At 66.9% G+C, this 55774-nt stretch carries 54 protein-coding genes and 1 pseudogene (1 of these 55 cut by a window edge); 33 read left to right on the forward strand and 22 right to left on the reverse strand.

From position 1 onward, the window contains the following. Nucleotides 1-577 (forward strand): family 16 glycosylhydrolase (locus tag U5771_RS17230; RefSeq protein WP_322025090.1); only part of this gene is annotated, 577 nt, incomplete at its 5' end. 393 nt (nt 578-970) lie between these two features. Here U5771_RS17230 and U5771_RS17235 read toward each other — a convergent pair. Next, nucleotides 971-2047, reverse strand: coding sequence for an alpha/beta fold hydrolase (locus U5771_RS17235; RefSeq protein WP_322025192.1), 1077 nt, complete (start codon nt 2045-2047; stop codon nt 971-973). 344 nt (nt 2048-2391) lie between these two features. On the opposite strand from U5771_RS17235, the gene U5771_RS17240 reads away from it, so the two are divergent. After that, a complete protein-coding gene (locus U5771_RS17240) occupies nt 2392-2847 on the forward strand; it encodes a GNAT family N-acetyltransferase (RefSeq protein WP_322025193.1) in 456 nt (151 codons plus the stop codon). Between the two features lie 191 nt (nt 2848-3038). On the opposite strand, the gene U5771_RS17245 is transcribed toward U5771_RS17240, so the two are convergent. The 4 genes from U5771_RS17245 to U5771_RS17260 are packed head-to-tail and all read right to left on the reverse strand — an operon-like array spanning nt 3039 to nt 7122. Then, nucleotides 3039-3422 (reverse strand): GtrA family protein, encoded by a 384-nt coding sequence (locus U5771_RS17245; protein ID WP_322025091.1) that lies wholly within the window; start codon nt 3420-3422, stop codon nt 3039-3041. A 17-nt stretch (nt 3423-3439) separates the two neighbouring features. Further along, the gene (locus tag U5771_RS17250) at nt 3440-4483 is read right to left on the reverse strand and encodes a glycosyltransferase family 2 protein (RefSeq protein WP_322025092.1); all 1044 of its coding nucleotides are present in this window, start codon (nt 4481-4483) and stop codon (nt 3440-3442) included. A gap of 24 nt (nt 4484-4507) precedes the next feature. After that, nucleotides 4508-5887 (reverse strand): glycosyltransferase family 87 protein, encoded by a 1380-nt coding sequence (locus tag U5771_RS17255; protein WP_322025093.1) that lies wholly within the window; start codon nt 5885-5887, stop codon nt 4508-4510. Continuing rightward, nucleotides 5884-7122 carry a glycosyltransferase family 87 protein gene (locus tag U5771_RS17260; protein WP_322025194.1) on the reverse strand — a complete coding sequence of 413 codons (1239 nt, stop codon included), beginning with the start codon at nt 7120-7122 and terminating at the stop codon, nt 5884-5886. Before U5771_RS17260 ends, U5771_RS17255 begins: the two co-directional genes overlap by 4 nt. Before the next feature lie 711 nt (nt 7123-7833). Between U5771_RS17260 and U5771_RS17265 the strand changes: the two genes are divergently transcribed. The 15 genes from U5771_RS17265 to U5771_RS17335 all read left to right on the forward strand — a co-directional run bounded on the left by U5771_RS17265 (nt 7834) and on the right by U5771_RS17335 (nt 20984). Next, a complete protein-coding gene (locus U5771_RS17265) occupies nt 7834-8061 on the forward strand; it encodes a hypothetical protein (protein ID WP_322025094.1) in 228 nt (75 codons plus the stop codon). Between the two features lie 114 nt (nt 8062-8175). Next, entirely contained in the window at nt 8176-8358 is a 183-nt protein-coding gene (locus U5771_RS17270) for a Flp family type IVb pilin (protein ID WP_059451855.1), read from the forward strand. A 166-nt stretch (nt 8359-8524) separates the two neighbouring features. Next, nucleotides 8525-8737, forward strand: coding sequence for a Flp family type IVb pilin (locus tag U5771_RS17275; RefSeq protein ID WP_322025095.1), 213 nt, complete (start codon nt 8525-8527; stop codon nt 8735-8737). Between the two features lie 31 nt (nt 8738-8768). Then, nucleotides 8769-9308 (forward strand): prepilin peptidase, encoded by a 540-nt coding sequence (locus U5771_RS17280; protein WP_322025096.1) that lies wholly within the window; start codon nt 8769-8771, stop codon nt 9306-9308. 32 nt (nt 9309-9340) lie between these two features. Beyond that, nucleotides 9341-10741, forward strand: coding sequence for an ATP-binding protein (locus U5771_RS17285; protein ID WP_322025097.1), 1401 nt, complete (start codon nt 9341-9343; stop codon nt 10739-10741). 35 nt (nt 10742-10776) lie between these two features. Then, a complete protein-coding gene (gene cpaB / locus U5771_RS17290; RefSeq protein ID WP_322025098.1) occupies nt 10777-11619 on the forward strand; it encodes a Flp pilus assembly protein CpaB in 843 nt (280 codons plus the stop codon). A 113-nt stretch (nt 11620-11732) separates the two neighbouring features. Further along, nucleotides 11733-13736 carry a type II and III secretion system protein family protein gene (locus U5771_RS17295; RefSeq protein WP_322025099.1) on the forward strand — a complete coding sequence of 668 codons (2004 nt, stop codon included), beginning with the start codon at nt 11733-11735 and terminating at the stop codon, nt 13734-13736. A gap of 20 nt (nt 13737-13756) precedes the next feature. Further along, nucleotides 13757-14053: a hypothetical protein gene (locus U5771_RS17300; RefSeq protein ID WP_322025100.1), complete on the forward strand. Its 297-nt coding sequence runs from the start codon at nt 13757-13759 to the stop codon at nt 14051-14053. 25 nt (nt 14054-14078) lie between these two features. Then, nucleotides 14079-15350, forward strand: coding sequence for a pilus assembly protein TadG-related protein (locus U5771_RS17305; protein WP_322025101.1), 1272 nt, complete (start codon nt 14079-14081; stop codon nt 15348-15350). A 13-nt stretch (nt 15351-15363) separates the two neighbouring features. Beyond that, on the forward strand, nt 15364-15897 hold the full coding sequence (locus U5771_RS17310; protein WP_322025102.1) for a TadE/TadG family type IV pilus assembly protein: 534 nt from the start codon (nt 15364-15366) through the stop codon (nt 15895-15897). After that, nucleotides 15894-16337: a TadE/TadG family type IV pilus assembly protein gene (locus U5771_RS17315; RefSeq protein ID WP_322025103.1), complete on the forward strand. Its 444-nt coding sequence runs from the start codon at nt 15894-15896 to the stop codon at nt 16335-16337. Before U5771_RS17310 ends, U5771_RS17315 begins: the two co-directional genes overlap by 4 nt. Nucleotides 16338-16358: 21 nt before the next feature. Further along, nucleotides 16359-17567 (forward strand): AAA family ATPase, encoded by a 1209-nt coding sequence (locus tag U5771_RS17320; RefSeq protein ID WP_322025104.1) that lies wholly within the window; start codon nt 16359-16361, stop codon nt 17565-17567. A 19-nt stretch (nt 17568-17586) separates the two neighbouring features. Further along, nucleotides 17587-18954 carry a CpaF family protein gene (locus U5771_RS17325; RefSeq protein ID WP_322025105.1) on the forward strand — a complete coding sequence of 456 codons (1368 nt, stop codon included), beginning with the start codon at nt 17587-17589 and terminating at the stop codon, nt 18952-18954. A gap of 33 nt (nt 18955-18987) precedes the next feature. Next, nucleotides 18988-19965, forward strand: coding sequence for a type II secretion system F family protein (locus U5771_RS17330; protein WP_322025106.1), 978 nt, complete (start codon nt 18988-18990; stop codon nt 19963-19965). A gap of 38 nt (nt 19966-20003) precedes the next feature. Beyond that, nucleotides 20004-20984, forward strand: coding sequence for a type II secretion system F family protein (locus U5771_RS17335; RefSeq protein ID WP_322025107.1), 981 nt, complete (start codon nt 20004-20006; stop codon nt 20982-20984). A gap of 274 nt (nt 20985-21258) precedes the next feature. Here U5771_RS17335 and U5771_RS17340 read toward each other — a convergent pair whose 3' ends face one another. Together U5771_RS17340 and U5771_RS17345 are read right to left on the reverse strand one after the other, a co-directional pair. Then, nucleotides 21259-21660, reverse strand: a complete 402-nt coding sequence (locus U5771_RS17340) for an AraC family transcriptional regulator (protein WP_322025108.1) — start codon at nt 21658-21660, stop codon at nt 21259-21261. 394 nt (nt 21661-22054) lie between these two features. Beyond that, a complete protein-coding gene (locus U5771_RS17345; RefSeq protein ID WP_322025109.1) occupies nt 22055-22594 on the reverse strand; it encodes a hypothetical protein in 540 nt (179 codons plus the stop codon). A 257-nt stretch (nt 22595-22851) separates the two neighbouring features. On the opposite strand from U5771_RS17345, the gene U5771_RS17350 reads away from it, so the two are divergent. Next, the gene (locus U5771_RS17350) at nt 22852-23871 is read left to right on the forward strand and encodes a WYL domain-containing protein (protein WP_322025110.1); all 1020 of its coding nucleotides are present in this window, start codon (nt 22852-22854) and stop codon (nt 23869-23871) included. Nucleotides 23872-24112: 241 nt separating this feature from the next. Here U5771_RS17350 and U5771_RS17355 read toward each other — a convergent pair whose 3' ends face one another. The 5 genes from U5771_RS17355 to U5771_RS17375 all read right to left on the reverse strand — a co-directional run bounded on the left by U5771_RS17355 (nt 24113) and on the right by U5771_RS17375 (nt 29027). After that, nucleotides 24113-25072: a transporter gene (locus tag U5771_RS17355; RefSeq protein ID WP_322025111.1), complete on the reverse strand. Its 960-nt coding sequence runs from the start codon at nt 25070-25072 to the stop codon at nt 24113-24115. Nucleotides 25073-25105: 33 nt separating this feature from the next. Continuing rightward, nucleotides 25106-25633, reverse strand: a complete 528-nt coding sequence (locus U5771_RS17360; protein WP_322025112.1) for a flavin reductase family protein — start codon at nt 25631-25633, stop codon at nt 25106-25108. 5 nt (nt 25634-25638) lie between these two features. Next, complete coding sequence (locus U5771_RS17365; protein ID WP_322025113.1) at nt 25639-26877, reverse strand: styrene monooxygenase/indole monooxygenase family protein; 1239 nt, start codon at nt 26875-26877, stop codon at nt 25639-25641. Nucleotides 26878-26941: 64 nt separating this feature from the next. After that, nucleotides 26942-27730 carry an SDR family oxidoreductase gene (locus U5771_RS17370; RefSeq protein WP_322025114.1) on the reverse strand — a complete coding sequence of 263 codons (789 nt, stop codon included), beginning with the start codon at nt 27728-27730 and terminating at the stop codon, nt 26942-26944. Between the two features lie 67 nt (nt 27731-27797). Then, the gene (locus U5771_RS17375) at nt 27798-29027 is read right to left on the reverse strand and encodes a dienelactone hydrolase family protein (protein WP_322025115.1); all 1230 of its coding nucleotides are present in this window, start codon (nt 29025-29027) and stop codon (nt 27798-27800) included. A 354-nt stretch (nt 29028-29381) separates the two neighbouring features. On the opposite strand from U5771_RS17375, the gene U5771_RS17380 reads away from it, so the two are divergent. Both U5771_RS17380 and U5771_RS17385 read left to right on the forward strand, forming a co-directional pair. Next, the gene (locus U5771_RS17380) at nt 29382-30407 is read left to right on the forward strand and encodes an AraC family transcriptional regulator (protein ID WP_322025116.1); all 1026 of its coding nucleotides are present in this window, start codon (nt 29382-29384) and stop codon (nt 30405-30407) included. Between the two features lie 173 nt (nt 30408-30580). Then, a complete protein-coding gene (locus U5771_RS17385) occupies nt 30581-31774 on the forward strand; it encodes an NnrS family protein (RefSeq protein WP_322025117.1) in 1194 nt (397 codons plus the stop codon). A 225-nt stretch (nt 31775-31999) separates the two neighbouring features. On the opposite strand, the gene U5771_RS17390 is transcribed toward U5771_RS17385, so the two are convergent. The 3 genes from U5771_RS17390 to U5771_RS17400 all read right to left on the reverse strand — a co-directional run bounded on the left by U5771_RS17390 (nt 32000) and on the right by U5771_RS17400 (nt 34510). Further along, nucleotides 32000-33109, reverse strand: a complete 1110-nt coding sequence (locus tag U5771_RS17390) for an S-(hydroxymethyl)glutathione dehydrogenase/class III alcohol dehydrogenase (protein WP_322025118.1) — start codon at nt 33107-33109, stop codon at nt 32000-32002. A 56-nt stretch (nt 33110-33165) separates the two neighbouring features. Next, the gene (frmR, locus tag U5771_RS17395; RefSeq protein ID WP_006753040.1) at nt 33166-33441 is read right to left on the reverse strand and encodes a formaldehyde-responsive transcriptional repressor FrmR; all 276 of its coding nucleotides are present in this window, start codon (nt 33439-33441) and stop codon (nt 33166-33168) included. A gap of 106 nt (nt 33442-33547) precedes the next feature. After that, on the reverse strand, nt 33548-34510 hold the full coding sequence (locus tag U5771_RS17400) for a LysR substrate-binding domain-containing protein (protein WP_322025119.1): 963 nt from the start codon (nt 34508-34510) through the stop codon (nt 33548-33550). 147 nt (nt 34511-34657) lie between these two features. Here U5771_RS17400 and U5771_RS17405 point away from each other — a divergent pair, with 147 nt between their 5' ends. From U5771_RS17405 to U5771_RS17415, 3 genes are read left to right on the forward strand one after another with little or no spacing between them, the layout of a single operon-like run. Beyond that, nucleotides 34658-35827: a M20 aminoacylase family protein gene (locus tag U5771_RS17405; RefSeq protein WP_322025120.1), complete on the forward strand. Its 1170-nt coding sequence runs from the start codon at nt 34658-34660 to the stop codon at nt 35825-35827. A 52-nt stretch (nt 35828-35879) separates the two neighbouring features. Next, entirely contained in the window at nt 35880-36674 is a 795-nt protein-coding gene (locus U5771_RS17410; RefSeq protein ID WP_322025121.1) for an ABC transporter substrate-binding protein, read from the forward strand. 54 nt (nt 36675-36728) lie between these two features. Continuing rightward, nucleotides 36729-37913 (forward strand): porin, encoded by a 1185-nt coding sequence (locus U5771_RS17415; RefSeq protein ID WP_322025122.1) that lies wholly within the window; start codon nt 36729-36731, stop codon nt 37911-37913. Between the two features lie 84 nt (nt 37914-37997). Here the strand turns inward: U5771_RS17415 and U5771_RS17420 are convergent, their stop codons facing one another. After that, a complete protein-coding gene (locus U5771_RS17420; protein ID WP_322025123.1) occupies nt 37998-38558 on the reverse strand; it encodes a LysR substrate-binding domain-containing protein in 561 nt (186 codons plus the stop codon). Here U5771_RS17420 and U5771_RS17425 point away from each other — a divergent pair. Both U5771_RS17425 and U5771_RS17430 read left to right on the forward strand, forming a co-directional pair. Next, nucleotides 38557-39303 (forward strand): carbon-nitrogen hydrolase family protein, encoded by a 747-nt coding sequence (locus U5771_RS17425; protein WP_322025124.1) that lies wholly within the window; start codon nt 38557-38559, stop codon nt 39301-39303. The two genes, U5771_RS17420 and U5771_RS17425, sit on opposite strands and share 2 nt — an antisense overlap. A gap of 115 nt (nt 39304-39418) precedes the next feature. Continuing rightward, entirely contained in the window at nt 39419-39883 is a 465-nt protein-coding gene (locus U5771_RS17430; RefSeq protein ID WP_322025125.1) for a VOC family protein, read from the forward strand. A 404-nt stretch (nt 39884-40287) separates the two neighbouring features. Here the strand turns inward: U5771_RS17430 and U5771_RS17435 are convergent, their stop codons facing one another. Beyond that, entirely contained in the window at nt 40288-40596 is a 309-nt protein-coding gene (locus U5771_RS17435; RefSeq protein ID WP_322025126.1) for a hypothetical protein, read from the reverse strand. 615 nt (nt 40597-41211) lie between these two features. Further along, nucleotides 41212-43671, reverse strand: coding sequence for an AsmA family protein (locus tag U5771_RS17440; RefSeq protein WP_322025127.1), 2460 nt, complete (start codon nt 43669-43671; stop codon nt 41212-41214). Between the two features lie 298 nt (nt 43672-43969). Between U5771_RS17440 and U5771_RS35605 the strand changes: the two genes are divergently transcribed. The 3 genes from U5771_RS35605 (at nt 43970) to U5771_RS17455 (ending at nt 46751) form a co-directional block, all read left to right on the forward strand. Continuing rightward, nucleotides 43970-44170 carry a BON domain-containing protein gene (locus U5771_RS35605; RefSeq protein ID WP_415859410.1) on the forward strand — a complete coding sequence of 67 codons (201 nt, stop codon included), beginning with the start codon at nt 43970-43972 and terminating at the stop codon, nt 44168-44170. Between the two features lie 558 nt (nt 44171-44728). Beyond that, nucleotides 44729-45811: a glycosyltransferase family 9 protein gene (locus tag U5771_RS17450; protein ID WP_322025128.1), complete on the forward strand. Its 1083-nt coding sequence runs from the start codon at nt 44729-44731 to the stop codon at nt 45809-45811. Then, nucleotides 45801-46751: a glycosyltransferase gene (locus U5771_RS17455; protein WP_322025129.1), complete on the forward strand. Its 951-nt coding sequence runs from the start codon at nt 45801-45803 to the stop codon at nt 46749-46751. The genes U5771_RS17450 and U5771_RS17455 overlap by 11 nt, the downstream gene beginning before the upstream one ends. A 12-nt stretch (nt 46752-46763) precedes the next feature. On the opposite strand, the gene U5771_RS17460 is transcribed toward U5771_RS17455, so the two are convergent. Further along, nucleotides 46764-47744, reverse strand: a complete 981-nt coding sequence (locus U5771_RS17460; RefSeq protein WP_322025130.1) for a sigma-54 dependent transcriptional regulator — start codon at nt 47742-47744, stop codon at nt 46764-46766. A 284-nt stretch (nt 47745-48028) separates the two neighbouring features. Between U5771_RS17460 and U5771_RS17465 the strand changes: the two genes are divergently transcribed. From U5771_RS17465 to U5771_RS17475, 3 genes are all read left to right on the forward strand, one after another. Beyond that, the gene (locus U5771_RS17465; protein WP_322025131.1) at nt 48029-49423 is read left to right on the forward strand and encodes a sigma-54 dependent transcriptional regulator; all 1395 of its coding nucleotides are present in this window, start codon (nt 48029-48031) and stop codon (nt 49421-49423) included. A gap of 101 nt (nt 49424-49524) precedes the next feature. Continuing rightward, nucleotides 49525-51831: an ATP-binding protein gene (locus U5771_RS17470; RefSeq protein ID WP_322025132.1), complete on the forward strand. Its 2307-nt coding sequence runs from the start codon at nt 49525-49527 to the stop codon at nt 51829-51831. 374 nt (nt 51832-52205) lie between these two features. Then, on the forward strand, nt 52206-52811 hold the full coding sequence (locus tag U5771_RS17475) for a DUF4142 domain-containing protein (RefSeq protein WP_322025133.1): 606 nt from the start codon (nt 52206-52208) through the stop codon (nt 52809-52811). Between the two features lie 81 nt (nt 52812-52892). On the opposite strand, the gene U5771_RS17480 is transcribed toward U5771_RS17475, so the two are convergent. Further along, nucleotides 52893-53381 (reverse strand): PRC-barrel domain-containing protein, encoded by a 489-nt coding sequence (locus U5771_RS17480; RefSeq protein ID WP_322025134.1) that lies wholly within the window; start codon nt 53379-53381, stop codon nt 52893-52895. A 94-nt stretch (nt 53382-53475) separates the two neighbouring features. Continuing rightward, a complete protein-coding gene (locus U5771_RS17485; protein ID WP_322025135.1) occupies nt 53476-53907 on the reverse strand; it encodes a CBS domain-containing protein in 432 nt (143 codons plus the stop codon). 124 nt (nt 53908-54031) lie between these two features. Between U5771_RS17485 and U5771_RS17490 the strand changes: the two are divergent. Beyond that, nucleotides 54032-54239, forward strand: a pseudogene (locus U5771_RS17490) (hypothetical protein); the annotation flags it as partial. 238 nt (nt 54240-54477) lie between these two features. On the opposite strand, the gene U5771_RS17495 reads toward U5771_RS17490, so the two are convergent. Continuing rightward, a complete protein-coding gene (locus U5771_RS17495) occupies nt 54478-54831 on the reverse strand; it encodes a hypothetical protein (RefSeq protein ID WP_322025136.1) in 354 nt (117 codons plus the stop codon). A 453-nt stretch (nt 54832-55284) separates the two neighbouring features. Here U5771_RS17495 and U5771_RS17500 point away from each other — a divergent pair, with 453 nt between their 5' ends. Beyond that, nucleotides 55285-55774, forward strand: the 5' portion of a protein-coding gene (locus U5771_RS17500) for a glycosyltransferase family 9 protein (RefSeq protein ID WP_322025137.1). The gene runs 716 nt beyond the window's last position; only the first 490 of its 1206 coding nucleotides appear in the window; it begins with the start codon at nt 55285-55287; the stop codon falls past the right edge of the window.

A 55774-nucleotide genomic window follows, 5' to 3' on the forward strand; every position in this document is an offset into this window, starting at 1 on the left:
ACTGAGCGCAGGTGCCGTTTCCAGCCGCGGCCGGTTCCTGTATGGACGCTTTGAGGCAACTCTGCGAGCGACCAACGTTCCTGGCCTAGTCTCGGGCTTCTTCCTCCACAGAGATCTTCCGCGCCAGGAGATTGATGTGGAGATCACCGGTAACCGTCCAGACCAGATGCTGGCCAACGTCTTCTTCAACCCAGGCTGCGATGGCGCAAAGTTTGACTACGGTTACCGGGGGGCACCTTTTGCCATCGAGCTTGGGTTCGACGCCTCTGAGGCGTTCCACACCTACGCAATTGAGTGGGCCCCTGACGAAATCCGATGGTTCGTCGACGATCGCCTTGTGCATCGGAGAGTGCTCTGGGACCCTACGCCGATTCCCGATCTGCCCATGACGCTGCATGTCAACACCTGGCCGACACGGTCCGAAGAACTTGCAGGAAGACTTGTGCGCGAGTCTTTGCCGGCTGTTGCTGCGGTTCGGCGAATCGCGGTGGATGCGAATAGCACCGACGCGCAGGGCGATGCCGTCTCGGACAGCGAAGAGTTGGGGTGGCTGGTCGATACGGCGCAAGAAAGATAGCCGACATCCTAGCGAGATGGATCTGCTTATCGGGACGCCCATGCGAGAGAGGGAACCCTATTGCTCAAGCTGGGGCGGGGACGCTAACGCGTTGATCCGCCGCGCGCATTGATGATTTGCTCCATATGGAGGCATCACGCTCTGAGGTATGCGCCCCGGCGCTCCCTGGCTTCCAACGGGCCGTTTTCAGCCTGCAACGGACATCGCTTCATGTATTTGCGACGGCCGTTCTTGGCCGAACGCCGACGTTCCTCCCCGGCGCTACCCAGAAATCCACGAAGACCCTTTTTCTCCTCTTTCGCATCGACGCTGCGCATGGGCGTCGGTATCGGTGCGGTGCGCCGATGCGCCGATCCGTCTCGCGCAGAGGGGCGCGTCGAATGCGCATCCGCGCTACCGCTTGCGCCGCCGTCTTCGAAAGAAATTCCAGAACATAGCGGTCGCGTCCGGCCCCGTCGAGGAGTGGAACGCTTCGCGCGGATCGCCGCCGCTCCATGCGTGTGCGAGGCGGCGCACGATGCAGACCCGCACGATCAGCGTGCCACCGCGCAGATAGTCCGTGTAATCCGCATCGTCGTGCGCGTACGTATGTTGCTCGCCGACGCGCAGCGCACCCTGTTCGTCGACGAGCCGATTGATCCGCGCGAACGCGATGCCCAACTGCAGCGCATTTTGCTCGGCGACGACCGTATCGAGTCCGCCATGCACGACGAGCGCCGGCATGCCCGGATAGGCGTGCCCGTCGACACAGGCGTCGACGGCGCGTATCGGATCGTCGCGGAGACCGCGGCGCATCAGGCTCATCGCGGCCATCGTCGACAGCGGCGGCGCGATGGCCGGACCGGAGTGCAGGCCGACGGCCGCGAAGCGATCGGGAAATTCGAGCGCCAGACGCGCGGCCAGCCCGGCGCCGGCCGATATGCCGGCCAGATAGACCCGGTCGCGATCGAACCCGCGCGCCCGCACGATCGCATCGACGAGCGACGCGATCGCCGGGGCCTCCGACTGCGACGCATCGCCGTGCCAGTTCCAGCAGCGATGCGAATGGGCGGTCTTCGCCTGCTCGGGAAACAGCACGGCAAACCCGGCGCGCTCGGCGACCCGGCAAATCCGCGTGCCCGCGGCGAACGACTCGGCGGTCTGCTTGCAGCCGTGCAGCATGACGACGACGGGTAGGCCGTCGGTCGTCGCCGGTGCGGCGGGCAGGTACAGCGCGTAGGCAAGATGGTTGACGAGGCGGCCGGCGGCGGGGCGCGCGGAATGAAACGAGCGCAGCCACGTGCCGGGCGCCTGGCGCGGCGACGTGCGGGCGGCGGGCGCCGGCGCGCGGGCGTGACGCGTGGTCCGTGCGGTGGCGGGGCGCTTCGCCGATGGTGCCGGTTTGGCGGTATTCCGGTTGGGCCGCGCGCGCGCCGCAGCGGTCAACAGGTCGAAAGGCCGTAGCCAGAGGCTGGATTTTTTCCTGGGCATGGACGGATCTCGTGCCGGCGGCGCGCGCGACGACATGCGGTGCAGCCGGTCGTTGGATGGAAGTCGAATGCGGGCAGCGCACGATTCGTGCTGCGGGACGCATCCGCGTCGAAGTGCTCCGGCATGACCGACACGGAGGCGACGGAGCGACCGAACAACCGCGCCACGCGACATGTTTCCGGCAGCATCGCGATTCGGACCGGCCATGCAGCATGCTAGCAGGCGTCGCTCACCCCGGGTGCGATGGTTCCGTGACGGATCGATGAACGCTTTGACCCTATCGCGGGTCGTCCCGAGCCGCTATGCTCGACATCTTCCACGCGCATCGGACGACCGGCTTCGCAATGAACCTGACCTTCTCCCCGACGACGCACGCCGACGCGGATGCGCTCGTCGCGATGCGTATCGCCGCGATGCGCGAGAGCCTCGAACGCATCGGGCGCTTCGATCCGCAGCGTGCGCGCGAGCGGTTTCTCGCGGCGTTCGATCCGGCGTTGTGCCGGTTCATCGAGCACGACGGTGCGCGCGCGGGCTTCGTGCTGGTGCGGCCGAACGACGATCACTGGCTGCTCGATCACCTGTATATCGTGCCCGGGCATCAGGGGAAGGGCATCGGTGCCGCGGTGCTGCGCGAGATTTTCGCGGAGGCGGACGCGCAACGCATGCCGGTTCGCGTCGGTGCGTTACGCGGCAGCGCGTCCCATCGCTTCTATCGACGACACGGCTTCGTCCAGACCGACGAAGCGGAATGGGATATCTACTACGTGCGCGAACCGGGTTCGTCAGCGCGGGTCGGTTGAGTGCCGCGTCGTCGGTCGCATCCTGCCGGTTCCGGCGGCGCGCGGGTGTCCGATCCGCGTCCGTCGTTACCGGCGATCGAGCAACGTCTCGCTCAGCACGCTGCAGCGGCCGCCCGCGATGGCGGACCTTATGTCGATTTCTCGTGTGCAATGGCTGGAACGGCGTGTCGCGATGCCTGCACGGCAAGGCTTCAGCGATACGTCCACACCCGGTGCAGCACGAACATCGTCGGCGGGATCAGCAGCGCGATCGCGACGATGGCCCAGCCGCGCGGCACGTCGAGCAGTTCGGCGGCGCGCGCGAGCCCCATCGTTTCGGCGAAGCCGGCGAGCGCGACGGTCAGATAGCGCAGCAGGGTGCGCGAATGCACTGCCGACGAGAAGCTCCACAGCGTATTCGCGAGATACGAGAACGCCGTCGCACAGACGAATGCGACGGCGTTCGCGATCACCTGCGTCGCATCGAACAGCGCGTACAGCGCGGATGCGACCAGCACGTGCAGCGCGGTCGAGCCGAGCCCGGACAGCCCGAAGCGCGCCAGCCGCACGCGCTCGGCATGGAGCAGTGCGAACATCGTCGGGGCTCCGCCTGTCAGCGGGCGCCGACCCGCACGCGGGCCGGCTGGACGCGGCGGCGGGCGGCCATGCGGCGCGCATCGCGCGCGACCGGCAGCTCGATCACCTTGGCGTGCGTCTGATAACGGCGGCGAATCAGATAGACGGGGCGTTGCTTCGACTCGTCATAGATGCGACCGATGTACTCGCCGACCACGCCGATGCCGACGAGCTCGATGCCGCCGATGAACAGCACGACCGACAGCAGCGACGCGTAGCCGTGCACCGGGTTGCCGAACAGCAGCGTGCGGCCCACGATGAACGCGCCGTACAGGAACGCGAGCGCGGCGATGCTGAGGCCGATATAGGTCCAGCTGCGCAGCGGCACGGTACTGAAGCTCGTGATCCCTTCGATCGCGAAGTTCCACAGCTTCCATCCGGAGAACTTCGAGTGCCCGGCACTGCGCGGATCGCGCTGGTACTCGACGATCACGGTCCGGTAGCCGACCCACGCGAACAGCCCCTTCATGAAGCGATGGCGCTCGGGCAGGCTGCGCAGCGCGTTCACGACCTTGCGGTCCATTAGCCGGAAATCGCCGACGTTCTCCGGCAGCTTCACGTCCGACAGCAGGTTGTGCACGCGGTAGTAGATCGCGGCGGTGGTGCGCTTCGCGAACGAATCGCACGCGCGGCTGCTGCGCTTCGCGGCGACGACTTCCGCGCCGTCGCGCCAGTGCTCGAGCATCACCGGAATCAGGCTCGGCGGATCCTGCAGGTCGGCGTCGAGCGGGATCACCGCGTCGCCGTCGGCTTCGTCGAGGCCGGCCGTGAGCGCTGCTTCCTTGCCGAAGTTGCGGGTGAGATCGATGACGCGCACGCGGCGATCGCCCATGCTGATCCGGATCAGGCGCTCGAGCGTGTCGTCGCGGCTGCCGTCGTTGACGCAGACGATCTCGAAGCGGATCGCCTCGAGGCCGGCCATCAGCGGAATCACGACGTCGAAGAAGCGTTCGACGGCTTCGCCTTCGTTGTAGAACGGTACGACCAGCGAGACGAGCGGCGTGTAGAGTGGATCGCGCATGATGGGTTCCCCTGAATTCGCGTGTCAGCGGCCGGCGCCGAAGGTCGGGCGGCCGCTGCGGCGCAGTCCGTGCGCCGGGCGGTGGTGTGACCGGACCGGATGCGGGAAGCCGGTCTCGGTCGAGTGGTCGCGTGCGTCGGGCATCGACGGCACGTCGTGCCTTTCTTGTGCAATCCGGCTGACGAGCAGCGCCAGCGAGGCCAGCGTGACGAGCGGCATGAACTGGAACGACAGATGCGGGACCAGCACGAGGCCGGCGAGCGGCATCACCCACATCAGCATCAGCCATTCGCGATCGAAGCGCCGCCAGCCGTGCGTCCACGCATAGCGTGCGTACCAGGCGATCACGAGCCCGTACCAGGTCAGGTCGTAGTCGTACAGGTAGGGGCTGACGATCAGGCAGGCGCAGGCGAGGGTCGCGGCGCGCAGCGCGTAGCAACACGCGCCGCGCCACGCATACACGACGACGATCGCGGCGGCCGCGGCCGACAGCAGCTGCAGCGCACGCGCGACGTAGGCGGACCAGCCGGCCAGCGTGGCGAGCGCGAACACGGTCGGCATGCGCGCGAGCCGGGCATGGCCGGCGCCGACGATCTGGACCGTGTCGTGGATCCCGTGCGCGAACGCGACCCATGAACCGACGCCGAACGCGAGCGTCGACAGTGCGACGCCGCCGGCGATCGTCGCGGTCCATGCCGCCAGCGCGCGCCATTGCCCGGCGCACAGCAGCGCGAGCGGGAACAGGATCGCCATTTGCGGCTTCATCGCCACCAACCCGAAGCAGATGCCGGCGATGACGGGGCGGCGATTCAGCATCAGCAGCCCGATGCCGGCGAGCGTCGCGGTCAGGAGGCTCGTCTGACCGACGATCACCGTGAGAAACGCGCCGGGGAACGCGAGTGCGCAGAGCAGTGCCGCATCGCGCTGCACGGTCGCGCGGATCGTCACCGCGAACAGCAGGTAGGTGACGCCTAGCCACAACACCAGCGCGACCAGGTACGGCATCCAGCCGAGCGGCAGCACGAACAGCAGCATGGTCGGCGGATAGAGCCACGGCAGCGAGCCGTCCGCGGCATTCATCGTCGGGATCGCGAGTTTCTCGATCGCGAAGAGCGATGAGAAATGCCACGCGTCGATCGCATGGCCGTGCGCGGCGAGCCGTGCAGCGCTCCAGAGCGGCGCGAGATCCTGTGCGAGCGGTTCGGGCACGGACGTGTGCGAACCGTGCACGCGTGCGAGGTAGACGCAGATGAACAGCAACTCGGTCAGCAGTACCGCGGCCGCATAGAGGCGCACCCGATCGCGATTGAGCCAATGCGGGAACCGGCGCGGGCCGGCGATCGGCAGCTCCGGATGGGCGTCGAGCGCCGAATCGGCGTGCAGAAGGGCGCGCGGCGGTTTCATTGCGCATTCCTCGACGCAAGGGGCGAGCGACGCACGACGACGAACAGGACGGCGAGCAGCACGACCGGACCGATCTGCGGCAGCTTCGAGATCCGGTTGAATACCTCGAAGATCGGCAGCAGCCACGCGAGCACGATCACGATCTGATCTCCCGGCAGCCAGCCTTCGTCGAGCCCGTGGGCGATCAGGCAGAAGATCGCGATGCCGAGCCAGGCCAGTTCGTAATGCCACAGATAGGGCGTCGTCAACAGCGTGGCGACCACCAGCGCCGCACCGCGCAGCCGCATGTCGGCCGTGCGACGCCAGACATGGACCGCGGCGGCGATCGCGAGCAGCCCCACGGCGGCCTGGGCGGCGAGCGAGACCGGAATCGATGCGCCCGCGAGCCGCAGCGCCGCGAAGGTCGTCGGCGAAACGAACCAGTAGGCAGGAAGGGTGAAATGCATGCCGCGCACGATCGACATCGCCTGAACCAGGCCGGTCAGGGACCCGATGCCGGTCAGCGCGATGCCGGCCGCCGTGAACAGCACGGTCGTGATCGCTGCCGACGCGAAGGTGCGCCACGAGCGCGTCGCGACCAGCACGAACGGAAACACCACCGCCATCTGCGGCTTGATGGCGAGCAGCCCGATCAGCACGCCGGCGACGATCGGGCGTCGGCCGAGGAAATGCAGCGCGAATGCGGCGATGCCGGCGGTCAGGATGCTGTTCTGTCCGTACAGGATGGACGCGAACACGCCGGAGTAGGCCAGCACGACGAGCGCGGCGGCGCGCGGAACGGGCAGGTGCGCACGCAGACCCGACAGTCGCAGGACCGCATGCGCATAGCATAAAAGACTGCCCGCAAAAAAGAGGAAATACGCGGGCAGGAAAGGCACGAGGGCAACCGGCGCGATGAACAGCAGCATCGTCGGCGGATAAAGCCAGGGCAGCGATTGGTGACCTATGTAGGCACCGAATTGCGCTACCTCGGCATGGGAGAAGAAGACCGGATCGTAGATCGCCGCGGCATGGCCTTGCAGCACGAGCCGAGACGCGGTCCAGAAGACGGAGAAGTCGACACCCGGTCGGGCGGTGGTCTGTGACGTGAAGGTATCCGTGACGAAGCCCCACGTGATCAGGAATCCCACACACAGCATCAGCATGATGCAGCTGTACGGAATGATCCGGTCGGCTGTCAGCCATTGAGCACAGCGTTTGGCGCGATAGCGCACTCCACGATTGGCTGTGTACATGATGCCCCGTTTGCGGTGAAGGCTGCCTGGTGTGCCGCAGCCTTTTTGTGTTGTCGTGTATCCGGATCGAATCGCATGCAATGGCGCTGTCCGGTGAATGCATTGTTGGAGAAAAAATCGAGCGACGCAAACTGCGGCCTGAATCGTGACGTGGCGATTCGGCGGCGAACTGGCTGAAAACCGGGTTTTCACGTCTGAGAAAACCGCACCGGCGCCAATGATGTTTCTCGTTTGAAACATTCCGGGTTTTTCGCCGCTTCGGCGGCGCGTGGAATTTGTGCCGGCCGACTGGCTTCGCGGATTCGGGAAAGTCCCGAGAAAATTTTTTTGAGCCCTTGCACAGCACAATCGCGCCCCGTCGCCCCACCGCAGCGGCCTGCATGCGTATATCAAATCTGAAACATTTCGCGCATCGCGCCGGGATCAGGCAGACGGGTGAATCGCCGAAACCCTTGCCGCGCCTGATTTTCTCCCCGGCTGGCCTGCTCTTTGCGTCAAGGTCCGCACGACAGTCGACGACGTGATGAACGACCGGTTGAAGCAGCAGACCGACAAGACCGGACTGAATCACCTGCGGAAAGCAACGGATCGAGGGCGCGTCGGGGAATACGCCGCCCAGGCCTTGAAAACCGCCGGAAACGTCGACCGAGCAAATACGCGACGGCATCGTCCGCGCAACAAGAATCACATGACAGCATTTGGGGAATAAAAATGAAAGACCAGAGCACGCCGCGGCTTGCATGCCGCGAAGAAGACCCGCAGCAGCATCGACGCGTTCGCGTCTTCCGTTCAATCCGTATTCATGCCCGGTACGGTCATTACGCCGTTCTGCTCGATCGCGCCATTCGCCAGATCGCAGCGCGCATGCATATCGCACGCATCAGCTCACCGACAATCGTTCGCCCGGCCGGGCTCGTGCCCTGCCGCGTGCGTCGCTGAGCGCCGCACCCGAATCCTTTTGTTGTGCCGTTGTGCCGCTGTGCCGGTAGTACCCGCTCCCCGCGTCGATTCCCGACAACGGGATTCCAATAGTAGTGCGAAAGGAGATTTGCCATGTCCACGTTCATCCAGAAGATCCGCGGTTTCGTTCAAGACGAACAAGGTGTGACGGCCATCGAATACGGCCTGATCGCCGCACTGATCGCAGTCGGCCTCGTTGCGGCACTGACGCTGGTCGGAAACGATCTGAAGACCGTCTTCAACACGATTGCAGACGACCTCAACGCGGCGATCTGAATGGCGGGGCGGCGAATGGCGGGTCCGGCCCGTTCGTCGCCATCCCGTCGCTCGAAAGGGCCGGACACCCAACCAACAGATGTCGAATGGATCGGACGGCGGACGACTCGGCCGGTGCACTGCGCGAGTCTCCCCGCTCCCTCGATCAACCGAATCGGAGGCCGTCATGCGGGCCAGGGGACGTGCGGTAGCGGTATCGGTATCGCGATGGATCGACGACGAGCAGGGGGTGACGTCGATCGAATATGCGCTGATCGCGGCAGTATTCGCCACCATCGTGCTGGGAGCCGTGGTCACACTGAAGGGTTCGCTTGAAGACATGTACAACGCGATCGCGGCGATCGTGACCGCGGCGGTCAATACCGCACTGGGTCAGTGATCCTGACTTTTGCATCCAATCGAGGTTCGCCATGTTGCCTGCCGCGCTGCCTTACCCCGTTCCGTTGTGCGTGACGCTGCTGGTCGTCGTCGCGGCCAGCACGGACATCACGAGCCGACGCATCCCGAACCGGCTCGTCGCGATCGGGCTCGCCGGTGCGTTGATCGCGCAGTGCGCGCTGCACGGCGTCCAGGCGGGCGCACTCGCATGGCTTGCCGGCGCCGCGACCGGCTTCGGCCTGCTGATGCCGTTCTATCTGCTGCGCGGGATGGCTGCAGGCGACGTGAAGCTGATGCTCGCGATCGGCGCGTGGGTCGGCGCACAGATGACGTTCTACATCGTGCTGGCCGCCTTTCTGGCCGGCGGGATCGGCGCGATCGGTTTCGCGCTGCTGCGTGGACGCATGGGCCAGATGTGGGCGAACGTGCTGGCGCTGATCGCACGTCGCGCGTCCGGAGCGCGTGCAGGGGCAACCGACGGCCCCGTGGAGTTCGCGTCGGTCGGCGCGTTGCCGTATGGCGTGGCGATTGCCGCCGGCACGCTGGGCATGCTGTTCGTTTCGTGCGTATAGCGCGACGAACCCGCAACGAGGATGAAACGCACATGAACACGATCACCACCGAACCGAAGCGCGACGCGCAGGTCGCACACCTGCCGCATCCGTCGCCGTCGCGGGAGGCGCATGCGAAGCCCGGCACGCAGCTGCCTGCCGCACCGCGCTCGCTCGAGGAAACCGGACTGAGCCAGGCGTTCGTCGCCGGGCTCGTGCTGAAGTCGACGCTGGTGCTCGGCCGCCCGTCCTACGGCGACCTGATCGAGCGCCACTGCCTGCCGCTCGCGGTGCTCGACGACATCTTCGCGTTCCTGGTCCGCGAGCATCTGGTCGAACTGACCCATCGCGGCAAGACGGACCTCGACGTGACGTTCCGCCTGACCGACGCGGGCCGCGTGGCCGCGATCGAAGAGCGTGCGCGCAGCAGTTACAGCGGGCCCGCGCCGGTGACGCTCGACGCGTATCTCGACTGCGTGTCCGCCCATTCGGTGCGCAAGTTGCGCGTGGCCCAGAGCGACGTGTGGGCCATATTCGAAGGCGTCGTCATGGATACGGCGATCCTCGACTCGGCGGCCGCCGCGCTGAATTCCGGCCGTCCGCTGCTGATCCACGGCCCGGCCGGCAGCGGCAAGACCTTCCTCGCGGAGCGGCTCGGCGCGCTGATGGGCGGCCACGTGCCGGTGCCGCACGCCATTTACGCGGCCGGCGAAGTGATCCAGATCTACGACCCGCTCGTGCATGTGGACGCGGCGCCGGAAGCGGACGGCCAGTCGGTCGATCGCCGCTGGCGCCTGTGCGAGCGGCCGGTCGTGATGTCCGGCGGCGAGCTGACGCTCGACGAACTCGACCTGCGCCGCGACGATACCGCCGGTTTCTATCAGGCGCCGCCGCACATGAAGGCGAACATGGGCATGTACATCGTCGACGATCTCGGCCGCCAGCGGGTCGAGCCGCGCGACCTGCTCAACCGCTGGCTGCGTCCGCTCGATCGCGGCGTCGATTTCCTGACGCTCGAGTCCGGCAATCGCTTCGTGCTGCCGTTCGACGTCTGGCCGGTGTTCTCGAGCAACCTGGCGCCGGAGCAGTTCGCCGACGACGCGTTCCTGCGCCGGCTCGGTTCCAAGCTTTACGTCGGCGCGTTGTCGATCGACCACTACCGTGCCGTGTTCGACGCCGCATGCGCGTCGCTCGGGCTGGTGCCGGCGCACGACGCGTTCGATTATCTGCTGCACCGGCTGCACCTGCCGAGCGGCAAGGCCTATCTCGCCTGCTTCCCGATGGATCTGCTGCGCCTCGTCGCCGCCGGCGCGCGGTATCGCGGCGATCCGCCCGAAGTGACGCACGAGGGGCTGCACGACGCATGGGCCAGCTATTTCGGCTCGGCGCCCGAGCGCGACGGCGGGCATCCGCCGCCTGTCGAGCACGGCGGTCGTACGTACATAACCGGTTGAGCCGTTTCTTTCCCGATTCGTTGAGGAGCATTGCCATGAAAAACAGTCGAGCGCTCATGATGCTGATCGTCGCGATGGTCGCGGGGCTTGCCGCGGTCGTGTTCGCGTCGCGCTGGTTGATGAATACATCCAACAACTCGATCACGTCGGTCGCGGTGGCGACCACCGACCTGAACCTGGGCGAGCCGCTCGGGCCGAACCAGATCCATATGGTGAGCTGGCCGTCGGGCAGCGTGCCGACCGGCGCGTTCACCGACACGAAGGAACTCGAAGGGCGCGTCGTGCGCACGAGCCTCGCGCGCGGCGAGCCGGTGATCGAGTCGAAGCTCGCGCCGGTGGGGACGAAGGGCGGGTTGTCCGCGGTGATCGCCGACGGCAGCCGCGCGATCACGGTGCGCGTGAACGACGTGGTCGGCGTCGCGGGCTTCGCGCTGCCGGGCAACTACGTCGACGTGATCGTCAACACCCAGGAACAGCAGGGCAAGACCGACGGGCAGAGCATCTCGAAGATCGTGCTCGAGCACATCCTGGTGCTGGCCGTCGCGCAGCAGGTCAGCCGCGACGACACCGCACCGAAGGTCGTCAACGCGGTGACGCTCGAAGTCACGCCCGACCAGGCCGAACGCCTCGACCTCGCGCGCAGCGTCGGCACGCTGTCGCTCGTGCTGCGCAACCAGGTCGACCAGAAGACGCTGACCACCGACGGCGCGACCAAGCTGACGCTGCTCGGCAAGGCACCGGTGCCCGATGCGCCGGCACCCGTACCCGTACGCGTGAAGACCGTGCGCGTGCATGTCGCGTCGCACGCGGCACCGGAGGCGCGCCGCGATTGCGTCGGCGTGCTGACCGGCGTGCACGGCAGCGTCGAATGTTTCTGAATTCAGCGAAAACATCCAGATAACCAGATTAACCAGATCGGCCGCCGTCAGGGCACGGCGGCCTTGGAAGTCGACAACCGGCGGCTCGCCGGTCACTCGGGGGATCAGACGAAATGAAGATCAATCCGCAACAATCAGGTACCGGCCCGGTGCGCACGCGCATCGCACGGGGCACGATGATGGCCGCGATCCTCTGTGCAGGAACGCTGACCGTGTACAGCGCACTGGCCCAGGAAGGCGCGGAATCGGCTGCGCTGATGAAGGGCGGCGCGAGCGCGCCGGCCGCCGTCGCCAAGGGGCCGATGCAGATGACCATCAGCATGGCGCCGGCACCGGCCGCCGCGGCCGCCGCCGCCGCGACGGCGGGCCCGCTGCGCGGACCGAACTGCGTGGGCGCGGTGCGCGAGTCCACCAGCGTCAGCGTGCCGCTCGGCAAGTCGCTGCTGGTGCCGATGCCGGAACCGGTCCGCAACCGGACCATCGGCAACCCGGCCGTCGCGCAGGCGACGATGGTGTCGCCGCAGACGCTGTACATCCTCGGGCTGACGGTCGGCACGACCAACATGATCGTGCAGGGCCGCAGCGGTGCGTGCCGCGTGATCGACGTGGCGGTCGGCGCGGATGCCGGCGGCCTGCAGGCGTCGCTGATGCAGCTGATGCCGAACGAGCACGACATTCACGTGTCGACCGCCGCCGGCACGATCGTGCTGGCGGGCAACGTGTCGAACTCGCAGGCCGCGCAGCAGGCGGTGCAGATCGCCCGTGCGTACAGCGACAGCGCCGGTGACGGCGGCGGCAAGGGCGGCGGCGTGCTGAACATGCTGGCCGTCACGTCGCCGCAGCAGGTGATGCTCGAGGTGAAGGTCGCCGAAGTGTCGAAGACGCTGATCAACCAGATGGGCAGCGCGTTCAACATCCAGGGCGGCTTCGGCTCGTGGAGCGGCGCGCTCGTCAGCAACCTGCTCGCGGGTGTCGCGAGCGGCGCGATCTTCAACAAGGCGAACAACAAGCCGTTCAGCATCGCGGCCGATGTGCAGAACACCGACAACCTCGTCAAGATCCTCGCGGAGCCGAACCTCGTGACGATCAGCGGCCAGGAGGCGACGTTCCTCGCCGGCGGCAAGATCTTCATCCCGGTGCCGCAGAGCAGCGGTACGGGCACGTCGTCCATCACGCTGCAGGAAGAGGAGTTCGGCGTCGCGCTGAAGTTCACGCCGACGGTGCTCGGGAACGGCCGGATCAGCCTGAAGGTCGCGCCGGAAGTGTCGGAGCTGTCGCAGACGGGCGTCACGCTGAGCGCGACCAACATCGGCGGCACCTCGATCCTGCCGCTGATCACGACCCGGCGTGCGTCGACGACGGTCCAGATGGGCGACGGCGAATCGTTCGCGATCGGCGGGCTGATCAAGGACAACGCGAGCGGCGCGCTGAAGGCGATCCCGGGTGTCGGCGAGGTGCCGGTGCTCGGTGCGCTGTTCCGCAGCACGTCGTTCCAGCAGGACCGCACCGAGCTGATCTTCGTGATCACGCCGCACCTGGTGAGGCCGCTGCAGACCGCCGACGTGCCGCTGCCGACCGACAGCTTCTCGAAGCCGCATGAAGCCGACGTGTATGCGACCGGCAACATGGAAGGCCGCAAGGGGGTCCGCAAGCCGGGTGCACAACCGGCGAACGGCGCGGCGATGGAGGCACCGCAGACGCCGGCTCCGGCACCTGCTCCCGCGCCGCAATCGGCCGCGCCGGCCGCACCGGCCGCCGCATTGCCCGCACCGCGTGCGCCGCAGCCCGCCGATGCACCGGCGCCGGTGCCGGCACAGCCGGAGAAGGCCGCGGCCGCCGACGCGGCAGGGGCGGTGAGCGCCGAGCCGGCGCCGGCCGAGCCGCCGCAAGAGCAGGCGCAGCCGCAATCGGAGCCGCAGCCGCAGGCCGATGCGGCCACCGCGGCGCGGATCGCGCGCATCGAAGCGGCCGCCGCGCGTCTCGCGGCCGCCGGCTCCGCCACGCCGGCCAAACCCGCGCCGGCGAAACCCGCGCCGCGTTCGAAGCACAGCTTGCCGGCCGTCGCGCACGCGCAGATCGCGCGGGCGGGCACGGAACCCGACTCCACCGATCATTGAAGCCATTCAAGGGGAAGCTCATGAAATCCGCCTACCTCGTATTCGTGCGCCGCGCGGCGCTCGCCGTCCCGCTCGCGTTCGCGCTCGCCGGCTGCATGTCGTCGACCCCGGTGTGGGACAGCCGCTTCGGCGACTCGGTCCGCGCCGTCACGCAAGCCCAGATCATCGATCCGCATGCCGCCGAACACGCGGCATCGCGCGAGGGGGTCGACGGCAGCGCCGCCGCGAACGCACTCGACAACTACAACAAGTCGTTCAAGCAGCCCGAGCCGAAAGCCAATGCATTCGTGATCGGGATCGGCAAGTCGGCGCAGTAACACAGGCACGCTCAGGGAGAACGCCATGTCCAGCGCAGCTCGTCATCCGAAACTCACGCGTCGCGGGATGCATCGCCAGCGAGGCGCCGTCGCGATCATCGTCGGTCTCGCACTGGCGGTGATGATCGGGTTCGTCGGTCTCGCGCTGGACCTCGGCAAGCTGTACGTCACGCGCAGCGAACTGCAGAACAGCGCCGACGCATGCGCGCTGTCCGCCGCGCGCGACTTGACCACGGCCATCAGCCTGCAGGTGGCGGAAGCGGACGGCATCGCCGCCGGCCACTCGAATTTCGCGTTCTTTCAGCAGAACGCGGTGCAGATGCAGACGGATTCGAACGTCACGTTCAGCGATTCGCTGACCAATTCGTTCCTGACCAAGACGGCGGTCGCCACGCCGGCGAACATCAAGTACGTGAAATGCACGGCGCAGTTGACCAACATCGCGCACTGGTTCATCGAGATCCTCAACACGATCCCGGGCGTGCAGGTCGCGAACGCGGCCCAGGTCGCGGCGAGCGCGATCGCGACGGTCGGCGCCGGGCAGACGGCCTGCGCGATTCCGGTGTTCGTGTGTCGTGCGGCGGCGGCCGCGCCCTACAAGGTCGGCGACTGGATCTCGTCGCCGTCCGGTTCGAAGTCGACGTACGGTCCCGGCAACTTCGGCTGGGCCGCGCTAGACGGATCGACGAACGAGACGACCATCGCCAGCGAACTGTCCGGCAATAGCTGCAACATCACGTCGCCGCCGGACCTTGGGTCGACGGGCCTGAAGTCCGCGGCGCTGCGCGCCTGGAACACCCGTTTCGGCATCTATACGAGCGGCGCCAACGGCTCGAGCGGCCAGCCCGACTTCACCGGCTATGCGTACGTCGGCCCGAACTACGGGCCGCCGGGAACCGCGGGCATCGTCGGCGACGCCTACACGCAGTTCGTGCTCGATCGCACGAGCTTCAAGGTCTACCAGGGCGACGGCGCGCCGCCCACCGGCAGCGGCATCGCGACCAACGGGACCGCCACGGCAAGCAACTACCAGACTTATGGCGGCGATCGCCGGCTCGCGCTCGCCCCCGAAGGCGATTGCTCGACGCTGTCGGGAAGCAGCGGCAAGCTGCACGTCACGCAGTGGGACTGCGTGCTGATGCTCGATCCGCTGCCGTTCAGCCCCGGAGCCGGCGGGGTGACGGCGCACCTCGAATACCTCGGCTCGACGGCATCCGGCACGACGCCCTGCGCGACGCACGGCTTGCCGGGTACCGGAAGTTCGGCCGGCATCAAGGTCCCGATGCTCGTTCAATAGTGGAGACGCGATCATGAAAAGGCTCCCGATTCGCCGGTCACGCATGCGCGGTGTCGCCGCGGTCGAGTTCGCGCTCGTGCTGATGCCGATGATCGTGCTCGCGACCGGCGTGGCCGAGTTCGGCCGCGCGATCTACCAGTACGAGACCCTCACCAAGGCGACGCGCAACGCGGCGCGCTACCTGTCGGTCTTTCTGCCGACCGACAGTTCGTATCCGCTCGCGGAGGCGCAGTGCCTCGTCGTGTACGGCAGCACCACGTGCGGCTCCGCCGGCACCGAGCTGGTGCCGGGGCTCACGACGTCGATGGTGATCGTCTGCGATGCCGCGCATTCGCCCGATTGCGCCGACGCGTCCGACCCGCCGCAGTTCGCGAACCTGCCGACGTACGACTCGACCAACAACGCGGCAAGCGGCACGGCGACCGGCAGCATCAATGTCGTCGAGGTGAAGGTGAAGGGCTACCAGTACCAGCCGATTCCGGCCTACCCGGGGCTGTCCTCGATCACCTTCGGCAACATCGTCACCGTGATGAGGCAAGTGTCATGAACATGCGCCCCTTTCCGCCGCCGCGCCGTCGCGCCCAACGCGGCGCCACGATCGTCGAGTTCGCGCTGATCGCATCGATCCTGATCATGCTGCTGATCGGCGTCTTCGAGTTCGGGCGCGTGCTGTTTTACTGGAACACCGCGACCGAGGCCATCCGGCTCGGCGCACGCACGGCGATCGTCTGCGACGTGAACGCCGCCGGCGTCGTGAAGCGCGTGAAGTCGCTGATGCCGATGCTGTCGGACTCGAACGTGTCGGTGAGCTACACGCCGTCGGGCTGCGACGTGAGCTCCTGTTCGTTCGTGACGGTCAGCATCACCAACGTGACGGTCAGGACGATGATCCCGCTCGCGAGCGTCACGATCACGATGCCGCCGTTCACCACGACGCTGTCGCGGGAAAGCCTGAATTCCTCGACGGGCGGCACCGCCTGTCAATAATCGAACCGGCGAGGCACAGTCATGATCAATATCCTGGTGGCTTCCGACGATACGGCCCGGCTCACGCAGATCGCGCGTCTCGTCACCGACAGCGGGCGCTACCGCGTGACACGCGCGGCCGGGCGGCCGTCCCAGATCGAGCATCGCACCGACGGTCTCGATTCGTTCGACATCCTGCTGATCGACGGCGCGACGACCGATGCGGCCGAGCGGTCGGCGATCGAGCGAATCTGCCGGCTGCACCAGGGCCTGACCGGCATCCTGGTGACGGCCGACGCGGCGCCGCACGTGCTGCTGGACGCGATGCGCGCCGGCGTGCGCGACGTGCTGCAATGGCCGATCGACCCGGCGGCGCTCGCCAGTGCGCTCGAACGGGCCGCCGCGCAAAGCACGCGGCGCGACAGCGACGATACGCGCTTCGTGTCGTTCATGTCGTGCAAGGGTGGCGCGGGCACGAGCTTCGCCGCGAGCAACGTCGCGTACGAGATCGCGGAGAGCCACAAGCGCCGCGTGCTGCTGGTCGATCTGAACCAGCAGTTCGCGGATGCCGCGTTCCTCGTCAGCGACGAGACGCCGCCGTCGACGCTGCCGCAGCTGTGCGCGCAGATCGAACGGCTCGACGGCGCGTTTCTCGACGCGAGCGTCGCGCACGTCACGTCGACGTTCCACGTGCTCGCGGGCGCGGGCGACCCGGTCAAGGCCGCGGAGATGCGCGAGGACGCGCTCGAATGGATTCTCGGCGTCGCCGCGCCGCGCTACGACTTCGTGATCTTCGACCTCGGCGTCAGCATCAATCCGCTGTCGATGATCGCGCTGGATCGAAGCGATCAGGTCCAGCTCGTGCTGCAGCCCGCGATGCCGCACGTGCGCGCGGGCCGCCGGATGCTGGAGATTCTCGTGTCGCTCGGCTACCCGACCGACCAGTTGCGGCTGGTGGTGAACCGGATGACGCGCGCGAGCGAACGGTCCCGCACCGCGCTCGAGGAAGTGCTCGGCCTGCGCGCCAGCTGCACGATACCCGACGACACCGACATCGTGCGCGAAGCGCTCGACCAGGGGCATCCGGTCTCGCGCGTCGCACGCAGCGCCGCTGTGGCGCGTGCGTTGCAGTCCTGCGCGAAGCAGATCGTCGAAGGCGACGTGCGCACCCAGCACGGCGCGTCCAGCAGCGAACCGTTGATGTCCCGGCTGTTCGGCCGCAAGGCCACGCCGAAGCTCAAGTCCATGTGAATCTCACGGGGAAACCATCATGTCATTGCGCGATCAGATGTCCTTGTACCGGACGCAGCCGCAGGCGGCGGGCACCGAGCCGGTAGGTGCGACGCATTCGTCGGTACGCGACGCGTACCAGAAGCTGCGCCGCGAAATTCACCTGGCGGTGCTCGAGCGGGTCGAGCTGGAGCGTCTGTCGCGCCTGCCGCAGGAACAGGTCCGGCAGGAAATATCGACGCTGATCTCGCGCATCCTCGACGAGGAGCGCATGCCCGCGAACGATATCGAACGGCGCCAGCTCGCGATCGACGTGTACGACGAGATGTTCGGCTTCGGTCCGCTCGAGGCGTTGCTGCGCGACCCCGGCATCTCCGACATCCTCGTCAATACGTACCGGCAGGTCTACGTCGAGCGGGCCGGCCAGCTCGAGCTGACCGACGTGACGTTCTACGACGACGCGCACCTGATGAAGGTGATCGAGAAGATCGTGTCGCGGGTCGGGCGCCGCATCGACGAATCGACCCCGATGGTCGACGCGCGTCTGCCGGACGGCTCGCGCGTGAACGCGATCATCCCGCCGTCCGCGATCGACGGGCCGCTGATGTCGATCCGGCGTTTCGCGGTCAACCCGCTGAAGATGGACGACCTGGTGAGCTACCAGAGCCTCACGCCGCCGATGGCGGAACTGCTCGATGCGCTGGCCCAGGCGAAAGTAAACGTGCTCGTGTCGGGCGGCACCGGCAGCGGCAAGACGACGCTGCTCAACATCCTGTCGGGTTTCATTCCGCGCTCGGAGCGGATCGTGACCATCGAGGACGCGGCCGAGCTGCAACTGCAGCAACCGCACGTGCTGCGGCTCGAAACGCGGCCGCCGAACATCGAGGGCAAGGGCGAGATCACGCAGCGCACGCTCGTGCGCAACGCGCTGCGGATGCGCCCGGACCGGATCATTCTCGGCGAAGTGCGCGGCGCGGAAGCGCTCGACATGCTCAATGCGATGAACACCGGCCACGAAGGCTCGCTCGCGACGATCCACGCGAACACGCCGCGCGATGCGCTCACCCGGCTCGAGAACATGATCAGCGTCGGCGGCCTGACGCTGCCGCCGAAGACGATGCGCCAGCAGATCGCGTCGGCGATCTCGGTGGTGGTCCAGGCGACGCGGCTCACCGACGGCAAGCGCAAGATCGTCAGCATCCAGGAGCTGACCGGGATGGAAGGCGACATCATCAACATGCAGGAGATCTTCACGTTCAAGCGCACCGGCATGGATCGCGACGGCACGGTGCGCGGACACTTCTGCGCGACCGGCGTGCGGCCGAAGTTCGCCGAGCGGCTGCAGGCGTTCGGCATCAACCTGCCGGATTCGCTGTACGACCCGGCGCAGCGTTACGAGACGAAGTGACGACGCGCGGTCGTCTGACTCCGGGGAGGCCCCATGGACTCGATCTTTTACGGTTTTGTGATTCTCACCTTCGTCGCGGTCGTGCTCGCGATCGAAGGCGTCTATCAATGGTGGAACGCGCGCCACGGCGCCGCGGCGCGCCGGATCGAGTCGCGCCTGCGCGCGATGTCGGCCGGCGGCAACGTGCAGCAGGAGCGGTTGTCGATTCTCAAGAAGCGGATGCTCGACGAGTCGAAACCGTTCGACCGGCTGTTGTTGCGCGTGCCGCGCGTGCAGTCGCTGGACCTGATGCTGCAGCAATCCGGGCTCGACTGGACGGTCGCGAAACTGGCCGTGCTCAGCACCGCATTTCCGGTGATCACGGCGCTGCTCCTGGTCTTCACGCCGTTGCCGCTGATCGTCGTGGTGCCGATCGCGCTGGCGACTGCGTGCATACCGACGCTGTACGTGTTGCGGCATCGCAACCGGCGCATGCTCAAGCTCGAGCGCCAGTTGCCGGATGTCTGCGACATGATCGCGCGCGCGCTGCGCTCCGGCCACTCGTTTACGAGCGCGCTCGGAATGGTCGGCGAGGAGTTTCCCGATCCGATGGGGGCTGAATTCCGGATCACGTTCGACGAGATCAATTACGGCGTATCGCTGCACGATGCGCTGGTGAACCTCGCGACGCGCGTGCCGGCCCATGACCTGCGCTACTTCGTGATCGCGGTCCTGATCCAGCGCGAGACCGGCGGCAACCTGGCCGAACTGCTCGACAGCATCGCATCGCTGGTGCGCGAGCGCTTCAAGCTGTTCGACAAGGTCCGCGTGCTGTCGGCGGAAGGGCGGCTGTCGGCCTGGATCCTCGGGCTGCTGCCGTTCGGCACCGCGGGCATGATGGCGGTGTTGAACCGGGAGTTTCTGTCGGTGCTGTGGGAGGATCCGGCCGGCATCAAGATGGTTGGCGTGATGCTGGGGTCGATGGTATTCGGCCTGCTGTGGATTCGCCGCATCATCCGGATTCGCGTCTGACGCGTGTCTCAGGCTTCACGAACCGATTCGAGGCTGTCATGCAAAACCTGAGCGTAGTACATACCGTGATGCTGGCCGGCTTGTTCATTTTCGTCGCCGGCGGCGTGCTCGCCGCGATGCTGCTGTTCGCGCCGCGCAACATGGAGCGCCGGATCCAGCAGGCGAGCGGAGCAAGCGTGGGCATCGGCATCGGCACCGGTGCGGACGACGGCGGCGGGCAAACGTCGCGCTGGGTCGCGAAACTCGTCGAGCTGTCGCGGCCGATTTCCCGGCTGTCGGTGCCGCAGGAGGGTTGGGAGAATTCGCCGCTGCGGATCCGGCTGATGAATGCCGGCTGGCGCGATGCGAACGCGGGCGCGCTTTACTTCGCGGCGAAGACGGTGCTCGCGCTGGCGCTGCCGGGCGCCGCGCTGCTGGCGCTCGCCACGACCCGGCTCGCGAATCAGCGCATGCTGCTGTCGCTCATCCTCGTCGCGCTCGCCGGGATCGGCTACTACCTGCCGAACGTGATCCTCCGGCGCCGGATCGCGAAGCGTCAGCAAGTGATCTTCGAGGACTTCCCGGATGCGCTCGACTTGCTGACCGTATGCGTCGAGGCAGGGCTCGGGCTCGACGCGGCGCTGATGCGCGTGAGCGAGGAGCTGCGCTTTCGCAGCGAAGTGGTGGCGGGCGAGCTCGACTTGCTGCTGCTCGAGATGCGTTCCGGGTTCACGAAGGAGACCGCGCTGCGCAATCTGGCGCTGCGGACCGGCGTCGAGGACATCGAGTCGTTCTGCGCGATGCTGATCCAGGCCGACCGCTTCGGGACGAGCATCGCCGAATCGCTGCGCGTGCTGTCCGACATGCTGCGCACGCGGCGGCGGATGCGGGCCGAGGAGCGGGCCGCGAAGATCGCGCTGAAGCTGCTGTTCCCGCTGATCTTCTGCATCTTCCCCGCGCTGATGTGCGTGCTGCTCGGACCGGCGATGATTCACGTGTATCGCGTGCTGCTGCCGACCTTCACCAGTATCGGGCAGTAAGCGGCGGCGGAGCGCCGCGCGAACCGGATGTGCGTGCCGGCCGGGCATCGCCGGCCGGCACGGCCACCGTCTTCATGGGAGGCTCCTCCTCCCCCCCGGGCGGCGCCGCGAGACAGGTCGATCATAGCGGCGTCAACGCAACCCGGACCCATGGTCGACCCTGGACGCAGCCGTGGTCCACTGCCCGCGCGGGTGGCCCCCTACGGCTATTGACGAAACCGCAGGAAAGCAGCCGGTCGTGACCGAACGAGGCCCCGCACGGGCCTCGTTCGCGTCACCCGCCGGCATCGCCGTCGGGCGGGTGACGCTCAGCCACGTCGCATGCGCCGAGCTGGCCTTCCGCGTGCAGGTCGGCACGCGTGCGTGCCCGGCGATGTTCGGTCGGGGTCGCGTCGAAGCGATGCCGAAACAGGTGCGCGAGATAGTCGCCGCTCCCGAGCCCGCAGCGCCGCGCGATCGAATCGACCGGCAACGCGGTGCGTTCGAGCATCGCGCACGCGCGGGCGAGTCGAACCTGCGTCAGATACGCGCTGGGCGTCACGCCGGTTTCGCGCGTGAAGTTGCGCAGCAGCGAACGCTCGCTCATCGCGACGAGGGCGGCGGCCTGTCGCATCCGGACGGATTCCGCGAAGTTGGCCGACAGCCATTCGGCGACATGGCGCATTTTTTCGGACATCGGCCACTCGTTCAGCGGAATCCGGAGCGCCGCGGATTCGATCCGGCCGCCAGGGCCCGCGGCACCGTCATTCGCCGCATGAGACGACAGCGAGGTGTTGCACCGGACCGATTCGCCTTCTCCATCGTGATGGTGTCGGCGGTTGAAAGCATTGCACGTCGAGCGGCGAGCGTCCGGGATGAATGGCATCAAGAAGCGTGTCCTGTCGTTGTCGAGTGAAGATTGTCGATGCCGGTTCGGACATACCGTGTCCGGACGTCGAAAAAGCGTTGCGTCAGCTGCGGCATCGTCGGGATCGATGCGTTCGCATCGATCCGCACCGCTGCGACATCGCGTCGGCATGTCGGGTGCGTCGGGTGCGTCGGTGCCGGAGCGGTGCTCCGGTTTGCGCCGATCAGCTCGCGTCGAGCGGAGCGTCCATCGCGTCGAGTCGCGCGGCGATCCAGGCAAGCAGGTCCTGCCGCACGGTGATCCGTCCGTCGGGCCCGCGTGCGGCCGACGCATGCAGCGAACGCGCGAGTGCATCGAGCGCCGTGCGGGTGTCGAGCGTGCCCGCGAGTGCCCAGAAGCCCGCACGGCGATGCGGCAGCTGCCGGGCGTCGCCGGCGAACAACGCGATCTCGGTGCGCGTGCGATCGAGCGGGCGGGTCAGTGCGCCGTTCGCGCCGGTGCAGTTCCAGCAGAATCCGTCGGACCGACGCGTCGCCGGTTTGACGACATGCACGACGACGTCGGCACCGGCGGCCGCCCGGTCGCGGGCGATCCGCCAGTCCAGTCGCGGATGCCGCGATCGCAGCCCGGCGAGCCAGGTGTGCGCGTCGCGTTCGTCGATTCCCCACAACCGCAACGCAACACGAAGCGCGCGCCGGCGGCCGGGCAGGACGCGCGCATTCGATGCAGGGTCGAGGTTCGGGTGATCGATGGGTCGAGTCATGGGGGCGGGCACGAGTGAAGGGATGCCGATGGTGTGCCTTCATCGGGACAGAATGTGTCCCGTTTCGCGTCCGGAAGCGAATTGCGTGGCGTGCGGATCTCGGGACACCGTTTGTCCCGATGCGTGGTTAAGGTGGCGGCACGCACGACCGGCGATGCCGCGCGACCAACATTCAATCGGCGCAATGCATGCTCAAGAAATCGGGTCGGGTGTCGTTAACCCGTGACGTTCCCTTTGCCATGTACCGAATCCCCCGAATGCCAGACCTCGATCGCGACATCATGCGCCTGCTGCCCGACGCCGGCGCGCAGGCCGACTACGTCAGCACGCCGGACCTGTACGAGCGCATGCAGGAGACCGTGCCGGATCTTCCGTCGATCAAGACCGTGCTCCGTCGTCTCGCCGAACTGGAAGCGCGCGGCCTCGTCGAGACCGACCGGCGCGGCACGGTATCGGTGTGGCGCCGCAAGGACGGTGCGAGCGGCATGGCGGCGAAGGCCGGCTCGATCATGAGCTTCGACGAGGCGCTCGCGTTGCAGACGTTGCGGCGCTTCTCGTCCCGGCAGATTCCGGGGCTCGTCGCCGATTCGATTTCCGCGCTGTTCAAGATCGCCGACGCGCGGCTCGAACGGCCCGTCAGCGAATCGGAGCGCAAGTACGCGCGCTGGACCGGCAAGGTCGCGGTCGAGAGCGGCGGCTTTGCGCTGCACTATCCGTCGATCGACCGCAAGATCTTCGCGGCGGTCTCGCGCGCGCTGTTCGAGGAGCGCAAACTGCAGATCGTCTACCGGCCGCGCCACAACGCCGACAACGAGACGCCGAAGATCGTGCTGCCGCTCGGCCTCGTCGAAGTCGGCGGGCTGGTGTACCTGGTTGGCGCCACCGAAGGCAAGCCGGAACCGACGCTGTACCGGATGGACCGGCTCGCGCGCGCCGACGCGATGCTCGAATCGTTCGTCTATCCGGCGTCGTTCTCCCTCGAGGTCTACGTGAAGCAGCAGCGCCGCTTCGACTTCATGGTCGACAAGGCAGTGAAGCTGTCGCTCAAGTTCGTCAACCAGGCCGGCGACCATCTGCTCGAGGCGCCGCTGTCGCTCGACCAGACGACGCGCCGCACCGACGATGCGCTGTTCGTGCAGGGCACCGCGATGCTGAGCCAGCGGCTGCGCTGGTGGCTCCGGTCGTTCGGGCCGAACGTCGAGGTGCTGGGGCCGGCGAGCCTGCGTGCCGAGCTGGCGGCCGAAGCGGCCGCGCTCGCGCGGATCTACGGCGGGTGACGGGCGGCGCATGGCACGGGTCTTTCCGAACGGCTGAGACCGCACAGCGGTGCCGGCCGGACTGTTCTGGACGATGCGGTAACGTATCGCCTTCTTTTCTACCTACCTATTTATCGCGCATAAGCCGGCGCATTTATCGCGCGCGGCTTCAATGAGGCTCCCGCCATCCCCGGAACGACAGGACGCGCATCCAGGCGCCGAAGCCGCGCTTTGCATTCGTCATACCGGCCGGGTCGGCGCGTCACTGAAAGTGATGCACATACCGCAGCACCATCCGCGTGCCCTGCGGCCGGTTGCGCGCATAGACCTCGAAGTACGAGTTGAACATCAGGTGATCCTGCGGCGAGAAGCTATACATCGCACCGGGCCCGATCGCCAGCACGGCTTCCCGCGTGCCGGACACATCCTGGCCGTTCGCCTTCATGTCGGTGGTCTGGCGCAGCCAGTAGCCGTTGAGTCCCAGCCGCAGCCCGGGCCGCACTTCGTACTCGGTCGCGAAGTTCGCATGAACGGCCTGGCCGGCCTGCGTCGACGTCACGTCGGAGCCGAGCGCGGTCGCCGGCTCGTGGTTGGTCGCATTCCACAGATAGTGCAGGCGCCACGACACGGTCCACTTCGGCGTGACCCAGAACGTCGCGGCCCAGTACGGATCGAATGACCAGAAATGGCTGCCCGGATTGATCGCGCGCGCCGGATCGTAGGCGCCGGTCGGTGCGATGAACTGGAATTCCACCCGTTGCGCGAAGCGCGGCCCCTGCGCGCCCATCACCGGATCGAACTGGATGAACGGGCCGACCAGCAGGTCGCCGAACCCGGCGCGCGAGTTCAGCGCGACGTTGCCGATCCCGTCGTTCGTATGCACGGACGCCACCCACGGCAGGATCACGTCGAGCCCCGGATGCATGCCGCCGAACGTCAGCGGCGACTGGTAGACGAGCTGGCTCAGCCCCGCGAACAGGTCGATGTCCTGCTTCGGCAGCCCGACCTTGTTGCCGGCGTTGTCGTTGACGCGGCCGGCCGTGTAGTACTCGAGATACTGCGTGCCGTACCAGCCCGAGCCGGCCGGCGGCATCCCGTCGAGGAAGCTGGTCATCCCCAGGTTGACCGACGGCAGGTCGGTCGCATGCGCCGGCGCGTGTCCGGTCAGGCCGGCGAACACGAGGCCCGCGATCGCAAGCAGGCGAGAGCCGCATTTCATCATCACCACCTCCTGAATATTTATTTGTATAACTAATCAAACGGCGCGAGAAAGATCGGGGTGCGCCGAGATCGCGCGGTACTGGCCCGCATGGAACACGAGCGGCGCATGGCCGAACGTATCGAATGCCTCGATCTGACCGATGAAAAGCAGATGGTCACCGCCTTCGTAATGGCCGACATGGCGGCACACGAAACGCGCGCTCGCGCCGTCGAGGCAGGGCACGCCGCCCGCGTCGGCGTCGACGTGCGGTACGCCGTCGAACTTGTCGGCGCTCGGCGTCGCGAACCGGCGCGACAGCTCGATCTGATCGTGCGCGAGGACATTGATCGCGAAGTGCGTGGCCGCGACGAAATCCGGACGGCTCGGCGCGACCTTGCGCAGGCTCCACAGCACGAGCGGCGGGTCGAGCGACAGCGACGAGAACGAATTGGCGGTGAGGCCGACCTTGCGCCCGTCCGGCGAACGCGTGGTGATCACGGTGACGCCGGTCGGGAACTGCCCGAACGCGGCGCGCAATTGTTGCGGGTCGAGGCCCGGATGGCAGGAAGCGGTGGTGTCCATGGCGCTTACTCCGAATGTGCGGCGTGTTCGCGGATCAGCGCCGCGCAGGCCGACGGGTCGAACCACCACGGCGCGAACTCGCGCGGATCGTCGAAGCCGTTGACGATCGCAGCGGCGAGCGACGGCAACTGGCCGGCGGCGCCGAGCAGCTCGAGGATGTGCGGCGGCGGCGGGGTGAGCAGCGAGTTGGTCCAGCGCACGACGTGCTGCGCATAGGCCCAGTAGCGTTCGAACGTGTCGTGCATCCAGCCTTCGTCGAACGGCTCGGCTTCGCGTGCGAGGATCGCGTCGCCGTACACCTTCGCGCATTTCGCCGCATTGTTCGAACCCTGGCCGGTGATCGGATCGTTGACGACCACCGCATCGGCCATGCCGAACACGGTGCGGCCCGACGGCAGGCGGAAGAACGGCTTGCGCACGGTCGGCGTGAAGCGTCCGGACAGCGTGCCGTTCGGATCGGTGAGCGCGACGTCGCGGCAGCGCTCGAATTCCCACGGCACATACTGCTGCAGGAACGACAGGCTGCGGTCGAGATGCTGCTCGGGCGTCTTCACGTCGGCCCAGCAGTCGAGCGGCCCGCCGGGGATCCCTTCGAACACCATGATTTCGCACGGGCCCGTCGCGGTCAGCGCGGGAAACACGAAATATTCGCCGATGCCGGGCAGCAGGTTGAAGCGCACGCGCGAATACGGCTGGCTCGGCGTCATGCCCTTCACGTAGGTGAGGGCCAGCGCGCGTTGCGGGCGCTCGAACGCGCTGCGTGCGTCGTCGCGGCCGAGCAGGTTCACGATTTCGCCCTTGCCGGCCGCGAGCAGCACGAGGTCGTGGCTGCGCGCGAGGTCCTCGAGCTCCGGCACGCCGACGTCGCAGATGCGCACGTCGGCGCCACGGCGCTGGATCGCGTCGAGCCAGTCGGCCATCTTCACGCGCTGGTCGACCGATTGCGCGTAGCGGGTCAGCCGCGACGACCAGTCGATCGCCTTGCGGCCGTTGCCTTCCGGATGCGGCACGACGATGCCGATGCCTTCGACGGACGGGCACGCTTCTTCCCAGCTGTTCAGGCCGAGATCGCGCTCGATCTGCAGCGCGGTATGGAACATGCATTGGCTCGACATGACCTTGCCGGCACGGATCTGTTCCGCGTCGCGGTTGGTCGCAAGCGTGACGTGATAGCCGTGGTCGAGCAGCGTGAAGGCGAGTTGCAGGCCGGACTGGCCGGCACCGACGATAGCGATGCGTTTCATGATGAAATCCTTGGTAGAACGAATGACTTGAGCCGGAATACGAACCGGAAGAAGCGACCTGCGCTTACTCGGCCAGCCGCGGAATCGCCGGCACCGCCTGCTCGGGGCCCATCGACGAATAGCCGCCGTCCACCGCGTAATCGGCGCCCGTCACGAAGCTCGCCGCGTCGCTGCACAGGAACGTGACGACCTGCGCGACTTCCGACGGATCGCCGACGCGGCCGAGCAGATGAAACGGCGCGGCCACGCGATCGGTCTTGGCGCGGTCGCCGTGCGTCAGCTCGTCCATCACGCGCGACCACGTCCATCCCGGCGACACCGAGTTGACGCGAATCCGGTCGGCGGCGAGATCCATCGCCATGCTGCGCGTGAGCTGGCGCATCGCGGCCTTGGACGTCGGATAGAGCCAGCGGCCGGTCTGCGCGCATTGCGCGGAGATCGAACTGAAGTTCACGATCGCGCCGCCGCCGCGCCGCGTCAGGTACGGATGAACGGCCTTGACCAGCATCGCGGCCGACACGACGTTGACGTCCATCGCCGCGAGCCAGTCGCGGCGGCTGGCCTGGATGCCGTTGTCGACGTAGCTGCAGGCCAGGTTGATCAACAGGTCGATCGCGCCGAAGCGCTGGGCGACGGCCGACACCGCGCGTTCGATCGCGCGGTCGTCGGTGATGTCGGTCGCGATGAACATCCCGCGTTCGCCGAGCGTGTCGGCGACGCGCGCGCCGTTGTCCGCATCGAGATCGAGGATCGCGACGCACGCGCCGGCGCGGCTCAGGTCCTGCGCGACGGCGGCGCCGATCAGCGTGGCGCCGCCGGTGACGATCGCGACTTTGCCAGCAAGGGCAGTCATGGGGTGTCTCCTGGAATGATTGGGTGAAGGTGGCACGGGTTCGACGCGTCGCCCGGGTAGCGGTCGGTCACGCGCTGTCGCGCCAGCGCTGCATCAGCCCGTTCGACGGCACGGTTTCGTCGAGCAGCTTGCGCGCCGTTTCGACACCGGCGACGGGCAGCCCGGCCGCGTCGAGCAGGCCGATCTGCACGAGCACGCTCGCCTGGTCCCAATAGATGTGTTCGTGATACAGCTTGTCGCCGCGGAACTTGACGATCGCGACGAGCGGAATCTCGACACGCTTGCCGGTCGGCGCGACGCCGGGCAGCATCCAGTCGATCTCGGTCGTGTGCGTGAAGCAGAACAGCAGTTCGTCGACGATCTGGCTTGCGCCGACCGTGCGCGAGATCGGCGTGATCGTTGTGTCCGGCGGGTTCGCGTGCACGAAGTGATGCGTGTAGAAGCGCTTGAGCTCGTCGTAGCCGACGCCGCCCGTGAGCGTCGGAATATGGTTCACGTAAGGCTGCGCGACCATCGTGTCCATCGTCGCGTCGACGTTGCGCGTGTCGAATTCGTGCAGGAGGTGTGCTTCCCACAGTGTGGACAGGTCGTAGTGCGGGCCGAGCGCCGCGCGGAACGCGGCGATCGCGCGCTGGTGCGCCATCACCGCCGCCGCCTTGTCGAAATGATCGCCGCCGACGCGCGCGAACGCATGATCGACGCCCGGGTACACGTACACCTCGACGCCGTCGCGTCCCGCCAGCGCGGCGGTGATGCGCTGCTGCGCATCGGGCGGGCAGAAGCGGTCCAGCGCGGCGATCTGCAGCACGAGCCGGCCGCGCAGATGCGCGGCCTCGTCGAGCGCGTGCTCGATGCCCACGCCGTAATAGCTGACGGCGGCGGCCACGTTCGGCAGCCGGCACGCGGCCAGATAGGCGAGTTTGCCGCCGAGGCAGTAGCCGAGCACCCCGGCCTGGCCGGTGCATTCCGGCCGTTGCGTCAGCACGGCCAGCGCGGCGGCGATGTCCTCCACGCCCTTGTTTTCGTCGTACTCGCGGTAGAGCGCCATCGCGCGCTCGAAGTCGGCCGCCGCGTAGCCGAGTTCGATGCCGGGGGCCTGGCGCCAGAACAGGTCGGGCACGAGCACCGTGTAGCCTTCCTCGGCGTAATAATCGGCCACGTCGCGCATCGTCGCGTTCGCGCCGAAGATCTCGTGACACAGCACGATGCCCGGCCCCGTGCCGCCGGCCGGCGTGCTCAGGTAGGCGCGGAACGTCCCGCCGTCCGGCGACGGAATCTCGATGTGTCGTCCTTGCATGTGTCCCTCCATTCTGTTCGTGACTGGCATGGGCCCAGTATTGGCGGACGAAACGCGCGCTTCTATCCGCTTTCTTCGGCCGGTATCCGCGAATTCCGGAAACCTGCGGACCGGCCCGCCGCGCCGGGGCCGGGACGCGGCGCACTGCGGGTTTGTGCGGATGCGGAAGGTCCGCACAGTTTTCTACGATGCGCGAACGGTCCGCTTCTTGCGTCATATATGCAGGGCTTGCGTAGTGTAACGACGCGGACTGTCCGGATACGCCGGGCGCTATCCGGATCGTGCGACGGGCTTCCCCGGAATCGGGAATGCGTGCACAGCGCAAGTGCGATCAGGCACGACGGGAGAACTTCGATGGGGCAATTTTCCGCAACGGGCGGGCTGGGCGACGCCGCCTGTTTCAATCACGACACGCTGCTGCTGCAGTCGAACGACGTCGACGAGGTGCGCGCGCGGGTGGCGGACGTGTTCAAGCCGCATCGGCTTACGCCGACCGGCGATTCGCACGCGCTGCACGGCCGCATGCACCATGCGCGCTGGGGCAACCTGTCGCTGAATCTGCTCGACTACGGCAGCGAGGTATCGATCGAACCGGGGCCGCTCGAGCACTTCTATCTGTTGCAGATTCCGCTGCGCGGCGACGCCGAGATCGAATGCGGCGCGGCGCGCTTCGTGTCGTCGCCCGCCACCGCTTCGCTGCTGTCGCCGACGCTGCCGCTCCGGATGCGGTGGGGCGAGGCGTGCCCGCAAGTGATCCTGCGCATCGAGCGCGAGGTGATGGAGCGGCATGCGCAGCGGCATGTCGGCGGCGAGCGGCACGTGCCGGTGGAGTTCGAGCCGGAATTCAGCCTGTCGTCGCAGCAGGGCGCGTGCCTCGCGCAAATGCTGCCGATGCTGGCCGACGCGATCGCGACCGACGGACATCCGCTGCGCCATCCGCTCGCGTTCGAGCAACTGGAGTCGACGCTGTTCAACCTGTTGCTGTATGGCCAGCCGAACAGCGCGCGCAACGGCACCCGCCCCGCGCCGGCGCCGCTCGCGCCGTTCTATGTGCGGCGCGTCGAGGAATACGTCCGCGCGCATCTCGACGAGCCGCTGACGATCGAACGGCTCGCCGAACTCGCGGGCGTCAGCCCGAGCACGCTGTTCGCCGGATTCCGCAATCGCCATGGCATCACGCCGATGGCATTCGTGCGCCAGTTGCGGCTGCAACATGTGCGCGACGAACTGCTCGACGATGCGACACCGGGGCTCGCGTCGGTGACGGACGTCGCGCTGAAATGGGGCTTCGCGCACCTCGGGCGGTTCGCGATCGACTACAAGCGCGCGTTCGGGGAATCGCCGTCGGCCACGCTCAGGATGCGGCGCGTGCGGTGCTGACGGGGCGGACGCAACGCAGGCGCGCGCTTGAAAGTGTGGCACAGGCGTGCAGCGCGAGCTTGACGCATGTCATGAACGCGAACGATGCCACCGCGCCGCGTAGGGGCACGCCCCCGTCTCGCGCGTCACGGCGCTAGGATGAATGACGTCATCCTCGACTGCCGGAGACGCACATGAAGATCAGCGAACCGATGCGGGCCCCATCGGCGCCCGATACCCTGCCGTTGCTGCAACTCGGCCTGCGGCCTTTCTATCTGACCGGCGCGCTGTTCGCGAGCCTTGCCGTCGCGGTGTGGCTCGCGGCGTGGCACGGCGTGCCCGTCGCCGGGCGTGCCGGTGCGATGACGGGGCTCATGTGGCATGTGCACGAGATGATCTTCGGCTTCGTCGCCGCGATCGTCGTCGGCTTCCTGCTGACCGCCACGCGGGCCTGGACGTCGCGCGAAACGCTGCGCGGCCCGGCGCTCGCGGCGCTGTGGCTGCTTTGGCTGGCCGGGCGGGTGCTCGTCTGGTCGGGGCCGGCGTCGCTCGCGGCGGTCGTCGATGCGCTGTTCCTGCCGGTGACGGCCGTCGTGCTGTTGCGCGTGCTGCTGTCGGCGAAGAACCGCCACAACGTGTTCCTGCCGGTCGCGCTGCTGTTGTTCGGCGCGCTGAACGCGCTGTTCCATGCATCCGTGATGACGGGACGGGCCGATCTCGCGCTGCGGACGGCTTACGCGGCGACGGGGCTGGTCGTTTTCTTCGTCGCGGTGATCACCGGCCGCATCGTGCCGATGTTCACGATGAACGCGATTCCCGGCTTCCGGATACGCCGCTTCAGGATCGTGGACGCGCTCGCGGCACCGGCGGTCGCGCTGACGCTGTTCGCGGATGCGCTCGGTGCGCCCGCCGTGCTGCTGATCGTCGCCGCGCTCGCCACTGCCGTGCTGCATGCATGGCGCCTCTCCGGATGGCATTCGTGGCGCGTCGGCAAGCGGCCGATCGTGTGGATCCTGCACGTGTCCTGTCTGTGGATTCCGGTCGGCTTCGTGCTGCTCGCGCTGTCGTTCGCCGGCGCGGTCGCGCACTCGCTCGCCGTGCACGCGTTGACCGTCGGTGCGATCGGCGGCGCGATCATCGCGATGATCACGCGCACGGCGCTCGGCCACACGGGGCGCATGCTCGTCGCGGGCCCGTGGGAGCAGCTGTGTTACTGGCTGGTGATCGGTGCGGCCGTCATCCGCGTGTTCGGGCCGCTCGTTCCGGGCGTGCCGTACGCGGTCTGGCTCGATCTGTCGGGGGCGTGCTGGATCGTCGCGTTCGTCGCGTACACGGTGCACTACGCGCCGTTCCTGACGTCGCCGCGTGCCGACGGTCGTCAGGATTGACGCTGGTGCTTTGTCGGATCGGGAGTGGGAACGCAGGAAGCCGCGGCAGATGCGTGTTGCGCGCGTGGCGGCGGAAGAGGTGACGGATGAGGTGGCGGTGACCGTTGCCGGTCTGACGGCGGATGGTGTTCGGAGCATACGCCGCCGCCGGCAGGCATCACTGCGTGCCGGCGGCGCCTTCGCGCGAGGAGACCGGTTGCTGCAACCGGTCCCCTGACGCGGGGTTCAGAAATGCACGACGGTCCGGATGGACTTGCCTTCGTGCATCAGGTCGAACGCTTCGTTGATGCCGGTGAGCGGCTTCGTGTGCGTGACGAACGGTGCCAGCTGGATCGTGCCGGCCATCGCTTCCTCGACCATGCCCGGCAGTTCGGAACGGCCCTTGACGCCGCCGAATGCCGTGCCCAGCCAGCGGCGACCGGTGACGAGCTGGAACGGCCGCGTCGAGATTTCCTGGCCGGCGCCCGCGACGCCGATGACGACGGACTGGCCCCAGCCGCGGTGCGCGCATTCGAGCGCGGCGCGCATCACGTTGACGTTGCCGATGCACTCGAAGCTGTGGTCGACGCCCCAGCCGGTCATTTCGACGATCACCTGCTGGATGGGCTTTTCGTGATCCTTCGGGTTCACGCAGTCGGTGGCGCCGAACACGCGCGCGAGGTCGAACTTGCCCGGGTTGGTGTCGATCGCGATGATGCGGCCGGCCTTCGCGAGCTTCGCACCCTGGATCACCGCGAGGCCGATGCCGCCGAGGCCGAACACGGCCACGCTGTCGCCTTCCTGCACCTTGGCCGTGTTCTTCACCGCGCCGAGGCCGGTCGTGACGCCGCAGCCCAGCAGGCAGACCTGCTCCGGGTTCGCGTCCGGGTTGATCTTCGCGAGCGACACTTCGGCGACGACGGTGTATTCGCTGAACGTCGAGCAGCCCATGTAGTGATAGATCGGCTGGCCGTTGTAGCTGAAACGCGTGGTGCCGTCGGGCATCACGCCCTTGCCCTGGGTGGCGCGCACCGACACGCACAGATTGGTCTTGCCGCTCTTGCAGAACAGGCACTCGCCACATTCGGCGGTGTAGAGCGGAATGACGTGGTCGCCGGGCTTCACGCTCGTCACGCCTTCGCCGACTTCCACCACGATGCCGGCGCCTTCATGGCCCAGCACGGCGGGGAAGAGGCCCTCGGGATCGTCGCCCGACAGCGTGAAGGCGTCGGTGTGACAGACGCCGGTATGGGTGATCTTGACGAGCACTTCGCCCTTGCGGGGCGGTTCGACGTCGATTTCGACGATCTGCAGCGGCTTACCCGCCTCGAACGCAACTGCGGCACGTGATTTCATGGCAATCCTGTTAAAAAAATCATCGAATGGATCGGACGTCGACGATCCTGCATGGGTCAGCGCAAGTAGGACCGGACGAGGGTCACGATATCGTCGATCGATCCGGACGAGGGCCGCGGGGCGTCCGCGAGCTGGGTGAATTCCTCGCGCAAATGGCTTTCGAGCACGCCGGCCATCACGCCGTTGATCGCGCCGCGGATGGCAGCCAGTTGCTGAAGTATCGGACCACAGTCCGCACCCTCCTCGAGCGCTTGCTCGAGCGCGTTCAGTTGCCCGCGAACACGGCGCACGCGGGTCAGGACGCGTTTCTTTTCTTCGGGGGAATGCGGCATGGGTCAGGTGGTTTCCGGATACTGGGGGGCAGTATAGAACAATGTGGCGTGGAGGTATACGGGATCGCTGCCGGGCAGGCGCCGCGCGCGCCGGGCCGGCACCCCGTCAGATCAGCAGCGTGAGCGTGCGGAACAGCGCAAGATCCTCGTTGCGCGCCGAGCGCGCATGCCGCCGGATCACCTGCAGCAGGCAGTCGATGAAGCAGCGCGCGGCGTCGCTCAGCGTGCTGCTGCGGCGCGTGACGATGCCGAGTTCGCTCGGCTCGAAGGTCTCCTTCAGCGACAGCACGCGCATCCGCTCGCCGAACGGCGGCACCGCCGCGAGGATCGTCGGGCACCACGTGCACATGCCGGCCTGCTCCAGCATCGTCTGCAGCATCGCGACCGACTGCGCGCGCACGATGCGCCGTTCGTCGATCTGCGCGCCGTGCCGCGTGAACAGGTAGTCGACGAGCGCGGCCTGGCCGTCGGCCGACGAATTCAGCACCCAGTCGCAATCGAGCAGCTCATGGACCGACTTCGCGCGTTCGCGCGGATGCCCGGCGCGCACCATCACCGACGTCTCGTAGCGCAGCAGCGGCTCGAACGCGAACTCCTGCGCGCCGCCGCCGGCCTGCACGTGGCCGAGCGCGAAATCCATGCTGCCGTCGCGCAGCAGCGGTTGCGCGACGGCCATCAGCGCTTCGTACAGTTCGAGGCGCACGTCGGGCATCCGCTCGCGAAACTGCAGCACGGTTTCGGCGAGGAACGTCATCGTCAGCCACGGCGTGACGCCGACGCTCAGTCGCCCCTCGACGCGCCCGCGCATCCGTTCGAGATCGCTTTGCGCATGCTCGAGCTGCTTGAGCACGAGCTTCGCGTGGGTGAGCAAGGTCTTCCCGTATTCGGTGAAGCCGATGCCTTCCGGTGCGCGCACCAGCAGCGGCAGGCGCTCGCTGGCCTCCAGCTCGCGCAGCGCGCGCGTGACGGCCGCCTGCGACAGCCCGAGCGTGCGCGCCGCGCCGCGGATGCTCCCGGCCTCCGCGCTCGCGACGAGCGCCTGCAGCTGATGCAGCTTGATCGTGCTCATGGTGCGAAAGGGTCCGATAGCTGACAACGAAAGGTTGTCATCATAACGAAACTGCGGCTGTTCGCCGACTTTTTCGCTACCTACGATCTCGCCAACGAACTGCCATTCCGGCATTCGTCACGCAGCACCTGGAGAGGAGTAACGGGGTTGGATCGATCACGCATTCCGCCTGAAATGGCGGCCATCGAGACGGAGATGATCGCGCTGCGCCATCGGCTGCACGCCCATCCGGAGCTCGGTTTCGAGGAACACGCGACGAGCGGGCTCGTCGCCGACTGCCTGACAACATGGGGTTATCGGGTCACGCGCGGCATCGGCGGCACCGGCGTGGTCGGCACGCTCACGCGCGGCGCCGGGAAGCGGCTCGGGCTGCGCGCGGACATGGATGCGTTGCCGATCCACGAGACGACCGGGCTGCCGCATGCGAGCCGGCACGACGGCGTGATGCACGCGTGCGGCCACGACGGCCATACGGCGATGCTGCTCGCGGCGGCCCGCTGCCTCGCCGAGCGCGGGCGCTTCAGCGGCACGCTGAACCTGATTTTCCAGCCGGCGGAGGAAGGGCTCGGCGGCGCGAAGCGGATGCTCGACGACGGGCTGTTCACGCAGTTTCCGTGCGATGCCGTGTTCGCGATGCACAACGTGCCGGGCCTGCCGGCCGGCGTGCTCGGCTTCTGCGACGGCCCGGCCATGGCGTCGGCCGACGAGGTGCGCGTGCGCGTGACCGGGCGCGGCGGCCATGGCGCGGCGCCGCACACGACGATCGATCCGGTGGTCGTGTGCGCGTCGATCGTGATGGCGCTGCAGACGGTCGTGTCGCGCAACGTAAATCCGCAGGAACTGGCGATCGTCACGACCGGCTCGATCCACGCGGGCACCGCATCGAACGTGATTCCGCCGCATGCGGATCTCGAGCTGAGCGTGCGCGCGCTGTCGCCGGACGTGCGTGCGCTGCTCGAACGGCGCATCCGCGCGATCGTGCACGGCCAGGCCGACAGCTATGGCGCGACGGCCGAGATCGACTATCGCCACGGCTATCCGGTGCTCGTCAATCATGCGGCGGAAACCGCGTTCGCCCGCGATGTGGCGCGCGAATGGGGCGGCGACGACGCGTTGATTCCGCATCTGCGGCCGATCGCGGCGAGCGAGGATTTCGCGTTCATGCTCGACGCGTGCCCGGGCAGCTACCTGTCGATCGGCAACGGCGACGGCGCGGCCGGCTGCGGGCTGCACCATCCCGGCTACGACTTCAACGATGCGTGCCTCGCGACGGGCGCGAGCTACTGGATCGCGCTCGCCGAGCGCTACCTCGCGTGACGCGGACGGACCGATTCGATTCACCTTCAACGATGGAACAAGGAGACTGGCAATGAAACAGTGGATGGCGGCGCTCGCGGTGGCGCTGACGGCAACGACGGTGGCAGGCGTCGCGCAGGCCGGCGACTGGACGGGCAAGGAGATCCGCCTCGCGGTCGATCCCACGTATCCGCCGCTCGAATACAAGCAGCCCGACGGCACGCTGACCGGCTTCGGGATCGACATCACGAACGCGTTGTGCGCGGAGCTGCATGCGCGCTGCGTGTGGGTCGAGTCGAGTTTCGACGGGATGATTCCGGGGCTGCTCGCGCGCAAGTTCGACGTGATCGCGTCGTCGATGACGATCACGCCGAAGCGGATGCAGCAGATCGCGTTCACGAACCGGATCTCGAATGCGCCGGCGCGGCTGATCGCGCGCAAGGGTTCGCCGCTGCTGCCGACGGCCGTGTCGCTGAAGGGCAAGCGGGTGGGCGTCGAGCAGGGCTCCGCGCAGGCCGACTATGCGATCGCGAACTGGCAGCCGGCCGGCGTGCAGATCGAGTCGTACCAGAACCAGGATCAGGTCTATGCCGATCTCGTGACGGGGCGGCTCGACGCGGCGTTCCAGGCGTCGATCGCGGCCAGCGACGGCTTCCTGAAGAAGACGCAGGGCAAGGACTTCATGTTCGTCGGCGCGGCGATCGACGACGCGAAGTACTTTGGGCAGGGCGACGGCCTCGGGCTGCGCAAGCAGGACACCGACCTGCGCGATGCCTTCAACCGCGCGCTGGCGACGATCCTCTCGAACGGCACGTACCAGCGGATCAACCGCAAGTACTTCGACTTCGACATCTACGGCACGAAGTAAGCGGCGCCGATCCGTATCGATCGGGTGGGGTCATCATATCAATAAGGAAAACGAATGAACTGGAGATTGTTTTTCGTCGCGATGCCGGCACTCTGTGCGGCGCCGGCCTTCGCGCAAGGCAGTGTCACGCTGTACGGGCTGATCGATGCGGGCATCGACTATACGAACAACGTCGGCGGCCACGGTGCATGGCAGATGGCGAGCGGCTTCGCGCAGGGCAGCCGCTGGGGATTGAAGGGCACCGAGGATCTCGGCGGCGGCTACAGCGCGCTGTTCCAGATCGAGAGCGGCTTCAACGTGAACAGCGGCACGCTCGCGCAGGGCGGCCGCATGTTCGGGCGGCAGGCTTACGTCGGGCTCGGCAGCACGCGCTACGGCACGCTGACGCTCGGCCGGCAATATGACGCGGTCGTCGACTATCTCGCGCCGACGACCGCGAACGGCAGCTGGGGCGTCTATCCGTTCTCGCATCCGCTCGACAACGACAACACCGGCAACACGTTCCGCGTGAACAACACGGTCAAGTACGCGAGCCCGGATTTTGCCGGCTTCTCGTTCGGCGGCACGTACAGCTTCAGCAACGACACCGGGTTCGCGAACAACCGGCAGTGGAGCGTCGGCGCGCAGTACGAGCAGGGCGGCCTGCTCGTCGGCGCGGCGTTCCTGAATGCGGACAACCCGGGCGCGACGGCCGGCGGCGCGATCGCGGGCTCGGGGTCGGTCGGCGCGGATGCGAACTTCGCGTCGGCGCGGCTGCGGATCTTCGGGGCGGGCGTCAATTACACGGCCGGGCCCGCGACGGTCGGGTTCGCCTATACGAACAGCAACGTCACGCGGCCAACCGCGAACGTCGGCTACCTGTTCGGCGACGAGACGATCGAACCCGTCACGGGGCCGCTCGCGGGCGGCACGGTCACGGCGATCAAGTACCAGAACTTCGAAGTGAACGGCAAATACCAGTTCACGCCGGCGTTCTTCGTGGGCGCGCAGTATGTGTATACGACCGTGCGCTACGACGCGACCACCGGCAGCGCGAAACCGAAGATCCATTCGATCGGGCTGATGGCCGACTACAACCTGTCGAAGCGCACCGACGTCTACCTGATGGGCGCGTACCAGCGGGTTGCCGGCGATGCGACCGGCTCGTCGCTCGATCAGGCGGTGATCCCGGGGGCGGCCGATCTGTCGTCGACGTCGAAGCAGCTGATGGTGCATGCGGGGATCCGGCACAAGTTCTGACGGGGCGGGCGGGATGGGCGGCGGCATGTCGACGCCGCCCGGAAGGGCGCGGCGGACGCTCGCACGTCGAGTCACGGCAGCCGCTCAGGCCGGGCGGGCCGCGCCCTTCCGGCTTTTCAGCGCCGCCTGCAATTGCTGGCAGTCGTGGTCCAGCTGGACGCGCAGCAGCTTCAGCAGCAACTTCGTGTGCCCGGACAACGGCTTGCCCGGACGGAAGATGATCTGATCCTGAAACGGCACATCGATCGAAAGACGCCTGATGACGAGCCCGCGCGGAATGAAGTCGCTGGCGGCAATCGGATGGACGAAGGGCAGTCCGACGCCGCAGCGCGCCAGCTCGCGGGCCGTGATCGAGTAAGGCCTCTCGACGATGGTGCGCAGCGTGATCCCGTCGTCGGCCAGCGTTTCTTCCAGCGCCTGCCGCGTGACGTCCTCCGCGTTCAGCGAAATGAAGTGATCCGACTGAAGGTCGGCCGGCGTGACGACGGTGCGACGCGCGAGCGGGTGGTCAGGCGCCATCGCGATCACGCCCGGCAGCGCACTGAAGATCGAATGTTCGAGCCCGGACGGCGACATCTCGCTCGCCATCAGACCGATATCGGCGCTGCCCGACTGAACCGTCTGCTGCACCTCGCGCGAACTCATGACCTGCAACGAGCGCTGGATGCCGAGCGAATCCAGGCGAGATCCGGCGAATCTCGCCCGACACGCTGTGTTCCTTCGGGTTGCGGCGGAACACGGTGTCCGGTATCTGGTGTTCCCGGAGCTGTCGCTGACGGGCTACGCGCTGCAGCTTGGCCGCGCGCTGGCGATGGACGCGGGCGATCCGCGACTGTTGCCCCTGCTGGCCGACGCGCAGCGACTGGGCGTGACCGCCGTCGTGGGGGCGCCGGTCCGAAGCGACGGCGGGTCCGACGTGTATATTGGCGCGTTCACGCTCGGCCCACGGGGCATCCAGGCACAGAGGAAGCAGCATCTGCATCCCGGTGAGGACGCGATGTTCGCCGCGGGCAGCGGCGGGCCCGCGACCGTCGTCGACGGGACCCCGATCGCGCTGGCGATTTGTGCCGACTTTTCGCATGCGAGCCATGCCGCCGATGCCGCGCAAGCGGGGGCGACGCTCTACGCCGCGAGCGCGCTGAGTACGGACCACGGGTACGCGCACGACACCGGGCTCCTGGCAGGCTACGCTGCCGAGCACGACATGGCCGTGCTGATGGCCAACCACGGCGGCGCGACCGGCGGCCGGGTGTCGGCCGGTCGTAGTGCGATCTGGGCGGAAGGCGGCGCACGGGTCGTCGCCGCGGCCGGCGCTGGAGACGCACTCGTGACGGCCACGCGGGAGACCCACGGCTGGACCGGGGCCGTCGTGGCGGTCGGCGCCGAGTAGCCCGCCGAGGCGCGAGCGTGCAGGTATTCAGCGGCGGTTGCGATTAGGCGGCCAGGCGGCCGGGCCGGCACGACTGCCGTGATGCGTGCGGTGCCGTTCACAGGGAGGAAGACCGATGGACCTGAAGTTCAGTCATGTCGACGTACTGGTGAAGGACCTCGCGCAGGCTTGCGCCTACTATGCTAAGGTCCTTGGCGCGCGGATTTCGAGCACGCTCGAATGGGCGCGCGACGGACTCCACGTGCGTTACGCGATCGTGATGGTCGGCGCCGAGCGGTTCATCCTGGTCCAGCCTCTCGCCGGAAACCTGAAGGCGCTCATGGACACGCATGGCGAAGGCACGATCTACCGTCATTGCTATGCCACGCCGGATATCGAGGCGGCCTACGACGAACTGGTGGCCGCCGGCGAGCAGCCGGAGGACGAAAACGGCCAGCCGCTATCGCGCGAGAATCTCACGTCGCCCAGTGGCGTTCGCATCCTGTGGCTGCCGAAGCGTGTCGGGCAATTCTCGATCGAAATCATCGACGCGCGCGAACTCGAGCGGTTCGTGGCCGATGCGTTTGCCGGCAGCGCGTGACGGCGCTTTCGGGCCGGTTGGCGCGTCCTCTACGCCCGCACGCCGACCCGATACCGCGTCGTGGCGGGCGGATCGCGCTGCGGCCTTTTCCATGCGCAATCCTCGCCGCTGACAACCACGTCGAAGCAGGCGGCACGCGGCTGGGTCCCATGCGGTGTGTCTCGATCGCATCATTGCCGGCGTTGCACATGCAACCGGCTGGCTGTATTGCCTGGCCTGTATTGCCTGGCATTGCGCGCTGGCCGCCGGCCCGGCGCAACCAACGAGTGGACGGGCGTTCGCGGCGATCTTCGCATCCGGAATGGACGCATCGGAGTAGGTGCGGCGTTCAACGGAAGCGGTGCGAAAGTACGCTGATTTCGAGCAGGAGCGGCTTCCCTGGTCCTTGCTCAGGCGGATGGTCGTCAGTATTCACCGTGCTCGTGTTCGTGCATGTGCTCGCGCCAGTGCCGGTGCTCGCGCCACGGATCACGTTCATGTGGATGACGGTGCATCCATTCGTCATGCTCCCAGTAGCGATTGCCGTCCCAATAGCGGTCGCCGTGCATGCCCAGCGTGATCGACACGCCCGGCGCCGGGGCGGAATATGGCTCTTCGTACCTCGGTTGCGGTGCAACGTAGACTTGCGCGAAGGTTGCGCCGGCCGCGGCGAGCGCGCAGCCTGCCAAGAGTGTCGCCAGAATCTGACGTATTGCAATTGTCATGGGGTTCATCGAGCTGTCCTCCGTCAAATACCTGAGTACGTATCAGCACGATGCGTTCCCATACGGAGCGGCAGCCTCTTCGCTCGCTATTTCAACCACGTCATCCGCGCCTCTGCGCCGCCAGGTCCGATCCGGTGCCGGAACGCACGATGTCGCCGTCGTCGCGGGCTGGACAGGCAAGCGCCGTGAGCCGCAGCGTGACGCGGAAAGGGAAGGATCCACGGAGCATGATGATGCGACGCGACAGCGCACTGGGACAAGGTACGCGACACAGTCGGCATTTCCGTTCCGATCCGACAAAGCAACACTTGCAGCGCATTGAAATGAAACGGGGGAAAAGGGCAAAAGTCTGACCGGCGGGAATCGAGTTGCGATCGAGGGACCGAGAATCGCTCGTTTTCGCAGTGCCCGACGTCGACCGGTACGCCTTGGAGAGCGAGCGATCGGCGGACGGGGACAGTTGGGATGGATCGGTCTGCGCGGAACCGGCGGTGGTGCAGACAGGCGTCGCCGCTCGGATACAGACGGATGCGGTGGTGCGGCAGGACACGGATGACCCAGTGTGCTTGCAGACCGCAGGCCCTCCGGCGTCGCCCTTGCCGGCGACACGCAATTCACGAATGTTCAGGGCGATTTCCTGGCGCCGCCCGGATTCGAGGCCGGCCCCGTGGGCGGCGGCAGCACACCGCTGGCGGCTTCTCCCGTGTGTCCGGCACCTCGCAGCCCCAAGGGTCCGGAAGCCGCCTTCAGGTACTCCGGCGTCCCTGTCGCCTTCTGTCGTGCGCCCGGCGGCGGCGCGGTCGCCCGCTTTTCCATATCGGCGAGCATCTGCTGGCACGGCAATGGTCGGTTGTTGCTCGGCTGAAGCAGCGCGATGAGCGACGCGAGCGGATTGAGCAACCCCAATCCGACCGCCACCCCGCCGCGTGCAATCAGCGCGCCTGGCTGGACGCCGACGTGCGGCTGCTTGAAGGTCCCGCGGACATACAACGGCGAGCGCAGCGAAATCACCCGGAAGCCTTTGGTATGCGGGTGTATCCGCAGATTCATCGTCTCGTCGCGCATGTTGATGTTGCCATCCATGTCGATCACGGCGTCGTCGGTGTCGAGTGCGAATACGCGCGAATCAAACACGCCATTGGTCGCAACCAGATCGGCCGCCGCACAATTGATCTTCACGTCCCGCTGACCGAAAAGCTTCTCGTACACCACATTCGCGACATTCAATCCCGCCGCCTCCATCAGCAGCCGGCTGACCGCGCCATCGGTGACCAGCGTCTTTACCTCGCCGTTGGCGCTCGCCGCGATTGCTGCCGGCGAGTTGCCCGTCGCCGACAGCGCCACGTCGCCGTTGATCTCGCCCAGGCTCGTCTGCATCACCGCGAAGGACGGAAAGAGTTGCTTGAGCCGCAGGTGCCGCGCTTGCATCGAGACGCGTGCCTTCAGGGGTATTGCGTTGCTGTCCAGATGCATCGTCGTGGCCAGTGTGCCGCCGGCGACGCCAAAATTCAGCGGCTCGAGCGTCAGCACGCCGTCGTGCAGGACGACGTGGGCGTACAGCGCCGTGACAGGCAGGTTGGCGTTCTTGATGATGCGCCGTCCGGTGAACGCGACATCCGCGTCGATCGCTTTCCATCGCTCGGTACGGAACGCCTCGACCGGTAACGCCTTGTCGGCGGGCTGGTTTGCCGCCGCGCCGCGGCGCGTCTTGTTCGCGTTCGAGTCCGCGCCGATGATCGGCGCGAGATCGGCGAACTGAAGCAGATTCGACGCGACCTTCCCGGACAACGCAGGCCTCGGTTGGCGCGCCTCGTACGTCAAGGCCCCGCTCAGATCGCTGTTGCCCACGCGCCCGGTGAAATTCTCGTACTTGAAGACGTTTCCCGTTTCACGAAACTGGCCGATCAGGCGGCCCTCGGTTGCAAACGGGCGCGTGTCCGGCAGCGTGACGCCGCTTATCTCGTAGAGATGCGCCATGCTGACTCCCGCCAGCCAAAGGCGCAAGTCGAGCGCCGCCAGGTGCGCCGGATCGGTCAGCGTGCCGACCAGCGCGATACGCGTGTCGCCTATGCGCACACTCGCTTGCACCGGGAACGGCCGCCGCGTGTCCTGCAAGGCAAGCACACCGCCAACCTTCCCGCTGCCGCTCACCGCCATCTTTTTGTACGTTCCGTTGACAGTCCAGCCAATCGCATAAGTAGCGCTCGAGCCTTGAGCAGAAGTCGCGCCCGCGCTGCTCGCGGCGAATGCCGCGGCAGCCCCGGAGGATTCGGAAGTCGCCGAGGTCGCGGAAGGCGAGGGCGCCGGCGCTACCGACGATGCACCGGCGCCGGCAGGAGCGCCTGATGCCTTCGACGCGCCCGGCGCGGTTTTCGCGTGCACTTGTGCGCTGAGCTTCGTGGCGTTCTCGCTACCGACCACCCCCGCCGATTCCTTGCGTGAGCTTTTTTCCTGCTGCCTGAGCACGTCGCCGAACGGAATCGGTTGCCCGAGCGTATCGATCGCTGCCTTCATGTCGGCACGCTTGAACTCGTCGTAATAGGCGACACTGCCTGTCATGAATGCAATGTCATGCAGATCGAGCGTCCACCTGCCCGGCCTGGCGGAAGATTTCAGGTTAAAGGTCCAGTTCACGCGCCCGTCCTTCAGGCGTTCGAGATCGACCGACGGATTCACGAGCTCGATCGTCGGAATGACGATGCGCTTGTCCATCAGCGGTAGCGCGGCCACGTCGAAGCTGATGGCGTCGAGCGTGGCGAAATCCTTCGAGCGTGCCCAGTCGGGGTTCGCGATCACGATGTTGCGCGCGGTAAATCTCGGCCACGGTACCCAGGCACGCCAACCGCGCTCGAACGGCGGCCGGTGCCAGTTCACGCGAAGCTCCCCGTTGATCGAAAATGATCGGCCGATCGATTCGGATACCTTGTCATCGATCCAAGGGCGAGCGCGGTTCCAGTCAAATGTCTGGACAACGACCGCCAGCACGCCGGCCACCACGGCGACGGTCACGACAAACCATGCGACAGCCGTGCCGAACGTGCGTGCGATGCGCATTGTCCCCTCCCGGTTGCCCACGATGGACATGTACGCAGCAATCCGTGTTCCCGCCCCCGGGGGGAGATGCGCGCGGCGTGCGGCTTGCGCGACCGCCTGTTGCCTGTTGCTTCTGCTGCACGGCGTTGCGTGGACAGGATCGGGTGGACAGTTACGGTGGGTGTGGCGACACCCGCCACCGCGGCGGCCAATTTGGCAGCGCGGCCCGATTCTTCGACGAGGAGCGGAATGATGGCGGCGCGCCGGACTTGCCGCATTTCTGTCGCATTTCGGCGGCCCGGCCGTCGAACGGAGTGTCCCGCGCAGACGTCGGGGACCGAAAGGCTGCATGCGCTCGGACGAGCCTATTCGCGAGGACGTTTGTGAACGACTCGCTGACGACCTTGACATCGACGTGAGCGACGTCAGCGTTCAGATGCATGATGGTCGGGTTGAGCTTGACGGCACCGTACCGTTGCGTTGGATGAAGCACGGCATCGAAGAGATGGCCGACAGTTGCATGTGCGTGCGCGACGTCGAATCCGGGTGAGGGTGCGTCGCGACGACCACCACCTGCCGCCGCAAATGTTGCGCCCTGATCAACGGACCGTCGCGCCGACACGGCATCCTGCCGGGCCGGAACCGGACGGTAGCCGCACCGCCGACATTCACCCCGATACATTCACCGCGATACATTCGCCCCGATAACCCGCGATTGCGGGCGCCGCACGCGTGCCGCGGGGCCAGTCCGCCGCACGGCGTCGTGCCGTGCCTTCGCGCAGTCGTCAGGCGCTGCACGGATGCGACACCGGGCAAGAACGTACGTCAGGCACGGACTGGGCGAATTTACAGCCTGGTTATAAAAACGCCGCGACGCGCCCGGCGATCGATACGTCACGCCCATGCCGTCGCCGGGCCGGGCGTGCCGACGGGCTGGCATGGAAATCGCTGATTCTCGTTCGGCGACGCTGGCCTCGACAGACGTCGCCTGTTGCGATCCTTCAACAGAGATGCATGAACTGGACCCTTGCTCCAGCGAGCCTGCCGTTCGCGGGCAAGCACGCGTGCGTCACGGGCCGCGGGCGCTGCATTTCAGGGTGCTGTTCTTATGACATATGATCCTCCGTTGCCGGACTCCGTTGGCCGGCCCCGCATCGCGGTGTTCCGGGCGTTGCAACTTGGCGAGATGCTGTGTGCGGTTCCGGCGCTGCGTGCATTACGGCGCGGTGAACCGAACGCGCGCATCACGTTGATCGGTTTGCCATGGGCGCGCGAATTCGCATCACGATTTGGCGAATATATCGACGATTTCATCAGGTTTCCGGGTGGGCCGGGCCTCGTCGAGCAGGCCGAGCCCGATGCCGAGCAAGCAGACTTGTTTCGTTCGACATGCCGCGCGCGCGGGTTCGATCTCGCGCTCCAGCTTCACGGCAGCGGCGAGCACGCGAACGCGCTCGTCGCATCGCTCGGCGCGGCGCGCACCGCGGGTTTCGCGCCGGCCAACGGCCGCGCCGCGGCGCTCGACCATGCGATTCCGTGGCCCGCCGACCAGCCGGAGATCACGCGGTCTCTGCAGCTCATGCGCAGTCTCGGCTACGACGACTGGGGCGACTATCTCGAGTTTCCGCTCGGCGGCCTCGACTACGCGATCTGGCAAGTGCTCGGCGAGAAGCACGGGCTGACGCCCGGCCGCTATGCAGTCGTCCATCCGGGCGCGCGGATGCCGGCGCGGCGCTGGCCGGTCGAGCGTTTTGCCGGGGTCGCACGCTGGCTCGCGGAGCACGGTCTTCAGATCGTGCTGACCGGCACGCGCGGCGAAGCGGAATTCGCGACGGAGTTTGTCGCGGCCCTCGGGCAGCCATGCATCAATCTTTGCGGCGGCACGCCGCTCGGCGCGCTCGCGGCACTGATCGGCCGCTCGCGGCTGCTCCTCTGCAACGATACGGGCGTCTCTTACATCGCGGCGGCGCTCGGCACGCCGAGCATCGTCATCGCCTGCGGCAGCGATGTCGACCGCTGGGCGCCGTTCGATCGCGAGCGGCATCGCGTACTGGCGGTCTATCCGGCCTGCCGGCCGTGCATGTTCGATACGTGCCCCTATGAGCACGTTTGCGCGACCGCGATCGGCGTCGACGAGGTGATCGGCCACGCTTACCAGCTGCTCTGCAAGGAGGCGCGCCATGCACGGTAAGCGGCTGCGCGTACTGACCTGGCACGTGCGCAGCAACTACCTCTACTACCTGTCACAGGTGCCGCACGAATTCTTCGTCGTGACGAAGCCGCAGCGTCCGCCGGGCTATGCGGGGCTCATCGGTCATCTTCCGTGGGGCGACAACGTGCATGAATTACCGCCGGAATGCGTGCGTGACACGGTGTTCGACTGCGTGCTCTATCAGCATCACCGGCATTATCTGCATGATCGCCTGAATTTCTTGAGTGACACGCAGCGCGCGTTGCCCGCGCTGTTCGTCGAACACGACCCGCCGCGCGGGCACCCGACGGATACGCTGCATCCGGTGCAGGATCCGAACGTGCTGCTCGTGCATGTCACGCCGTACAATGCGCTGATGTGGGACAACGGCATCACGCCGACCCGCGTGATCGAATATGGGGTGCGGATTCCGGATGACGTGGCATATCGCGGCACATTGCCGAAAGGCGTGACGCTGGTCAACCATCTTGCGAGCCGTGGGCGGCGGCTCGGCGCGGACCTGTTCGATATCGTGCGGCGCAGCGTGCCGCTCGATCTCGTCGGCCTGGGTACATCCGAACTCGGCGGCATCGGCGAGGTGCCGTATCTGACGCTGCCGCACTTCCTGTCGCACTACCGGTTCTATTTCAATCCGATTCGCTATACGAGCCTCGGGCTCACGATGATCGAGGCGATGATGATCGGCTTGCCGATCGTCGCATTCGCGACGACCGAGGTGGCCCTGCTCGTGAAGTCCGGGCACAACGGTGTCGCCGATACGCGTCCCGCGGTGCTGATCGATGCGATGCATGCCCTGATTCGCAATCCGGCACTCGCGCGCGCGTTGGGTGCCGTCGCCCGGCAGGATGCGTTCGCGCGCTTCGGCATTGCGCGGTTCGTGCAGGAGTGGGATGCCGTGCTGCTCGAAGTCGCAACCTGACGCGATACGCGTTCAGCGCCCGGTTGTGGACGGGTCGCGTTCGTGTTCGTGTTCGGGAATCAACGCAAGCCGGTTGTACAGGGTCTTGAGGCTGATTCCAAGTGCCTTCGCGGTGCGCGGTTTGTCGCCGTTGAAATGCTGGAGCGATGCAACGATGAAGCGCTGCTGGGCTTGCAGCAGCTTCGTGCCGAAATACAATGTCATCTCGTTCTTGCGAACCTCGTCGCGCGGAAGCAGCCGGCGCGGCAGATACAATTCGATCTGCTCGTCAGCGAGGATGAAGGCGCGTTCGACCACGTTGCGCAGTTCGCGCACGTTGCCGGGCCACGAGTATGCGAGCAATGCCTTCAAAGCCTGGCTCGAGAGCCGCTTGTGCGTGCAATTCCGCGCGTTCAACCGGTCGACGAGTGCCTGCGCGATGTCGCCGACGTCCTTGTCGCGCTGCCGAAGCGCCGGGACATGCAATGCGATCCCGGCGATCCGGTAGAACAGGTCCTCGCGCAAGCGACCTTCCCGGACGGCTGCCACCGGATCATGATGGGTGGCCGCGATGATGCGGACGTCGACTGGAACGGGTTCGTTGCCGCCCACCCGCGTGATCGTGTTCGATTCGAGCGTGCGCAACAGCTTCACCTGCAGTTCGGCCGGCATTTCGGCAATCTCGTCGAGAAACAGCGTCCCGCCGCGTGCCGCTTCAAAAAAACCGATGTTCTGCGATGTCGCGCCGGTGAAACTGCCTTTTTCGTGACCGAACAATTGCGACTCCGCAATATCCGGCGGAATTGCACCGCAATTGACCGGAACGAACGGACCACGCCGTCGCGTACTCATGTTGTGCAAGAGTCGGGCAACGATATCCTTGCCGGCACCGCTCTCGCCGACAATGAGAACGCTGGCATGTGTCGTCGCAACCTTCGCGACTTTCCGTAACAAGGTCTGGATCGAGCGGGAGGAGCCGAGCAGTCGCTCGCCACGATTGTCGGGTCTCGGCATGGCGAAATATCTGACGAAAAATTGATCGATTTCCCCATCGAAAGCATAGTGATTTCCGTCGTGACCGGCATTGAATCTTGCAATGCATGGCGCGCGAACGGATAGATTCGATCGATCGCCGGAAAAGAGCGACGTCAGCTTCTATACTTCAAAGCGTCATGTCGCGTCGACGCGGCATCCATCACGTCACGATTTTCCGCCCCATCCTGGCCGGCGCCGACCGGTGCTGCATGCGTCTGGACACGTGCCAGGACGCATGTCGTATCGTAACCATGGGAGCCACGATGCCGTACGTCCTGATCGTCGAAGACGATGCCGATACTCGCGCGATGCTGGCGGCGCTCGCGAAGTCGCAGCAGTTGTCGTGCGATACCGCGGCGACGCTCGAGCAGGCCAGGACGCTGATCAGTACGCATACGCCGGATCTCGTGCTGTGCGACCTCGTGCTGCCCGACGGCAACGGCATGGCGCTGTTCGACGCGCTGCCGAAACATGCGCACTGCGAAATGGTGCTGACCACGGGCCACGCGAGTCTCGAAACCGCCATCGATGCGCTGCGTCGAGGCGCGACCGACTATCTCGTGAAGCCGGTCAACATGCAGCGGCTCAGCAGCATTTTCGCGCGCGTCCCGCGCGCGGGCGCACTGCACGAGGAAATCGCCGAACTGCGTTCGGAGCTGAAGCGCCTCGGTCGCTTCGGTCACATGCTCGGCCGTTCGCCGCCGATGCAGGCGATGTACGACGCGATCGGCCGCGTTGCGCGCACCGAGGCGTCGGTGTTGCTGACGGGCGAGTCGGGCACCGGCAAGGAACTGGCCGCCCGGACGCTGCACGATCTCAGCCTGCGGCGACGCGGCCCGTTTCTCGCCATCAATTGCGGCGCAATCGCGGCCAATCTCGTGGAGAGCGAGATGTTCGGCCACGATCGCGGCAGCTTCACCGGGGCCGATCGCCAGCACAAGGGATTCTTCGAACGCGCCGACGGTGGCACGCTGCTTCTCGACGAAATCACCGAAATGCCGATGGAGTCGCAGGTGAAATTGCTGCGCGTGCTGGAGACCGGTCAGCTGACACGGCTCGGTTCGACGCGCGAGATCGATGTCGACGTGCGGATCATCGCGGCGACGAACCGCGATCCTGAAGCCGCGATGGCCGACGGCAAGCTACGGCCCGATCTCTATCACCGGATCAACGTGTTCCCGATCGCACTGCCGCCGCTCCGGGAGCGGGGCGACGATATTCCGATGCTTGCCGATGCATTTCTGCAGGGCTTCAACGAGGAGAGCGGACGCCATCAGTGCTTCGGGCCGGCTGCGCGCACGATGCTGAAAACGTATGCGTGGCCCGGCAACGTGCGCGAGCTGCGCAATTTCGTCCAGCGCGCAAGCATATTCTGCGATGCCGACGTGATCGAAACGCTGCCGCCGCCAATCATGGTCGAACTCTCGGCGATGGTTGATCCGCAAGACGATCAGGTTACCGTGCCGTTCGGCACGTCGCTGCAGGAAGTCGACCGCCAGTTGATCGAGGGGACGATCGCGCAGTGCGGCGGCGTCAAGGCCCAGGCTGCCGAACTGCTCGACGTCAGCCTGAAGACGATTTACAACCGCCTCGCGCAGATCGAGGGCTCGTCGGCCGAATCCGTGGAAAAAACGCCCGCGGACAAGCCGGATACGTGATGGGTCGGCGCGCACGCATGCCGCGGTGTCGTCGCCAGACGCATTGTCGACGACGATGATAGCCGGCCGCGCGGGGCTGCGCGGCGAGTGGAGGCAATGCGATGATCCGGTATTCAGGGACGCCCGCCCGAAATTGCGCAGTCGCAATCATGCTGGTGGCAGCCGCGACCGCGCTCCAGGCGGTCGCGATCCGGCTTGGCGGGGTGAACCTGACGCTGCTGCTGTACGTCCCGATCCTTGCGCTCGTCGCGTGGGCGACCTCCTTCCGGTTCGGGCTGATCGCGACCTTCGTGAGTGGCGTGCTGGTCTGGACGCTGTTCCTGTCCGATCCGTCGGCCTACACGTTGCCGTTGCCCGAGCGGCTCCTGCGGCTCTTCACGTTCGTTTCGTTCGGATCGCTGGCGTGCGCGATTGCGTCGGCGCTGCGCGGCGGGCAATCCTTCCATCATGCACGGCTGCGTCGCGAAACGGCCGCGCGCCGGCAATTCGAGACCGTGCTGAAATCGCTGACGCTGGGTGTGCTCGCGAGTGACAGGCAAGGTCGGCTCACCTACATGAACGAACGGGCCGCCGAGCTGGTCGGTTGTGTGCGGGACGACGTGCAGGGCCGGCGCATGAGCGATGTGCTACGGGTGTATGACAGCGATGGGCGGCGCGTGCCGCTTACGTCGCTCGAGCGCGCACTCGAAGGCGACGATGGCGCGGTGACGGCGCACCACTGGCTGCACACCGGGGGCGGTGAGGCGCCGCTGCCGATCGTGGGTACCGCGTCGCCGATTCGCGACGCGAACGGCAACCTCGACGGGGCCGTCATGGTGTTGCGCGATGCACGCGGGGAACGCGTGAGCGACAAGGCGAACCGGATGCTGCGCGCGGTCGTCGACGCGTCGCCGGACGCGATTGTCGGCGTCGCGGCCGACCGCCGGATCGTCAGCTGGAACCCTGCCGCGCGGAGAATGTTCGGTCACGACGCGCGCGACGTGCTGGGGCGCGACGTGGCGATGCTGGTCGCGGCACGCTGGTGGCGGCGAGCTGAGGTTGCGGAAGCGTTCAACAACATGCGCAGTGCGATCGGCCCCATCGACCTGCTGTGCATCGCGCGCGACGGCGAGCGGTTCCGGGCGACCGTCGAAGCGGAACCGGTGCGGGACTTCGCACGCGATCAGGTCGCGCTGTCGATGACGCTGCGGCCTTCCAGCGATCAGCGCCAGCGCGATCGCCGCGCGCGGCGCACACTGCGCGGTGCGCGCAACGCGCGCAAGCAGGCCGACACGTCGAACCGGATCAAGGATGAGTTGATCGCGACCATGTCGCACGAGCTGCGCACGCCGCTCAACGTGATCTACGGCTGGATCGAGGTATTGCGCCGTTCCGGCGATGCGAGCCTGCAGCAACAGGCGATCGACGCAATCGACCGCAGCGCGCGGTCGCTGTCGCGGATGGTCGGCGACATCCTCGACGCGTCGTCGCTCGCGACGGGCAAGCTGCGTCTTGACGCGATGCCGGTCGATCTCGTGCGTATCGTCGCCGACGTCGCAAGCACGTTCCGCTCCGCGGCAGACACGGACGGCATCGTGCTCGAGATGGACTGCCCGCTGAACGTGTGTGTCGTGACGGGCGACGGAGATCGTCTGCGGCAGATGCTGTCGAATCTCGTGTCGAACGCGCTGAAGTTCACGCCGCATGGCGGGCGCATCAGGGTCGGCCTTGCGTGGATCAACGCAAGTGCCGTGCTGACGGTCGAGGATACGGGGCAGGGCATTGCCGAGGATTTCATGCCGCACGTGTTCGAGGCGTTTCGACGTGCGGACAATTCGCCGGCGTCGTCGCGCCGCGGTCTCGGTCTCGGACTGTCGATCGTCCGTCACATCGTGGAGTTGCATGGCGGCTCGGTGTCCGTGGCAAGCAACGGGCGTGACCGCGGTACGACGTTTACGGTAACGCTGCCGGGCGGCTGGCGACCGATCGGTCCGATGGCGTGGGCGGCCGCCGGATCGGCGGACATCGGCCGTCCGCCGGCGATGCTCGGCGGGCAGCGCGTGCTGGTGGTGGACGACGACGCCGCGACGCGCTCGAGCCTGTCCGCCGCGCTGGCGGCGCTCGGCGCCGAGGTCGATGTCGCGTCGTCAGGCCGCGAGGCGCTCGCGCAGGTCGCGCGCCAGTGCCCGACCGTCGTGCTGTCCGATCTCGCGATGCCCGACGGCGACGGATTCTGGCTGCTGGAAGCATTGCGGCGCGATTCGCAACCCGACGTGCACGACTTGCGCGTCCTGGCCGTGACGGCCCATGCGGGGCTGGCCGACGAGCGCCGCGCACTGGCGGCGGGATTCGACGGCTATCTATGCAAGCCGGTCGACCTGCAGCAGCTCGCACAGGCGATCGCGCACGCAAACAGCGGCGCCGGCTGAACGGCGCAAGCGGCATGCCTGTCGCGCGGCGCACACGATGTCCAACGAGCGCGCCGAAAAAATTGCCACGAATCGGCCCGAAAACGGCGTTGGATCGCGCGCAGGGGCGCGTTGCATGCCGGTGTGAGGCATGCAACTTGCGGCACCTTGACCAGATCGGCGCGAAGCCGGCATGACGAAGGGAGGTCACGATGAAAGCGAGACAATTGGAAGCATGGACCGAACGACGAGGCGCGCGGCGTGCATTCACGTGACCGCGTTGCAACCGTGGCGTCCTGCCACGATCATTCGGCGACCTGATGACGGTCACACCGGAGCCGGTCTTGGCTCCGTTCATTCCGCCGACGTAGGCAGCCACGTCAAGGAGATATCGAATGAAGTCCGGCATCCAGATCATCGCGGTGCTGGCGGCCGGCGTGCTTGGCGTGGCCGCCGCCGCACATGCGCAAATGCCGAGCGAGCCGCCCGCATCCGGTTCGTCGGTGCCGCGCGGCATCATCAATCCGTCGCCGGGGCCGGACGACGCGCGAATCGCGCGGCCTCCGCGACGCACCGACGCCGAATTCGTCGACATGGCCAAGCTCGCCGGCAAAAGCGAGATCCAGGCGAGCCGGCTCGCACTCGAAAAATCGTCGTCGCCAGACGTGCGTGCATTCGCGAAGCGGATGGTCGACGATCACCGCAAGGCGAACGAGCGGTTGCAGCAGCTCGCCGCGCGCAACGGTGTGTCGATGCATGCGGGGCGCATCGTCGATCCCGACGTCGAAGCGTTGCGCGACAGGAGCGGGCGGGATTTCGACGTTGCGTACGTTGCCATGGTCGGGCCCGACGCGCATCGCAACGCGATCCGGCTGTTCGAGGACGAAGCACGGGACGGCCGCGATTCCGACCTGCGCGCGTTCGCGGCGGCAACCCTGCCTTCGCTCCGGCACCATCTGACGATGGCACAGGCGCTTGCGCGCAAAGTGGGCGCGCGATAGCGCGGTGGCCGGCGTGCAACGCGCACCAGAAAGCGGCGTCCGGCGAACCGCCGTGTCGATGCAGCCGCAAGCGTCCCCGCGTCAGTGCCGGCCTTCACCGCGCGCCGGCTCGTCGGGCGGCACGTCGCCGTCCGGACTGTCGAGGCCGGGAGCGTCGCCGCCCGAGTGTGCCGTGCTGCCGTAATGCTTGTGAATCCAGCTGGCCCACCGGGGATCGGCCGTTGCCGGCCAGTGATCCTTATCGAAGCCCGATGCGCTGCGAAGCTGTTCCAACGACACCGGCAACAGGAAGCATTGACGCTCGGTGTCGAGCGTGAGCGCGCTCCATGGGATGGCGAGCAGCTTGTCGCCAATCCCGAGCCGGCCGCCGCTCGACAGCACAGCATAGGCGATACGACCGGAACCGACGTCGAGCATGATCTCGCTGATCTTGCCGACATCGTCGCCGACGGTCGTCAGCACCGTGTTGCCCGTGAGCGTACTGGCGGCCATGACGTCGGGGCCGGGGCCGCGCGCAGTTTCGAGTCCCTTGCGGATGATCAGGGTGCGGCCTGGGTCGCGGGTGTGCATGACAGTCCTCCTGGCTGGCGCGGAGCCGGCCCGTGTCGGGCGGTGTGTCGCGCGGGTGCGTGAGTCGAGCGGCGCGAAGAAGCGCGGCGCGCGGTCACTTCCGCTCCGGCTGCGATATGCCTTCGAGCGTATTCGCGACCTCGTCGCGCGAGGCCGTATCTGCGCGCGTCGCGATGTCGCCGAGCGACAGCATGCCGACGAGCCGGTTGTAGCGATCGACGACCGGCAGCCGATGCAGTTGCGCGGTGGCCATGTATCGCTGGACTTCGTCCAAGGCATCGTCTTCGAAGCAGAATTCGATCGGCCCCGACGCAACTTCATGGACGCGCGTCTCGGGCGGCTTGCCTGCGCAAACCGCGCGCACCACGATATCGCGGTCCGTCACCACGCCGACGAGCCGGCTGTCGTCGCAGACCGGCAGCACGCCGACGTCGTAGCGCTTCATCAGTTGCGCGGCATGGCGAATCGTATCCGTCGACGCGACGTGCACGACATCCCTCGACATGATTTCGTTGACGAGATGCATGGCATGCTCCTTACGGACAGGTGCAGTCGGATCAGCAAGCGGCATGCCTCGGCGCGTGTCGCCGCGTCGGCACGACACTTGCACCGATCGACTGCATCCTGCAACGAGGACCCATCACGGAACGATCGAGGAACGGCCGGCCAACATGCTGCATATCGGCTTCCAGGCCGACGGGCGTTCGGCCGCGCTGACCGTGACGTTCGATGGCGACGCGTTCGCCGCGCTCGGGCAGTGGGGACATCGAACGGCAGCGGCCCGCGCTGAAACGGATTCCGGCCGAGTTCGCCGAGATGATGGCGCGACGCGGCCCGACCGCCTGTGCGGGCGAGCTTCGTTGGCCGGCTACCGGTCCTGCTGCACACGCAATATGCGCGACCGGCACCGGACTGCCGGCCGCGCGCACGTTACAGCGACGTTGTAAAAAAACGCACGCCCGTTGCGGGACATAGTGCGGCAACGCGCCAGGTCGAGCGTGTCGCGAAAACATGAGGCACCGCGACGGGAAGCACGGCGCCCCGAACCTGGGCGCGACTTCACGTGCCGCGCGTTGTTCCGGCGGTTCAGCCGCCGTCATTGGCCCTTTTGCAGCGTATCCGGTGGTGGCTCCGGCGGGGCGCCGCTCGGGGTTGCAGGATATGTGCCGCCCGGTGTCATCGTGTTGTGAGCGGCGCCGGTCCCGATGCCTCGTCCGCCGCCGGTCGCGGTGCCTCCCGGGCTGCCGTAGCCGCTCCGGTCATTGGAGGGTGCGGTGGGTGGCGGAACCGTGGTGTCGCCCGTACCGGCCGGGTTGACTCCGGCGCTCACGCTGTTGCCGCCGTCAGCGCTCCCGGCAACGCCGCCGCGGCCAGCCTGCGTGCACGCGCCGCCTGCGAATGCCAGCACCAGTGATGAAACAATCAGATTTTTCGTCAAGGTTTTCATCATCCAATCCTCCCGAATCAGGGTTGCGCTGTGCGTCTGTCGACAACGCATGACCCGCACCGACGATGCAACTGGAACACGCGCAACGCCCGTGCCTCGGTGACACGAATCCGGGCATGAGGAATGCGCTCGCTGGATGACGCCGCCCTTTTTCGGGAATGCCAATCAGCGGCTTTTGCACGGTCGCCATAAGAGAATGCCGCGATGCCTGCGGGTCCGCCGCGTGAAGTCGATGCTGCCGCGCACGCGCATTTGCGGTGGTCAACCCGCGCGGTAATCGCTGGATCCCGGGAAGCGATGCGCGTCTCGACCAGCACGGCTTGTTCCGAGCTTCCAGGAGGCGCACGTGAATCGGACCGTTGACCCAGCCAGTAGACCGCTCGCCGGCAGGAACGCATTCACGGCGGGTGGCGGGCGCGGCCTCGGCGCGATGCCGGCTGCTCCGCAGGTGCGCGGATGAATGCCGCGTGGCGCGCCGTTCGGCGCATCCTGTGCATGCGGCTCGACAACGTCGCGGGCGTGTTGATGACGACGCCCGCCATGCGCGCGCTGAAGGAGAGCCGCGAAGGTCGCCATCTTACGCTGCTGACGTCGAGTGTCGCGGCGCCGCTCGCGGACCATCTGCCGATGATCGACGACGTGTTGGCCTACGATGCGCCCTGGCTCAGTCGTCCGGATGAAACGGGCGGCCCGCTCGCCGGTCTCGACCTGATCGCCGATCTGCTGACGGCCCGGTACGACGCGGCCGTGATCTTCACCGTGTACAGCCAGAGCGCGCTGCCAGCGGCGATGATGTGCTGGCTCGCGGGCATTCGTCTGCGGCTTGCGCATTGCCGCGAGAATCCGTTTCAACTGCTGACCGATCCAGTCGCCGAAGCCGAACCCCAGCGGCTGGTGCGTCACGAGGTGGTGCGCCAGATGGCGCTCGTGCGCGCGGTGGGCGCGA

Origin of the sequence: Burkholderia sp. BCC1977, assembly GCF_905339595.1 — a bacterium.
In the GTDB taxonomy this organism is placed as follows: Bacteria; Pseudomonadota; Gammaproteobacteria; order Burkholderiales; family Burkholderiaceae; genus Burkholderia.

What these genes read in the sequence shown, in the direction of transcription:
- U5771_RS17365 (WP_322025113.1), bottom strand. Translation starts at nt 26,877, where the DNA reads ATGAAACGCATCGCTATCGTCGGTGCCGGCCAGTCCGGCCTGCAACTC.
- U5771_RS17420 (WP_322025123.1), bottom strand. Translation starts at nt 38,558, where the DNA reads ATGAGTTCGCGCGAGGTGCAGCAGACGGTTCAGTCGGGCAGCGCCGAT.
- U5771_RS17280 (WP_322025096.1), top strand. Translation starts at nt 8,769, where the DNA reads ATGTTGCCTGCCGCGCTGCCTTACCCCGTTCCGTTGTGCGTGACGCTG.
- U5771_RS17370 (WP_322025114.1), bottom strand. Translation starts at nt 27,730, where the DNA reads ATGACTGCCCTTGCTGGCAAAGTCGCGATCGTCACCGGCGGCGCCACG.
- U5771_RS17435 (WP_322025126.1), bottom strand. Translation starts at nt 40,596, where the DNA reads ATGAACCCCATGACAATTGCAATACGTCAGATTCTGGCGACACTCTTG.
- U5771_RS17475 (WP_322025133.1), top strand. Translation starts at nt 52,206, where the DNA reads ATGAAGTCCGGCATCCAGATCATCGCGGTGCTGGCGGCCGGCGTGCTT.
- U5771_RS17440 (WP_322025127.1), bottom strand. Translation starts at nt 43,671, where the DNA reads ATGTCCATCGTGGGCAACCGGGAGGGGACAATGCGCATCGCACGCACG.
- U5771_RS17450 (WP_322025128.1), top strand. Translation starts at nt 44,729, where the DNA reads ATGACATATGATCCTCCGTTGCCGGACTCCGTTGGCCGGCCCCGCATC.
- U5771_RS17315 (WP_322025103.1), top strand. Translation starts at nt 15,894, where the DNA reads ATGAACATGCGCCCCTTTCCGCCGCCGCGCCGTCGCGCCCAACGCGGC.
- U5771_RS17385 (WP_322025117.1), top strand. Translation starts at nt 30,581, where the DNA reads ATGAAGATCAGCGAACCGATGCGGGCCCCATCGGCGCCCGATACCCTG.
- U5771_RS17400 (WP_322025119.1), bottom strand. Translation starts at nt 34,510, where the DNA reads ATGAGCACGATCAAGCTGCATCAGCTGCAGGCGCTCGTCGCGAGCGCG.
- U5771_RS17455 (WP_322025129.1), top strand. Translation starts at nt 45,801, where the DNA reads ATGCACGGTAAGCGGCTGCGCGTACTGACCTGGCACGTGCGCAGCAAC.
- cpaB (WP_322025098.1), top strand. Translation starts at nt 10,777, where the DNA reads ATGAAAAACAGTCGAGCGCTCATGATGCTGATCGTCGCGATGGTCGCG.
- U5771_RS17425 (WP_322025124.1), top strand. Translation starts at nt 38,557, where the DNA reads ATGACCTGCAACGAGCGCTGGATGCCGAGCGAATCCAGGCGAGATCCG.
- U5771_RS17305 (WP_322025101.1), top strand. Translation starts at nt 14,079, where the DNA reads ATGTCCAGCGCAGCTCGTCATCCGAAACTCACGCGTCGCGGGATGCAT.
- U5771_RS17350 (WP_322025110.1), top strand. Translation starts at nt 22,852, where the DNA reads ATGCCAGACCTCGATCGCGACATCATGCGCCTGCTGCCCGACGCCGGC.
- frmR (WP_006753040.1), bottom strand. Translation starts at nt 33,441, where the DNA reads ATGCCGCATTCCCCCGAAGAAAAGAAACGCGTCCTGACCCGCGTGCGC.
- U5771_RS17255 (WP_322025093.1), bottom strand. Translation starts at nt 5,887, where the DNA reads ATGAAACCGCCGCGCGCCCTTCTGCACGCCGATTCGGCGCTCGACGCC.
- U5771_RS35605 (WP_415859410.1), top strand. Translation starts at nt 43,970, where the DNA reads ATGCGCTCGGACGAGCCTATTCGCGAGGACGTTTGTGAACGACTCGCT.
- U5771_RS17330 (WP_322025106.1), top strand. Translation starts at nt 18,988, where the DNA reads ATGGACTCGATCTTTTACGGTTTTGTGATTCTCACCTTCGTCGCGGTC.
- U5771_RS17375 (WP_322025115.1), bottom strand. Translation starts at nt 29,027, where the DNA reads ATGCAAGGACGACACATCGAGATTCCGTCGCCGGACGGCGGGACGTTC.
- U5771_RS17245 (WP_322025091.1), bottom strand. Translation starts at nt 3,422, where the DNA reads ATGTTCGCACTGCTCCATGCCGAGCGCGTGCGGCTGGCGCGCTTCGGG.
- U5771_RS17295 (WP_322025099.1), top strand. Translation starts at nt 11,733, where the DNA reads ATGAAGATCAATCCGCAACAATCAGGTACCGGCCCGGTGCGCACGCGC.
- U5771_RS17470 (WP_322025132.1), top strand. Translation starts at nt 49,525, where the DNA reads ATGATCCGGTATTCAGGGACGCCCGCCCGAAATTGCGCAGTCGCAATC.
- U5771_RS17265 (WP_322025094.1), top strand. Translation starts at nt 7,834, where the DNA reads ATGAAAGACCAGAGCACGCCGCGGCTTGCATGCCGCGAAGAAGACCCG.
- U5771_RS17250 (WP_322025092.1), bottom strand. Translation starts at nt 4,483, where the DNA reads ATGCGCGATCCACTCTACACGCCGCTCGTCTCGCTGGTCGTACCGTTC.
- U5771_RS17380 (WP_322025116.1), top strand. Translation starts at nt 29,382, where the DNA reads ATGGGGCAATTTTCCGCAACGGGCGGGCTGGGCGACGCCGCCTGTTTC.
- U5771_RS17340 (WP_322025108.1), bottom strand. Translation starts at nt 21,660, where the DNA reads ATGTCCGAAAAAATGCGCCATGTCGCCGAATGGCTGTCGGCCAACTTC.
- U5771_RS17325 (WP_322025105.1), top strand. Translation starts at nt 17,587, where the DNA reads ATGTCATTGCGCGATCAGATGTCCTTGTACCGGACGCAGCCGCAGGCG.
- U5771_RS17285 (WP_322025097.1), top strand. Translation starts at nt 9,341, where the DNA reads ATGAACACGATCACCACCGAACCGAAGCGCGACGCGCAGGTCGCACAC.
- U5771_RS17460 (WP_322025130.1), bottom strand. Translation starts at nt 47,744, where the DNA reads ATGCCGAGACCCGACAATCGTGGCGAGCGACTGCTCGGCTCCTCCCGC.
- U5771_RS17410 (WP_322025121.1), top strand. Translation starts at nt 35,880, where the DNA reads ATGAAACAGTGGATGGCGGCGCTCGCGGTGGCGCTGACGGCAACGACG.
- U5771_RS17240 (WP_322025193.1), top strand. Translation starts at nt 2,392, where the DNA reads ATGAACCTGACCTTCTCCCCGACGACGCACGCCGACGCGGATGCGCTC.
- U5771_RS17430 (WP_322025125.1), top strand. Translation starts at nt 39,419, where the DNA reads ATGGACCTGAAGTTCAGTCATGTCGACGTACTGGTGAAGGACCTCGCG.
- U5771_RS17235 (WP_322025192.1), bottom strand. Translation starts at nt 2,047, where the DNA reads ATGCCCAGGAAAAAATCCAGCCTCTGGCTACGGCCTTTCGACCTGTTG.
- U5771_RS17355 (WP_322025111.1), bottom strand. Translation starts at nt 25,072, where the DNA reads ATGATGAAATGCGGCTCTCGCCTGCTTGCGATCGCGGGCCTCGTGTTC.
- U5771_RS17270 (WP_059451855.1), top strand. Translation starts at nt 8,176, where the DNA reads ATGTCCACGTTCATCCAGAAGATCCGCGGTTTCGTTCAAGACGAACAA.
- U5771_RS17415 (WP_322025122.1), top strand. Translation starts at nt 36,729, where the DNA reads ATGAACTGGAGATTGTTTTTCGTCGCGATGCCGGCACTCTGTGCGGCG.
- U5771_RS17335 (WP_322025107.1), top strand. Translation starts at nt 20,004, where the DNA reads ATGCAAAACCTGAGCGTAGTACATACCGTGATGCTGGCCGGCTTGTTC.
- U5771_RS17300 (WP_322025100.1), top strand. Translation starts at nt 13,757, where the DNA reads ATGAAATCCGCCTACCTCGTATTCGTGCGCCGCGCGGCGCTCGCCGTC.
- U5771_RS17345 (WP_322025109.1), bottom strand. Translation starts at nt 22,594, where the DNA reads ATGACTCGACCCATCGATCACCCGAACCTCGACCCTGCATCGAATGCG.
- U5771_RS17495 (WP_322025136.1), bottom strand. Translation starts at nt 54,831, where the DNA reads ATGATGAAAACCTTGACGAAAAATCTGATTGTTTCATCACTGGTGCTG.
- U5771_RS17485 (WP_322025135.1), bottom strand. Translation starts at nt 53,907, where the DNA reads ATGCATCTCGTCAACGAAATCATGTCGAGGGATGTCGTGCACGTCGCG.
- U5771_RS17320 (WP_322025104.1), top strand. Translation starts at nt 16,359, where the DNA reads ATGATCAATATCCTGGTGGCTTCCGACGATACGGCCCGGCTCACGCAG.
- U5771_RS17275 (WP_322025095.1), top strand. Translation starts at nt 8,525, where the DNA reads ATGCGGGCCAGGGGACGTGCGGTAGCGGTATCGGTATCGCGATGGATC.
- U5771_RS17360 (WP_322025112.1), bottom strand. Translation starts at nt 25,633, where the DNA reads ATGGACACCACCGCTTCCTGCCATCCGGGCCTCGACCCGCAACAATTG.
- U5771_RS17310 (WP_322025102.1), top strand. Translation starts at nt 15,364, where the DNA reads ATGAAAAGGCTCCCGATTCGCCGGTCACGCATGCGCGGTGTCGCCGCG.
- U5771_RS17390 (WP_322025118.1), bottom strand. Translation starts at nt 33,109, where the DNA reads ATGAAATCACGTGCCGCAGTTGCGTTCGAGGCGGGTAAGCCGCTGCAG.
- U5771_RS17260 (WP_322025194.1), bottom strand. Translation starts at nt 7,122, where the DNA reads ATGTACACAGCCAATCGTGGAGTGCGCTATCGCGCCAAACGCTGTGCT.
- U5771_RS17480 (WP_322025134.1), bottom strand. Translation starts at nt 53,381, where the DNA reads ATGCACACCCGCGACCCAGGCCGCACCCTGATCATCCGCAAGGGACTC.
- U5771_RS17465 (WP_322025131.1), top strand. Translation starts at nt 48,029, where the DNA reads ATGCCGTACGTCCTGATCGTCGAAGACGATGCCGATACTCGCGCGATG.